At 70.4% G+C, this 55,012-nt stretch carries 56 protein-coding genes and 1 pseudogene (2 of these 57 cut by a window edge); 21 read left to right on the forward strand and 36 right to left on the reverse strand.

From position 1 onward, the window contains the following. Positions 1 to 69, reverse strand: partial view of a hypothetical protein gene (locus ABZT04_RS23210; RefSeq protein ID WP_356058844.1) — the 5' end (the start) only. Its footprint begins 438 nt before the window's first position; only the first 69 of its 507 coding nucleotides appear in the window; it begins with the start codon at positions 67 to 69; its stop codon lies off the left edge, out of view. Between the two features lie 332 nt (positions 70 to 401). Here ABZT04_RS23210 and ABZT04_RS23215 point away from each other — a divergent pair, with 332 nt between their 5' ends. Beyond that, complete coding sequence (locus ABZT04_RS23215; protein WP_356058845.1) at positions 402 to 1,079, forward strand: class F sortase; 678 nt, start codon at positions 402 to 404, stop codon at positions 1,077 to 1,079. Between the two features lie 31 nt (positions 1,080 to 1,110). Here ABZT04_RS23215 and ABZT04_RS23220 read toward each other — a convergent pair whose 3' ends face one another. Together ABZT04_RS23220 and lysX are read right to left on the reverse strand one after the other, a co-directional pair. Continuing rightward, on the reverse strand, positions 1,111 to 1,953 hold the full coding sequence (locus ABZT04_RS23220; RefSeq protein ID WP_356058846.1) for a polysaccharide deacetylase family protein: 843 nt from the start codon (positions 1,951 to 1,953) through the stop codon (positions 1,111 to 1,113). Between the two features lie 91 nt (positions 1,954 to 2,044). After that, entirely contained in the window at positions 2,045 to 5,317 is a 3,273-nt protein-coding gene (gene lysX, locus ABZT04_RS23225) for a bifunctional lysylphosphatidylglycerol synthetase/lysine--tRNA ligase LysX (RefSeq protein ID WP_356058847.1), read from the reverse strand. A 90-nt stretch (positions 5,318 to 5,407) separates the two neighbouring features. On the opposite strand from lysX, the gene ABZT04_RS23230 reads away from it, so the two are divergent. Then, positions 5,408 to 5,869 carry a universal stress protein gene (locus ABZT04_RS23230; protein ID WP_355911492.1) on the forward strand — a complete coding sequence of 154 codons (462 nt, stop codon included), beginning with the start codon at positions 5,408 to 5,410 and terminating at the stop codon, positions 5,867 to 5,869. A gap of 9 nt (positions 5,870 to 5,878) precedes the next feature. Here ABZT04_RS23230 and ABZT04_RS23235 read toward each other — a convergent pair whose 3' ends face one another. Beyond that, positions 5,879 to 6,694, reverse strand: a complete 816-nt coding sequence (locus ABZT04_RS23235; RefSeq protein ID WP_356058848.1) for an alpha/beta hydrolase — start codon at positions 6,692 to 6,694, stop codon at positions 5,879 to 5,881. A 78-nt stretch (positions 6,695 to 6,772) separates the two neighbouring features. On the opposite strand from ABZT04_RS23235, the gene ABZT04_RS23240 reads away from it, so the two are divergent. Next, positions 6,773 to 7,237: a MarR family winged helix-turn-helix transcriptional regulator gene (locus tag ABZT04_RS23240; protein WP_356058964.1), complete on the forward strand. Its 465-nt coding sequence runs from the start codon at positions 6,773 to 6,775 to the stop codon at positions 7,235 to 7,237. Between the two features lie 17 nt (positions 7,238 to 7,254). Here the strand turns inward: ABZT04_RS23240 and ABZT04_RS23245 are convergent, their stop codons facing one another. Beyond that, a complete protein-coding gene (locus ABZT04_RS23245) occupies positions 7,255 to 8,394 on the reverse strand; it encodes a CapA family protein (protein ID WP_356058849.1) in 1,140 nt (379 codons plus the stop codon). Between the two features lie 223 nt (positions 8,395 to 8,617). Between ABZT04_RS23245 and ABZT04_RS23250 the strand changes: the two genes are divergently transcribed. From ABZT04_RS23250 to ABZT04_RS23260, 3 genes are all read left to right on the forward strand, one after another. Next, positions 8,618 to 9,163: a sigma-70 family RNA polymerase sigma factor gene (locus ABZT04_RS23250; RefSeq protein ID WP_356058850.1), complete on the forward strand. Its 546-nt coding sequence runs from the start codon at positions 8,618 to 8,620 to the stop codon at positions 9,161 to 9,163. 156 nt (positions 9,164 to 9,319) lie between these two features. Further along, complete coding sequence (locus ABZT04_RS23255; protein WP_356058852.1) at positions 9,320 to 9,835, forward strand: hypothetical protein; 516 nt, start codon at positions 9,320 to 9,322, stop codon at positions 9,833 to 9,835. 142 nt (positions 9,836 to 9,977) lie between these two features. Continuing rightward, on the forward strand, positions 9,978 to 10,628 hold the full coding sequence (locus ABZT04_RS23260; protein WP_356058853.1) for a zf-HC2 domain-containing protein: 651 nt from the start codon (positions 9,978 to 9,980) through the stop codon (positions 10,626 to 10,628). Positions 10,629 to 10,635: 7 nt separating this feature from the next. On the opposite strand, the gene ABZT04_RS23265 is transcribed toward ABZT04_RS23260, so the two are convergent. Further along, on the reverse strand, positions 10,636 to 11,436 hold the full coding sequence (locus tag ABZT04_RS23265) for a helix-turn-helix transcriptional regulator (RefSeq protein ID WP_356058854.1): 801 nt from the start codon (positions 11,434 to 11,436) through the stop codon (positions 10,636 to 10,638). Between the two features lie 72 nt (positions 11,437 to 11,508). Between ABZT04_RS23265 and ABZT04_RS23270 the strand changes: the two genes are divergently transcribed. Together ABZT04_RS23270 and ABZT04_RS23275 are read left to right on the forward strand one after the other, a co-directional pair. Next, positions 11,509 to 12,225: an SDR family NAD(P)-dependent oxidoreductase gene (locus tag ABZT04_RS23270; protein WP_356058856.1), complete on the forward strand. Its 717-nt coding sequence runs from the start codon at positions 11,509 to 11,511 to the stop codon at positions 12,223 to 12,225. A gap of 26 nt (positions 12,226 to 12,251) precedes the next feature. Next, positions 12,252 to 12,623: a hypothetical protein gene (locus ABZT04_RS23275; protein ID WP_356058857.1), complete on the forward strand. Its 372-nt coding sequence runs from the start codon at positions 12,252 to 12,254 to the stop codon at positions 12,621 to 12,623. A 9-nt stretch (positions 12,624 to 12,632) separates the two neighbouring features. On the opposite strand, the gene ABZT04_RS23280 is transcribed toward ABZT04_RS23275, so the two are convergent. From ABZT04_RS23280 to ABZT04_RS23290, 3 genes are all read right to left on the reverse strand, one after another. Then, positions 12,633 to 13,496 carry a DNA-formamidopyrimidine glycosylase family protein gene (locus tag ABZT04_RS23280; RefSeq protein ID WP_356058859.1) on the reverse strand — a complete coding sequence of 288 codons (864 nt, stop codon included), beginning with the start codon at positions 13,494 to 13,496 and terminating at the stop codon, positions 12,633 to 12,635. 31 nt (positions 13,497 to 13,527) lie between these two features. Continuing rightward, the gene (locus ABZT04_RS23285; protein WP_356058860.1) at positions 13,528 to 15,603 is read right to left on the reverse strand and encodes a SpoIIE family protein phosphatase; all 2,076 of its coding nucleotides are present in this window, start codon (positions 15,601 to 15,603) and stop codon (positions 13,528 to 13,530) included. 69 nt (positions 15,604 to 15,672) lie between these two features. Then, on the reverse strand, positions 15,673 to 16,878 hold the full coding sequence (locus ABZT04_RS23290; protein WP_356058861.1) for a DUF6777 domain-containing protein: 1,206 nt from the start codon (positions 16,876 to 16,878) through the stop codon (positions 15,673 to 15,675). A 135-nt stretch (positions 16,879 to 17,013) separates the two neighbouring features. Between ABZT04_RS23290 and ABZT04_RS23295 the strand changes: the two genes are divergently transcribed. After that, positions 17,014 to 18,435, forward strand: coding sequence for a lipase maturation factor family protein (locus ABZT04_RS23295; protein WP_356058863.1), 1,422 nt, complete (start codon positions 17,014 to 17,016; stop codon positions 18,433 to 18,435). Here ABZT04_RS23295 and ABZT04_RS23300 read toward each other — a convergent pair. From ABZT04_RS23300 to ABZT04_RS23335, 8 genes are read right to left on the reverse strand one after another with little or no spacing between them, the layout of a single operon-like run. Further along, positions 18,423 to 19,262 (reverse strand): amidohydrolase family protein, encoded by an 840-nt coding sequence (locus tag ABZT04_RS23300; RefSeq protein ID WP_356058864.1) that lies wholly within the window; start codon positions 19,260 to 19,262, stop codon positions 18,423 to 18,425. The two genes, ABZT04_RS23295 and ABZT04_RS23300, sit on opposite strands and share 13 nt — an antisense overlap. Next, on the reverse strand, positions 19,259 to 19,573 hold the full coding sequence (locus ABZT04_RS23305; RefSeq protein ID WP_356058865.1) for an L-rhamnose mutarotase: 315 nt from the start codon (positions 19,571 to 19,573) through the stop codon (positions 19,259 to 19,261). The genes ABZT04_RS23300 and ABZT04_RS23305 overlap by 4 nt, the downstream gene beginning before the upstream one ends. Then, positions 19,570 to 20,571, reverse strand: coding sequence for an aldo/keto reductase (locus ABZT04_RS23310; RefSeq protein WP_356058867.1), 1,002 nt, complete (start codon positions 20,569 to 20,571; stop codon positions 19,570 to 19,572). Before ABZT04_RS23310 ends, ABZT04_RS23305 begins: the two co-directional genes overlap by 4 nt. Then, complete coding sequence (locus tag ABZT04_RS23315; RefSeq protein ID WP_356058868.1) at positions 20,568 to 21,323, reverse strand: SDR family oxidoreductase; 756 nt, start codon at positions 21,321 to 21,323, stop codon at positions 20,568 to 20,570. The genes ABZT04_RS23310 and ABZT04_RS23315 overlap by 4 nt, the downstream gene beginning before the upstream one ends. Next, a complete protein-coding gene (locus ABZT04_RS23320; RefSeq protein ID WP_356058869.1) occupies positions 21,320 to 22,669 on the reverse strand; it encodes an L-fuconate dehydratase in 1,350 nt (449 codons plus the stop codon). The genes ABZT04_RS23315 and ABZT04_RS23320 overlap by 4 nt, the downstream gene beginning before the upstream one ends. A gap of 53 nt (positions 22,670 to 22,722) precedes the next feature. Continuing rightward, on the reverse strand, positions 22,723 to 23,751 hold the full coding sequence (locus ABZT04_RS23325; protein ID WP_356058871.1) for an ABC transporter permease: 1,029 nt from the start codon (positions 23,749 to 23,751) through the stop codon (positions 22,723 to 22,725). After that, the gene (locus ABZT04_RS23330) at positions 23,744 to 25,249 is read right to left on the reverse strand and encodes a sugar ABC transporter ATP-binding protein (protein WP_356058872.1); all 1,506 of its coding nucleotides are present in this window, start codon (positions 25,247 to 25,249) and stop codon (positions 23,744 to 23,746) included. Before ABZT04_RS23330 ends, ABZT04_RS23325 begins: the two co-directional genes overlap by 8 nt. Beyond that, a complete protein-coding gene (locus tag ABZT04_RS23335; RefSeq protein WP_356058874.1) occupies positions 25,246 to 26,334 on the reverse strand; it encodes a sugar ABC transporter substrate-binding protein in 1,089 nt (362 codons plus the stop codon). The genes ABZT04_RS23330 and ABZT04_RS23335 overlap by 4 nt, the downstream gene beginning before the upstream one ends. Positions 26,335 to 26,497: 163 nt before the next feature. On the opposite strand from ABZT04_RS23335, the gene ABZT04_RS23340 reads away from it, so the two are divergent. Further along, positions 26,498 to 27,226: a FadR/GntR family transcriptional regulator gene (locus ABZT04_RS23340; protein WP_356058875.1), complete on the forward strand. Its 729-nt coding sequence runs from the start codon at positions 26,498 to 26,500 to the stop codon at positions 27,224 to 27,226. A gap of 52 nt (positions 27,227 to 27,278) precedes the next feature. Further along, positions 27,279 to 28,121 (forward strand): methyltransferase domain-containing protein, encoded by an 843-nt coding sequence (locus ABZT04_RS23345; RefSeq protein WP_356058876.1) that lies wholly within the window; start codon positions 27,279 to 27,281, stop codon positions 28,119 to 28,121. Between the two features lie 22 nt (positions 28,122 to 28,143). Here ABZT04_RS23345 and ABZT04_RS23350 read toward each other — a convergent pair whose 3' ends face one another. The 7 genes from ABZT04_RS23350 to ABZT04_RS23380 are packed head-to-tail and all read right to left on the reverse strand — an operon-like array spanning position 28,144 to position 38,115. Further along, entirely contained in the window at positions 28,144 to 28,611 is a 468-nt protein-coding gene (locus ABZT04_RS23350) for a DUF4231 domain-containing protein (protein WP_356058877.1), read from the reverse strand. 7 nt (positions 28,612 to 28,618) lie between these two features. Further along, entirely contained in the window at positions 28,619 to 31,648 is a 3,030-nt protein-coding gene (locus ABZT04_RS23355; RefSeq protein ID WP_356058878.1) for a glycoside hydrolase family 38 C-terminal domain-containing protein, read from the reverse strand. A gap of 54 nt (positions 31,649 to 31,702) precedes the next feature. Beyond that, entirely contained in the window at positions 31,703 to 33,727 is a 2,025-nt protein-coding gene (locus ABZT04_RS23360; protein ID WP_356058879.1) for an endo-beta-N-acetylglucosaminidase, read from the reverse strand. Beyond that, a complete protein-coding gene (locus tag ABZT04_RS23365; protein ID WP_356058880.1) occupies positions 33,724 to 34,980 on the reverse strand; it encodes a glycosyl hydrolase in 1,257 nt (418 codons plus the stop codon). The genes ABZT04_RS23360 and ABZT04_RS23365 overlap by 4 nt, the downstream gene beginning before the upstream one ends. A gap of 43 nt (positions 34,981 to 35,023) precedes the next feature. Further along, positions 35,024 to 35,929, reverse strand: a complete 906-nt coding sequence (locus ABZT04_RS23370; protein ID WP_356058881.1) for a carbohydrate ABC transporter permease — start codon at positions 35,927 to 35,929, stop codon at positions 35,024 to 35,026. After that, positions 35,926 to 36,819 carry a sugar ABC transporter permease gene (locus tag ABZT04_RS23375; RefSeq protein ID WP_356058882.1) on the reverse strand — a complete coding sequence of 298 codons (894 nt, stop codon included), beginning with the start codon at positions 36,817 to 36,819 and terminating at the stop codon, positions 35,926 to 35,928. The genes ABZT04_RS23370 and ABZT04_RS23375 overlap by 4 nt, the downstream gene beginning before the upstream one ends. Positions 36,820 to 36,825: 6 nt before the next feature. After that, the gene (locus ABZT04_RS23380) at positions 36,826 to 38,115 is read right to left on the reverse strand and encodes a sugar ABC transporter substrate-binding protein (RefSeq protein WP_356058884.1); all 1,290 of its coding nucleotides are present in this window, start codon (positions 38,113 to 38,115) and stop codon (positions 36,826 to 36,828) included. A 282-nt stretch (positions 38,116 to 38,397) separates the two neighbouring features. Here ABZT04_RS23380 and ABZT04_RS23385 point away from each other — a divergent pair, with 282 nt between their 5' ends. Further along, positions 38,398 to 39,405 (forward strand): LacI family DNA-binding transcriptional regulator, encoded by a 1,008-nt coding sequence (locus tag ABZT04_RS23385; protein ID WP_356058965.1) that lies wholly within the window; start codon positions 38,398 to 38,400, stop codon positions 39,403 to 39,405. A gap of 126 nt (positions 39,406 to 39,531) precedes the next feature. Further along, a complete protein-coding gene (locus ABZT04_RS23390) occupies positions 39,532 to 39,714 on the forward strand; it encodes a hypothetical protein (protein WP_356058885.1) in 183 nt (60 codons plus the stop codon). 117 nt (positions 39,715 to 39,831) lie between these two features. Here ABZT04_RS23390 and ABZT04_RS23395 read toward each other — a convergent pair whose 3' ends face one another. After that, entirely contained in the window at positions 39,832 to 40,500 is a 669-nt protein-coding gene (locus tag ABZT04_RS23395; RefSeq protein ID WP_356058886.1) for an HAD-IB family phosphatase, read from the reverse strand. Positions 40,501 to 40,656: 156 nt separating this feature from the next. Then, entirely contained in the window at positions 40,657 to 41,226 is a 570-nt protein-coding gene (locus ABZT04_RS23400) for an NUDIX hydrolase (protein WP_356058888.1), read from the reverse strand. 609 nt (positions 41,227 to 41,835) lie between these two features. Between ABZT04_RS23400 and ABZT04_RS23405 the strand changes: the two genes are divergently transcribed. Then, entirely contained in the window at positions 41,836 to 42,168 is a 333-nt protein-coding gene (locus ABZT04_RS23405; protein ID WP_356058889.1) for a hypothetical protein, read from the forward strand. 426 nt (positions 42,169 to 42,594) lie between these two features. Here the strand turns inward: ABZT04_RS23405 and ABZT04_RS23410 are convergent, their stop codons facing one another. The 3 genes and pseudogenes from ABZT04_RS23410 to ABZT04_RS23420 form a co-directional block, all read right to left on the reverse strand. Continuing rightward, positions 42,595 to 43,191, reverse strand: a complete 597-nt coding sequence (locus ABZT04_RS23410) for a cation transporter (protein ID WP_356058891.1) — start codon at positions 43,189 to 43,191, stop codon at positions 42,595 to 42,597. A gap of 140 nt (positions 43,192 to 43,331) precedes the next feature. Next, entirely contained in the window at positions 43,332 to 43,574 is a 243-nt protein-coding gene (locus ABZT04_RS23415; protein WP_356058970.1) for a hypothetical protein, read from the reverse strand. Positions 43,575 to 43,585: 11 nt separating this feature from the next. After that, positions 43,586 to 43,772, reverse strand: a pseudogene (locus tag ABZT04_RS23420) (transposase); the annotation flags it as partial. A 291-nt stretch (positions 43,773 to 44,063) separates the two neighbouring features. Between ABZT04_RS23420 and ABZT04_RS23425 the strand changes: the two are divergent. Continuing rightward, positions 44,064 to 44,867, forward strand: coding sequence for an SAM-dependent methyltransferase (locus ABZT04_RS23425; RefSeq protein ID WP_356058892.1), 804 nt, complete (start codon positions 44,064 to 44,066; stop codon positions 44,865 to 44,867). A gap of 67 nt (positions 44,868 to 44,934) precedes the next feature. Here the strand turns inward: ABZT04_RS23425 and ABZT04_RS23430 are convergent, their stop codons facing one another. After that, positions 44,935 to 45,483, reverse strand: a complete 549-nt coding sequence (locus ABZT04_RS23430) for an ATP-binding protein (protein WP_356058893.1) — start codon at positions 45,481 to 45,483, stop codon at positions 44,935 to 44,937. Between the two features lie 215 nt (positions 45,484 to 45,698). Here ABZT04_RS23430 and ABZT04_RS23435 point away from each other — a divergent pair, with 215 nt between their 5' ends. From ABZT04_RS23435 to ABZT04_RS23445, 3 genes are all read left to right on the forward strand, one after another. Beyond that, the gene (locus ABZT04_RS23435; protein ID WP_356058895.1) at positions 45,699 to 45,950 is read left to right on the forward strand and encodes a DUF397 domain-containing protein; all 252 of its coding nucleotides are present in this window, start codon (positions 45,699 to 45,701) and stop codon (positions 45,948 to 45,950) included. A 159-nt stretch (positions 45,951 to 46,109) separates the two neighbouring features. Next, positions 46,110 to 47,015, forward strand: coding sequence for a helix-turn-helix transcriptional regulator (locus ABZT04_RS23440; RefSeq protein WP_356058896.1), 906 nt, complete (start codon positions 46,110 to 46,112; stop codon positions 47,013 to 47,015). A gap of 17 nt (positions 47,016 to 47,032) precedes the next feature. Continuing rightward, positions 47,033 to 48,376 (forward strand): amidase family protein, encoded by a 1,344-nt coding sequence (locus tag ABZT04_RS23445; RefSeq protein WP_356058897.1) that lies wholly within the window; start codon positions 47,033 to 47,035, stop codon positions 48,374 to 48,376. Here ABZT04_RS23445 and ABZT04_RS23450 read toward each other — a convergent pair. Next, positions 48,373 to 48,855 carry an N-acetyltransferase gene (locus tag ABZT04_RS23450; protein ID WP_356058898.1) on the reverse strand — a complete coding sequence of 161 codons (483 nt, stop codon included), beginning with the start codon at positions 48,853 to 48,855 and terminating at the stop codon, positions 48,373 to 48,375. The genes ABZT04_RS23445 and ABZT04_RS23450 overlap by 4 nt on opposite strands. A gap of 55 nt (positions 48,856 to 48,910) precedes the next feature. Next, a complete protein-coding gene (locus ABZT04_RS23455; protein WP_356058899.1) occupies positions 48,911 to 49,084 on the reverse strand; it encodes a hypothetical protein in 174 nt (57 codons plus the stop codon). Positions 49,085 to 49,405: 321 nt separating this feature from the next. Here ABZT04_RS23455 and ABZT04_RS23460 point away from each other — a divergent pair, with 321 nt between their 5' ends. Genes ABZT04_RS23460 through ABZT04_RS23470 form a run of 3 tightly spaced genes read left to right on the forward strand, consistent with a single transcriptional unit; the run spans position 49,406 to position 50,969 of the window. Continuing rightward, positions 49,406 to 49,561: a hypothetical protein gene (locus ABZT04_RS23460; protein ID WP_356058901.1), complete on the forward strand. Its 156-nt coding sequence runs from the start codon at positions 49,406 to 49,408 to the stop codon at positions 49,559 to 49,561. 3 nt (positions 49,562 to 49,564) lie between these two features. Further along, positions 49,565 to 50,140: an HD domain-containing protein gene (locus ABZT04_RS23465; RefSeq protein WP_356058902.1), complete on the forward strand. Its 576-nt coding sequence runs from the start codon at positions 49,565 to 49,567 to the stop codon at positions 50,138 to 50,140. 25 nt (positions 50,141 to 50,165) lie between these two features. Further along, positions 50,166 to 50,969, forward strand: coding sequence for an SDR family oxidoreductase (locus ABZT04_RS23470; RefSeq protein ID WP_356058903.1), 804 nt, complete (start codon positions 50,166 to 50,168; stop codon positions 50,967 to 50,969). A gap of 37 nt (positions 50,970 to 51,006) precedes the next feature. Here ABZT04_RS23470 and ABZT04_RS23475 read toward each other — a convergent pair whose 3' ends face one another. From ABZT04_RS23475 to ABZT04_RS23490, 4 genes are all read right to left on the reverse strand, one after another. After that, complete coding sequence (locus tag ABZT04_RS23475; RefSeq protein ID WP_356058905.1) at positions 51,007 to 51,240, reverse strand: hypothetical protein; 234 nt, start codon at positions 51,238 to 51,240, stop codon at positions 51,007 to 51,009. Between the two features lie 72 nt (positions 51,241 to 51,312). Further along, on the reverse strand, positions 51,313 to 52,806 hold the full coding sequence (locus tag ABZT04_RS23480; RefSeq protein ID WP_356058906.1) for an SDR family NAD(P)-dependent oxidoreductase: 1,494 nt from the start codon (positions 52,804 to 52,806) through the stop codon (positions 51,313 to 51,315). Positions 52,807 to 52,910: 104 nt separating this feature from the next. Then, complete coding sequence (locus tag ABZT04_RS23485; protein WP_356058908.1) at positions 52,911 to 54,236, reverse strand: wax ester/triacylglycerol synthase family O-acyltransferase; 1,326 nt, start codon at positions 54,234 to 54,236, stop codon at positions 52,911 to 52,913. 155 nt (positions 54,237 to 54,391) lie between these two features. Further along, positions 54,392 to 55,012, reverse strand: the 3' end of a protein-coding gene (locus ABZT04_RS23490; protein ID WP_356058909.1) for a GH92 family glycosyl hydrolase. It continues 1,695 nt past the right edge of the window; the window shows 621 of its 2,316 coding nt (coding positions 1,696-2,316); the start codon falls outside the window, past its right edge — the gene reads right to left on this strand; its stop codon occupies positions 54,392 to 54,394.

Below are 55,012 nucleotides of genomic sequence, written 5' to 3' on the forward strand. Positions count from 1 at the left end.
CGCTGGGGCGGCGAGCCCCAGGACGGCCACCGCGGCACCGGCGGCGACCAGGGCACGAGTAGTACGCATGTCATCCTCCGCGGAAGGCGCCCCGGGACCCGTCCCCGGTCGATCGGCGAGAAAACGCCTCCCAGACAGACCCTCAGATGCCGTGCACGCGCCCGCATTTCGAGAATGGTCCGTCCTGGTGAGCGGACACGCCGAGGGAAAACCGCACAATCGGATATTGCCGCAGGTCACGGACCGTCAGAAAATTCCTGTGCGCGGCAACTCGTATGGCGCACGTGAGGATGTCCGCGCCACCCGTTCGCGCTCTCCCCGTCGCCGGTTCCGCATTCGCGACTTAGCGTTCTCGTATGCGCGATTGACGGGGCGACGGCCGCGTCGAGAGGGGATGGCGAATGTCTGCGTCCGAGCTGTCCGAGCTTGCAGAAGAGGAGGAGCGGCAGAAGAAGCGCGCCCCGTGGGGAGTGATAGCGCTTGTTCTGCTGACCGGCCTCGCGCTCATTCGGAATGGTTCGGGAGAGTTCGATGTGGGGCCGCCCCAGCCGGCGACGGCGGCCGCCGCGGACGCCCGGACCAGCCACAGCACCATCGACAAGGCCCCGGCCCCGGCCCCGCTGCCGTACTCCGTCGCCGACCGGATCAGGATTCCGGCGATCCGGGTCGACGCCCCGGTCATGCCGGTGGGCCTGGACGCGGACGGCTGGGTCGGTGCGCCGCCGCCGGAGGACCCGAACCTGGCCGGCTGGTTCACCGGCGCCGTCTCGCCCGGCGAAAAGGGCACGGCGGTCGTCGTCGGCCATGTCGACAACAAAATGGGCCCCGCCGTGTTCTACGGACTCGGGGCCCTCAAGAAGGGAAATCGCGTCGAGGTCGAGCGCCAGGACGGAAAGACGGCCGTATTCGAGATCTACGGCATCGAGGTCTTCGAGAAGAGCAACTTCCCCGGCGACCGCGTCTACGGTTCCAAGGGAACTCCGGAACTGCGCGTCATCACCTGCGGAGGCGGTTTCTCGAAGCAGCACGGCTACGACGGGAATGTCGTCGTCTTCGCCCGCCTGGTCGAGGTCCGCTGAGCGTCTCCCCGACCGGGCGGGCGCAAGCCCGTCAGGTGGTGCGGCGGCGCGGCAGCGTCATGTGGTAGCCGGAGTCGAGCAGGTGCGGCAGATATTCGCGCAGCGCCCGCACACTCTGTGAACGGTCGCCCCCGGCGTCGTGCGAGAGCACCACGACGCCGGGGGCGGCGCCGTCCTCGACCGCGTTGACGATGTGGCGGGTGCCGGGGGTGTCCCAGTCGAGGGTGTCGACGGTCCAGGCGAGCGGCTCCATGCCCATCTCGGAGCCGAGTTGGAAGGCGGCCCGGTTCCAGGCGCCGTAGGGCGCGCGGAACCACTGGGGGCGTGCCCCGTAGGCGTCCTCGATGACGTCGCTGGTGCGTTCCATCTCGGAGCGGATCTGACCTCGGGTCAGCTTCGTGAGCAGGGGGTGGGACCATGTGTGGTTGCCGACGATGTGGCCCTCGTCGGACATCCGGGCCAGCAGGTCCCGGTTCCAGTCGGCCATCTCGCCGCACACGAAGAACGTGGCGCGCACGTCGTACTCGGCGAGGGTGTCCAGGATGTGCGGGGTGTAGCGGGGGTCGGGTCCGTCGTCGAAGGTCAGGACCATGGTGTTGCCGCGTCCGGACATGCGCAGGAAGGGTTCGTGCCGCACCGGGACACGGGCGGGGGCGTGGTGGGGTGCGCTGTATCCGGCCACCGGTTGGAGGCGGTAGGTGGAGGGCTTGAGCGCGGGCTGCCGCGCCGGGGGTCCTGCGGCGGGGGCGGCGGACCGGGCGGGGGCGCCGTCCGAGAGTCCGGAGTACATCAGGCCGGCGGTGCCGGCCGCCCCGACGGCGGCGGCGCCGGCGAGCAGGGCTCGTCGGCGCGTGAGCGACTGATCCTTCTTCATGAGTCATCAGTCGCCCGGACGGGCACCGCCGCCCCACGGCAACACCGGAGCGGCGGCAGGAAAACACCCGCCCGGCCCAGCGTGGACGCGCTCAGCGGCGCCGGACGAGGGGGAAGGGCAGGGTCTCACGGATCGTCAGGCCGGTGAGGAACATGACGAGTCGGTCGACGCCGATGCCGAGTCCTCCGGTGGGCGGCATCGCGTATTCGAGGGCGTCGAGGAAGTCCTCGTCGAGTTCCATCGCCTCGGGGTCTCCCCCGGCGGCGAGCAGGGACTGGGCGGTGAGACGGCGGCGCTGTTCGACGGGGTCGGTGAGTTCGGAGTAGGCGGTGCCGAGTTCGGTGCCGAAGGCGACGAGGTCCCAGCGTTCGGCGAGCCGCGGGTCGGTGCGGTGCTGGCGGGTGAGCGGGGAGACGTCGGTCGGGAAGTCCTTGTAGAAGGTGGGCAGCCGGGTCGGTTCCTCCACCAGCCGTTCGTACATCTCCAGGACGACGTCGCCGCGGCCGTCGTCGGCCGTGTAGGGCACCTTCGCGCGGTCGCACAGCAGGTGCAGGCGGGCCAGTTCCGTGTCGGCGCCGACCTCCTCCCCCAGGGCCTCGGAGATCGCGCCGTAGACCGTCTTGACCGGCCAGGGCCCGGAGATGTCGTACTCCTGGCCGTCCTTGCGGGCGACGGCGGAGCCGAAGGCGGCGGTCGCGGCACCCTGGATCAGTTCGCGGGCGAGGTCGAGCATCGCGTCGTAGTCGGCGTACGCCTGGTAGGCCTCCAGCATCGTGAACTCGGGGTTGTGCTTGTAGGAGACGCCCTCGTTGCGGAAGGTGCGGCCCATCTCGAAGACCTTCTCCATGCCGCCGACGCAGAGGCGCTTGAGGTACAGCTCCGGGGCGATGCGCAGATACAGGTCGAGGTCGTAGGCGTTGATGTGGGTGGTGAAGGGGCGGGCGTTGGCGCCGCCGTGGATCTGCTGGAGCATCGGGGTCTCGACCTCCAGGTAGCCACGCTCCAACAGGCCCTGGCGCAGGGCCTGTACGGCGGTGGAGCGGGCGCGGACCACGTCGCGGGCGGCGGGGCTCGCGACCAGGTCGAGGTAGCGCATGCGGACCTTGGCCTCGGGGTCGGTCAGTCCGCGGTGCTTGTCGGGCAGGGGGCGCAGGCACTTGCCGGTGAGCTGCCAGGTGGTGACGAAGACGGTGGGCTCGCCCGTGTCGCTGGTGCCCGCGCGACCGGTGGCGGTGATGTGGTCGCCGATGTCGCTGTCGGCGGTGAAGCGGTCGAGGGCGGGGCCCGACTCGGCCCGGGTGAGGGCGAGTTGGTGGTCGCCGGACCAGTCGCGGAGGGTCACGAAGACGATGCCGCCGAGGTCGCGGACGCGCATGACCCGGCCGGCGACGGTGACCTGCTCGCCGGGGCGGATCTCGCCGAGGGTGTGGGTGCGCTGTGGAGTACCGACCGGATAGGGGTCGGTGCCGGAGGCGCGCAGGCGGTCGAGTTTGTGGTGCCGGACGCGGACCTGTTCGGGCAGTCCGGTGTCCGGGCCGTCGGCCTCGTCCCCGCCGTCGAGGCCGAGCGCCGACAGGGACGGCAGGCCCGCGGTGGTCGCCGGTCGCGGTCCGCTTCTCGGGCGCCCCTTTCCCCAGAGGGTGCGCAGCGACGGCACGGAGACGAAGCCCTCGGCGATGCCGGAGGCGAGGCTGATGCGGGCCAGGGAGGCGGTCTCGCCGTAGCAGATGAAGCGGGGGTACCACTCGGGGTGGTACTTGGCGTTGGAGCGGTAAAGGGCCTCCAGCTGCCACCACTTGGAGAAGAACAGCAGGAGGCGGCGCCAGAGGCGGAGTACCGGGCCGGCGCCGATGCGGGCGCCCTCCTCGAAGGCCGAGCGGAACACGGCGAAGTTGAGGGAGACGCGGTGGACGCCCAACTTCGGGGCGGCGGCGCAGAGTTCGGCGACCATGAACTCCATGACGCCGTTGGGAGCGGTGCGGTCGCGACGCATCAGGTCGAGGGAGACGCCGTCGGTGCCCCAGGGGACGAGGGAGAGCAGGGCGAGGAGTTTGCCGTCCTCGCCGAGTGCCTCCACGAGGAGGCAGTCGCCGTCGGCCGGGTCGCCGAGGCGGTCCAGGGCCATGGAGAAACCACGTTCGGTCTCGGTGTCGCGCCAGGCGTCGGCGCGGTCGACGACCTCTTCCATCTCCGTGTCGGTGAGGGTGGCGTGGCGGCGGATGCGGCAGGTGGCGCCGGCGCGGCGGACGCGGCCGACGGCCTGGCGGGTGACGCGCATGTCGCGTCCTGCGAGGTCGAAGTCGGCGACCTGGAGGATGGCCTCGTCGCCGAGTTGGAGGGCGCCGAGTCCGGCGCGGGCGAAGGCCTTGGCGCCGTCCTCGGAGGCGCCCATCACGGCGGGCGCCCAGGCGTAGCGGCGGGCCAGGTCCAGCCAGGCGGCGATCGCGTGCGGCCAGGCCTCGCGGTCGCCGACCGGGTCGCCGCTGGCGAGGCAGACGCCGGCCTCGACGCGGTAGGTGACGGCGGCCTTGCCGCTGGGCGAGAAGACGACGGCCTTGTCGCGCCGGGTGGCGAAGTAGCCGAGGGAGTCCTGGCCGCCGTAGGCCTTCAGGAGGGCGCGGATGCGGGCCTCCTCGTCGCCGTGCAGGGCCGCTTCGAGGCGTTGGGAGCGGAAGAGGACGGTGGCCGCGTTGAGGAGGGCGAGCGCGCCGAAGAGGCCGAGCAGGAAGAACAGGGCGTGGGGCGGGCGCCCGTCGAAGGAGCGGCCGGAGACCAGACCGCCGCAGACCCGGTCGGCGGCCCAGCCGAGGTGCTGGCTCTCGGGCAGGGTGCCGGGGAACAGGGAGACCAGACCCCAGCCCGCCAGGATCGCGACGGCGAGTCCGGCGAACAGCACGGCGAGGGCGCGGCGGACGGCGGCGCGGCGGGAGGCGGCGTAGAACTGCCCGCGGGCCACGATCAGCAGGACCAGCAGCAGGGCGCACACGATGAGGGACGGCAACGACTGGGCGTAGAGCCCGACGGCCACGCCGAGGACGTCCGTCAGGACCAGCAGGCCGAGGTAGACGACCACCAGCCACCAGGCGATCTTCTTGCGGGCGGCGGTCGCGGCGGCCAGCAGGAACAGGAAGACGGCGTAGGCGAGGTTGGCGCTGACCGGGACGATCAGCAGGTCGAGGAAGCGGACGACCGGGCGCAGCACGCGGCGCAGCGGGGCGATGAACGCCAGCAGGACGCACAGCAGGCCGAGGGCGCCGAAGAAGGTGGCGAAACCCTCCGGCACCCTGCCGAGGAGGCCGTGCCCGGGCGGCCGTACCGGCCCCTTGGTGTCCTTGGACCCGGGGGCCTCCACGGTGGCAGTCATGGTTCCGACTGTAGGAACAGGGCGGGCCGCGCGCCCGTCGAGAACTCCCGGGCGGCTTCGCTACCAGCGGGTTCCGATAGCCTCACAGCCGTGACGGAACAGCACTCAACTCAGTTCGAGCGGGGCACGGACGGGCCGAAGGTCATCGTGGCCGGGGTGGACGGTTCGGAGTCCTCGCTGCGGGCCGCGGCCTATGCCGCGGGTCTGGCCCGGCGTCAGCGCGCGCTGCTCGCCCTGGTGTACGTGCAGCCGGTGCTGGCGGCCGGGGCGGCCATGGGGGCGCCGGTCGCGGACACGACCGACGAGATCGCCGAGAACCTCGTCGCCCAGATCCGCAGCGAGACCGAGCGTGTGAAGGGGATATTCGACATCCGCTGGGAATTCCACACGTTCCGCGGCGACCCCTACGGCGGCCTGGTGAAGGCCGCCGACGAGCTCAAGGCCGACGCGGTCATCGTCGGCGCCTCCGAACAGGCCGGCCACCGGATCATCGGCTCCGTCGCGGTGCGGTTGGTGAAGGCGGGGCGGTGGCCGGTGACGGTGGTGCCCTAGCACTCACGGTCACAGGGAGTCGAGGAACTCCCTGAGGATCTCGTTGAACTGGTCCGGCTGCTCCATGTTCGGGTAGTGGCCGACGCCCTCCATGGTCGTGGAGCGGCCGTTCGGGACCGTGTGGACGAGGCGGTCGGCCATGGCGAGGCTGTCGGGCCAGTCGAGCGCGCCGTGGATGGCCAGCACCGGGACGTCGAGCTTGGGGACGCGGGACCACGGGTCGTCGAGGGGGACCAGCCAGTTGTGCTCGCCGGGTGTGTGCTTGGAGAGCGTGTGGGTGGTCAGTTCGCGCAGACGTCGGATCACGGACGGCTCGACCTGGTCGACCGTGCGATGTGGGCCCGCCACGCCCTGGGCGAACCGGTCGAGCCAGCCCGGGATGTCGCCGGCGCCGAGGAGGTGCGCGGTCCGGACCTGTTGCTCCCGCAGCTCCGGGTCGGCGTATTCGAACGCGCTGGTGCCGGCGCCGGAGACCACCACCGCGCGGGCCAGTTCGGGGTGTTCCAACGCGGTGTCGGTGGCGACGGCCGCGCCCATGCACAGGCCGACCAGGACCGCCGGCCCGAGGTCGAGGTGGTGGAGCAGGGCCGCGAGGTCGTCGGCCCAGCGGAACGGCCCGCTCGCGTTGGCGGAGAAGCCGTGGCCGCGGATGTCGGGCGCGATGACACGGAAGTCGTCGGCGAGGGCCGGGATCTGGTCGTCGAAGACACGGTGGTCGGCGAAGCCGGAGTGGAGGAGGACCACGGGGGCGCCGGTGCCGACGTCACGGTAGGCGAGGTCCCCGTCGGCAGTTGCGAAGAAGCTCAGTTTCGAAGCAGCCGTCATGACAACCAAGGTGTCATCTTGAACAGGGTTTGGCAACCCAGGTGTCATGATGGGCCGGTGAACGACTCCGCTCCCTCGATGCCCGGCCCCCTGCCCCCGGACGAACTCGGCCACCGCCTCACCGAGGTGTTCGACCTGGTCGGCCCCCTCTACCGGCGCGCGGCGCGCAAGGTGGAGCAGGCCGAACCCGTCGAGGGCGTGTCCGCCGGCGTCCGCGCCGTCCTGAACCTGCTGCGCCTGCACGGGCCCATGACGGTCCCTCAGATGGGCCGCGACCAGGCACTGAGCCGGCAGTTCGTGCAGCGCATGGTCAACGACGCGGCGGCGCGCGGCTGGGTCGAGAGCGTCCCGAACCCCGCGCACCAGCGCTCTTCGCTGATCCGGCTGACCGACACGGGCCGCTCGACCATCACCGATGTGCTGGGCCGCGAGCACTATCTGATGCGGCAGGTCGGCGGCGACCTGACGGAGGAAGACGTCCGCGCGTGCGCACGGGTGCTCACCCAGATGCTGGCGACCTTCGCACACGTCGACGTGGACTGAGCCCCAAGAAGACTTCCCTATTTCCCCATCCGCAGCCCGTCCTTCGCCGCGCCCCGGCTGAGCACCACCTCGCGGATCCGGTCGCGGTCCCCGGTCAGTTCGGCGCCCTGGGTGATCGCCCGGTTCAGGTCGACGACCCGGCCCGCGTCGATGTCGAACAGTTGGGGAACGAACTCCGCCCTGGCCACCTCCCAGCGACCTCCGGGCCGGGTGGGCGGTACGAAGGTGAAGCGGCCGAGGGTGCTCTGGTTGCCGCCGAGGTCCTGGGTGCCGGCGTTGTCGTACATCTCGCCGGTGATCTGGTCGCCGAGCCCGTAGACCACCCAGGTGCCGTTGACCTTCTCGTACGCCTGCGGGGTGTGGCCGGCGGTGCCGAGGATCAGGTCGACGTCGGGACGTCCGCGGGTGTGGGCGGCGGTGAGTTCCCTGGCCAGGGCCACCTGCCGCGGGTCTGGTCTGTCCAGGTCCGGTGTGCCCCAGCGCAGGGACACCACGACCACGTCGGCGCCGGCGCGCCGGGCGGCCCGGGCGTCGGCGAGGATCCGGGCGGGGTCGGCGAGGTTCACCGCCCAGGGGTCGCCCTGCGGGAGCGGGACACCGCTCGTGTCGGCGGTGTAGGCGAGATGGGCGACCTTCGCCGGACCGGCGCGCAGCAGGGTGACCGCGCGCGCCTCGGCTTCCGTGCGCGCCGTTCCCGTGTGCCGTACGCCCGCCCGGTCGAGGGTGTCGAGGGTGCGCTGGATGCCGGGGGCGCCCTCGTCCAGGCTGTGGTCGGACACGGTGGAGCAACTGTCGTAGCCGGTCGCGGCGAGGCCCTGGGCCTCCTCGGGCGGGGAGTCCAAGGCCGGGGAGCCGGTGTGGTCGCCGAACACGGTCTCGATGTGACACAGCGCCAAGTCGGCCCGGGACACGACGGGTTGAGCACCGGCGAGCATCGGCCGGAAGTCGTAGCCGGTGCCGCCGGCGTCGAATCGGGCGCGGTCCAGGACGGCACTGTGCGGGATGATGTCGCCGGCGGCGACGAGGGTGAAGCCGCGGGCGGAGGGTGGCGCCGGACGGCCGGACGCCTTCGAGTCGTGGTGTTGGGCCTGGCAGGCGGCGGCCGCGGTGAGAATGCTCGCCAGGGCGATGGCCACCTGGCGTCTGCGTGCGATCATCGATTCACCCCACTGAGGTCATATTTACTCACCAATAGGTATGAACTTCACCGGCCCCGCAAACGACTTCCGGTTCCTGATGACCCGTCCGGTGTCGGCGTACGCGGTGACAGCGGGTGACGCGGACCGTTCGTCGCACCGTTCGTCGACGCGATCGACCGTCCGCCGCAGCTCCCTGCGCGCGCCCTGTCCCCCGGGCGGCCCGCCGCGATGCCATACGGCCATGACGGCCGGACCCACGCTCACCAACGGAACGACCGCCGAGCACGAGCTCGCCGCACTTCAGCGCGAGCACGGCAGGCCGCTCTTCGCGCTGCTGCTCCGGCTCTGCGACGGCGACCGCCAGCGCGCCGAGGACCTGCTCCAGGAGACCCTCGTACGGGCCTGGCAGCACCCCGAGGCGCTGCGCGCCGACGACTTCGAGTCCGTACGGCCCTGGCTGGTGACGGTGGCACGGCGGCTCGCCATCGACGCGCGCCGGGCCCGGCAGGCGCGACCGCCCGAGGTCGGGGACGCGGTGCTGGAGAACGCGCGGGTGTGTGCCGATCACGCGGAACGGTCGGCGGCGACGCTCGATGTGCGGGAGGCTGTGAAGACACTCACTCCGGAGCACCGGGAAGTCCTGGTGCTCGTGTACTTCCAGGGGGCGAGTGTGGCGGAGGCCGCGGCGGCCCTCGGAATCCCGCCCGGTACGGTGAAGTCCCGCGCGTACTACGCGTTGCGCGCCCTGCGCCGGGTGCTTCCGGGTTATGCGGCCGACCTGCGGTGAAACCGACTGATTAGTCAAACCTCCGTAAAGCGCCTTGCTGAGGACCCTGGTTGAGTAATCGGCTGTCCTCATCCGTGTTCCGGACTGGGGGGCTCGGGGTTCCTCACGGAGCCCCGGGCCGGGCGACGCGCACGCACCGGAGGAAGGCAGGAAGGGATGCTGCACAGAGGTCAAGAGAGCACGGAGGGCACCGGTGGCGGTGAACTCACCGTCCCCATGGCGTGGTTGTACGCCGAGTACATCGCCGACGAGTTGTTGCGGACCGGCGACCTGATGCCGCCGACGTCCTTCGAGTTCCGCGCGGGACGGGACGCGTTGGCGCTGACCATCTTCCTTTCCGACACGGACGGCGAACTGTCCGGTATCCGGGTGGTCACCCAGTTGGAGACCTGGCTTTCGCTCACGGCGTACGACCAGCCGTGGCAGGACTGGGTCCAGGAACGTATGTCCAAGTTGACGGCCGAGGCGGTCGCATCCCGCGCCGACGCACCGGATCTGGTGCTGGCGGAGGCGGCCTGGCGCTGGCTGGAGGAGACCGAGCTGCTCGCGCCCGATCTGGACGCGGTGCCGGGAGGCGGTCCGGTGACCGGTGAGGACGACGGGCCGAAGGTCTGGACGCCCGCCTGGCAACTGGGTCTGCCGCTCGGTCATCTCGCCATTCATCTTTTTTGAAATGAGGACCAATCCATGGGCCCGACCGCTCCGAATCAGTTGATGGCGATTCTGTGTGCGCCTTGAGTGATTCGGCTGGCTGGTGCGTACCGATGGGAGCAAGGAGTAACCCCACCCGCACCTAACGGCACGAGGATTCGGCATGAGGTCCCTGGAAAGGCATCGCGACGTCGGCGCGTACGCGCTCGGCGTGCTGGACGAGGCGGAGGCCTTCCGCTTCGAGGATCACCTCATGGAGTGCACTAGCTGCGCGGCTCATGTGACCGAATTCGGTCCCGCCTCACGGCAGTTGATGCTGTACCGGCGGGCGACGCCGCGCTCAGTGCACCCCATGGCACAACCCGGGCCGCGGCTGCTGGACCGGTTGCTCGGCGAGGTGACCGCGCGTCATCGGGCCGGACGGCGGCGTTTTCTGTACGCCGTGGCCGCGTCGGTGGTGTTCGCCGTGGGCGGCCCCGCGGTCGCCTCCCTCGCCGGCCAGGGTGACGGGGCCGTGTCCCTCACCGCGACCGACGCGAAGTCGGGCGTGTGGGCGCAGGTCACGACCGCGGACGAGGGATACGGCAGTGATGTGTCCCTGAAGATCAAGGACGGTGCCGGACCCCGCTCGTGTCATCTCGTGGTCGTCGGTCGCGACGGTTCCGAGCAGACCGTGACCAGTTGGAACGTGCCCGCGCACGACGCGACGATGATCACGATGCAGGGTGGCGCGGCGATGCACCCCGACGAGATCGACCACTACGACGTGCGGACGGCGGACGGCACGCGGTTGGTGCGGCTCACCGCGCACTGAAGTCCCCTCACGCGGACGCCAGTTGGCGCAGGGCCCGCTCGGACGGGCTGCCCGGGTCCGCGGTGATGAAGACGACCTGCTGGTCGTCGTCCGGGACGGTGAGCACATCGCAGTTCACCCGCAGCGGCCCCGCCTCCGGGTGGATCAGGGTCTTGGTGCGATGGCCGGGCGCATGCACCGGGCCGGTGTCCCAGATCTGGGTGAACTCCTCGCTGCCGGCGCGCAGTTCGGCCAGCAGCCGGGCGAGTGCCGGGTCGTGCGGGTAGCGGTCGGCGGAGCGGCGCAGCCGGGCGACCAGGATGTGGGCGAACTCCTCGGCGCCCGAACTCTCCATGGGGCCGCCCAGGAACCTGCGGCGGGCCAGGTTCGGCCGCGCGCCGTAGTCCGGGCCGAATACGGCCGAGGCCGACGAGTTCGCGGCGATGACGTCGCAGAGGGCGTCGGTGACGATGGCCGCCGTGTCCGGCATGCGGCCCAGCAGGGCCGTCACATGCGGGCGGACCGTGCGCACCGGGGCGGCGAGCGGGGTCGCCTCGGTCCCGGCCAGTCGGAACAGGTGGCTGCGCTCGGCCGCGGTGAGCCGGAACACTCCGGTGAGGGCGTCCAGGATGCGGGGCGACGGGCGCGGGCCACGGGCCTGTTCCAGCCGGGCGTAGTAGTCCACGGACATGTGGGCCAGTTCGGCGACTTCCTCCCGACGCAGCCCGAGGGTCCGCCGGGACGGTTCACCGGGCAACCCCACATCGGCGGGCACCAGTCGCTCCCTGCGCCCGCGCAGAAATCGGGCCAGTTCCTGTCTGCCGGTCACGGTGGCTCCCTCCGGCTGCCAGGGATCGGCTGTCCCTGGTTCGGCGGCCTCGGCTGCGGAATCGTCGTCCCCATGAACGATTCCACAGCACTGGTCACCGGCGCCAACAAGGGCATCGGCAAGGAGATCGCCCGCCTGCTCGTCGCCGAGGGCTTCACCGTCTACGTCGGCTCACGCGACGCGGACCGGGGAGAGCGGGCGGTCGGGGAACTGGGCGGCGCCGCACGTCTGTTGACCCTGGACGTCACGGACGCCGACAGCATCGCGGCGGCGGCACGACAGGTCACCGCCCTGGACGTCCTGGTCAACAACGCGGGCATCATGGCCGGCGGCAGCCCGGCACCCGAGGCGGATCTCGACGACCTCCGCCGCACCTACGAGACGAACGTCTTCGGCGTCCTCGCGGTCACCAACGCCTTCCTCCCGGCCCTGCGCCGCTCACCCCGCCCCCGCATCGTGAACATCTCCAGCGGAACCGCCTCCCTGACCCGAAGCGCCGCTGCGGACGGCGAGTACGCCCGGTACGCCGGGGCGGGCGCCGCCTACCGCTCCTCCAAGTCGGCCCTCAACGCCCTGACCCTCTTCTACGCCCAGTCCCTCGCCCCCGAGGGCTTCAAGGTGAACGCCCTCGCCCCCGGCCTGCGCAGAACCGACCTCAACGAACGAGCGGCCACGAGCGACGGCGACCCGGCGGAGGCGGCCCGGGGTGCGGTCGCCCTGGCGCTGCTGCCGGAGGACGGTCCTACGGGGCGGTTCGTGTCGTGGGACGGGGCGGGGGTGCCGTGGTGAGTGAAGCCGTGGGGCAGGCTTTGCCGATGGACGATAGGCAACCAGCTCAGCACGCCCGGTCCGTACTGCTGCGCGACCTGTGGCACCACGCCATCGACGGCTGGTCCACCCCCGGCGCGCTCGCTCAGCTTCCGGCGGCCCAGAGACTTATCGCCGCTGGGGCAGACCGCGACGACCTGGGCCGCCTGCTCCGGGCCGTCGCGTACGAGGCGGTCTTCGCGACACTCGAACTCATGGACGAGGGTGGCCCCGCGAACGCGTCGGACCTGGACGGTGGCTGGACGGTCGCGGAGACGGCCGAGGACGGGTCCCTGACCGGACGGGTTCTCTACGCACTGCACGAGGACCTGCTGACGGCGGACCCCGGCGGGCGTGACGGAGCCGACCTCTGGCTGTGAGGCGCCCGGCTACTTGAGGAGTTTCGACATCCGCCGGTCCGCCAGTGGCTTGCCGCCCGTCTGGCAGGTGGGGCAGTACTGGAGGGAGGAGTCACTGAAGGAGACCTCGCGGATGGTGTCGCCGCAGACCGGGCAGGGCTGGCCGGTGCGGCCGTGGACGCGCAGGCCGCTCTTCTTCTCCGCCTTCAGGCGGCCGGCGGCCACGCCCCGGGAGCGCTCGACGGCCTCGGTGAGGGTGGTGCGCAGGGCGGTGTAGAGGGTGTGTGTCTCGGCCGGGGTCAGGGACGACGCCAGTTTGAAGGGGGACATCTTCGCCGCGTGCAGGATCTCGTCGCTGTACGCGTTGCCCACCCCGGCGATCAGGGTCTGGTCGCGCAGGGCGCCCTTGAGCTGCCGGCGTTCGTCCTGGAGGAGTTCGGCGAAGCGCGGTTCGGTGAAGTCGTCGGCCAGGGGGTCGGGGCCGAGCCGGGCGACGCCCGGGACCGACTGCGGATCGGCCACGACGTACACCGCGAGGCGCTTCTGCGTGCCCGCCTCCGTCAGGTCGAAGCCCTCACCGGTCTCCAGGGCCACGCGCAGCGCGAGCGGACCCTTGCCGGGGCGGGGCGGCCCGTCCGGCAGGCGGTCCTTCCAGTGCAGCCAGCCCGCGCGGGCCAGATGGGTCACGAAGTGCGGGCCGCCGTCCGTCTCGACGTCCAGGAACTTGCCGTTCCGGTGCACGGCCACCACCTCGTGTCCCTCCAGCGCGGTGAGCGGAGGGTCGTACGTCTTCAGGACGCTGATGGCGACGGGCAGCACCCGTACGATCTCGTGGCCGACGAGGTGTTCGGTCAGGAAGTCCTTCAGCGCTTCGACCTCGGGAAGTTCCGGCATAGGTCCAGGGTGCCATCACCGGACCGCCCGGTCAGTTCCGCTCCGGCACCAGGAACTCGCACCACACGCACTTGCCGCCGCCGCGCGCCTCCACTCCCCACACGTCCGTGAGCAGGTCGACCAGGAGCAGACCGCGTCCGGAGACTCCGTCCTCCCCCGCCTCCCGGCGGCGGGGGAGAGCGCTGGAGGAGTCCTCGACTTCTACGCGCAGGCGGCGGTCGGAGCCGGTGAGAACCCTGAGCGTGACGATCGCCGAGCCCTCGGTGTGCATCAGCGCGTTGGTGATCAGTTCGTCGGCGACCAGTTCGACCTCGTCGGAGCGCTCACCAGCGCCCCAGGCGCGGAGCGCCGCGCGGACCATGTGCCGTGCCTCGGTGAGGGCCGCGGCGTCGCCGGAGCCCACGTGCAGCCGGAGCCGTCCGCCGGAGCGCGGGGTGTCGAGTCCGCGCCGGCGCAGCAGGAGCAGCGCCACGTCATCCTCGCCGCCGCGCTCCTCGGCCACGTCGATGAGCAGGTCCGCGAGGTCGCGTACATCGTCGGGGCCGGAGGCGACGAGGGCCATGAGGGTGTGCAGACCGTCGTCGAGGTCGGCGCCGGGCTGTTCGACGAGGCCGTCGGTGCACAGCACCAGGGTCTGGCCGGGGTCGAGTTCGATGGTGGAGACGGGGTATTCGAGCCGCCCGAACTCCGCGGACAGACCGAGCGGCAGCCCGCCCACGACGGACATCCGCCGGCAGGTCCCGTCCACCTGCCGTACCAGCGGGTCGATATGGCCGGCCCGGACCACCTGGACCACTCCGGTGGACAGGTCGGCCTCGGCGTAGAGGCAGGTCGCGAAGCGGTCGGTGTCGAGCTCGTGAAGGAAGACGGAGGCGCGCGCCATCACGGTCGCCGGGGTGTGCCCCTCGGCGGCGTACGCCTTGAGGACGATCCGCAACTGCCCCATGACGGCGGCGGCGTGGGTGTCGTGGCCCTGGACGTCACCGATGACCGCGCCGACCCGGCCGCCGGGCAGCGGGATCAGGTCGTACCAGTCGCCGCCGATATCCCGGCCGAGCTTGGCGGAGCGGTAGCGGACCGCGACGTCGGCGCCCGGCACGCTGGGGATGGCACGCGGCAGCATGGCCTGCTGGAGGCCCTGGGCGAGGTCCTTCTCCTGCTCGTAGAACATGGCGCGCTGCAGGCTCTGCGCGATGCTGCTGCCCAGCGCGACGAGCACGTTGCGCTCGTCCGTGGAGAAGCCGCGCCGGTCGCTGTAGAGCAGGCCCATCGCGCCGATCGGCCGGGCCTGCGCGATCAGCGGCAGATAGGCCGCCGCGGTGATGTTCAGGTCGGTGATGTTCGGCCAGAGGATCGGGTAGCGCTCGGCGAACTCCTCGGGCGACTCGATGAAGGCCGGGCTGAGGGTCCGTACGACTTCCCCCATCGGGTACGGCTCGTCGATCCGGGTGACCTCGGTGCCGGGTACGAAGCTGCCCTCGGGTCCTTCGGCGACCAGGCGGATCCGGCCGGCCTCGACCAGCCCCATGACCAGGCTGGTCGCGCCGAGGTGGACGAGTCCGTGGGTGTCCTTGAGGACGTCGATGACGTCCTGGACGGTACGGGCGTGCGCGAGGGCGGCGGTGGTGAGCTGGACGACGTTGGTCTGGTCGCGCCGGGCCGCGTCCTGGGCGGCCTGTTCACGGCGGGCGGCGCTGTCGGCGAGTTCCTGGGTGGCGTCGCGGACGATGCCGATGATCCGGCGCGGACGGCCCGTCTCGTCGCGGCGGATGTACCCCTGGGTGTGGGTCCAGCGCAGGGTGCCGTCGCGCAGCCGCATACGGAAGTAGGCGCCGTAGTTCTCGCTGCCGTCCTTCAGTGCCTGGGAGACGAGGCCGTCGAGCCGGGAGCCCTCCGGCTGCGGTACCCGGATCGCCAGGCTCTCGGGGCGTCCGTCGTATTCGTCGGGGCGCAGGTCGAAGACCTCGTGGGCCTGGGCGTCCATGTGGAACAGGCCGTTGTCCAGGTCCCAGTCGAAACTGCCCATGCGGTTGAGCGCCAGGATCGGGTCCGGGTGGGCGGGCCAGTCGTCCGGGAGTGACAGGGCGCTCGCTCCCCGATCAACCATGCGGCCCACCTTGCCAGGATTTGCCTGATTCTTCGACTTCTCTGACCACTTCGGGCACTCGGCGTGCGGTCAGTCGGCGAAGACATTCGTGGGGCTGTCGAAGATGCTGCTGGTGGTGTCGTCGGGGATCAGTCCGCCGCCGTCGGGCAGGTCGGGGGTCTCCGGGACGGTCGGCGGGCCGATCTCGTCGGCGGAGCCGGTGTCCTGGTCCTGGGAGGGCCAGGGTGCGGTGGGTGGCTCGGTGCTGGGGGCGGACCCGCGCGGTGTGGGGGTAGTGCCGGGCGGCCTGGCCGTGACGGTCGCGGTGAGACAGTCCGAGGCGCCCGGGGTCTCGGCGACCGCGGGGTTGGCACAGTCGAAGGGCGACGGGGCCGCGCTCGCACTGCCGCTCGGCGCCGGACTCGTACCGTCGGATCCGGGCGGGACGGTGCCGGACGCGCTCTCGTGGGGCGGCCGCAGAGACGGGTGGGACGGCCTCGGAGCAGGTGTCGGCGAGACCAGCACCGGCGCCGGTACCGGCACGACATGGTCGTCGTGGGTTCCGCGATGACCGAGGGGCCGTTCGATCCAGGTGTGGTGGACGATGTCGATGATCGTGACGTTGGTGATCACCTGGGGAGCCGGGGTCACCACGACCACCTCGGCGGGCCGGAACCCGGACCACGGCCGCCCGCTGGTGGTGGAGCCGGCGCCCGCCACGCCCGCCTTGAGCGGGTTGCCGCAGGCGCAGCGGACCCGGGGCACGCCCCGGTCGTCGACGAGGACGGCGGTGCCGGCCTGGAGGACCGACTGGAAGCCGGTGACCTGTTCGCCCCGGAAGCCGTGGTTGGTGACCTGGGTGTCGGCGCGCAGCACGACGGAGGTCAGCCCGCGCAGATACGCCGGGATCGCGGCCTGGGAGATGCCCTCGGCGCCCGCGAAGGCGTGGGCCTTGGCCCGGTCGGCGGTGAGGTCGGCGATCTGCCGCTCGACGTCACAACTGCCGGTCCGCGCGGTCCCGCCGTACAGGCCGGGCGTGGCACCGGAGACGGCTCGCATGCGGCCGGTGGACGGGGAAGTGGTCCCCGCGGGTGTCGCCCGCGGTGTTCGGGTGACCCGTGGCATGGGGCTCGCGGTGGAACCCGTGAAGGGTTCGGGGCCCTGTGCCGCCGCGGGCTGCAGGAAGACCTCGCCGCTCGACTTCGTGTCCTTGCCGCCGACGCCGCCGCAGCCGGCGACGAGGAGCGTCGCCGAGAGCGCGCAGGCCGTGGCGATGGTTCCGGTGGAATTACGCACCGTGTTCTCCCGCCTCAAGCCGGGTGATTCGCCACTATTGTCTGCTTCACTCACTTGGGTTACGCAACCGGAGGCAAGGAATACGGAGAGTGATGTTCCGCTGATGGGCGACGATGGAGACAGGAGCGCACGGTCGTGGGATGGTTCACCGCACCCGACTACTGGCTGAGCCGGCTGGTCTTCCAGCGGGCCCTGGCCGGTGTCTATCTGTTCGCGTTCCTCACGGCGGCCCGGCAGTTCCGCGCGCTGATCGGCGAGCGCGGCATGCTGCCGGTCCCCCGGTTCGTCGAGCTGATCCCGTTCGGGCGGGCGCCGAGCGTCTTCCAACTCCACTACACCGACCGCTTCTTCGCGGCCTGCTCGTGGACGGGCTGCGCGGTGTCGGTGGCCCTGGCCGCCGGGCTCGACTCTCAACTCCCACTCTGGGGTGGGATGTTGCTGTGGCTGGTGCCCTGGGCGCTGTATCTGTCGATCGTCAACGTCGGTCAGACCTGGTACGCGTTCGGCTGGGAGTCCCTGCTGCTGGAGGTCGGCTTCCTGGCCGTGTTCCTCGGCAACGACGAGGTGGCCCCGCCGGTCGTGGTGCTGTTCCTGCTGCGCTGGATCCTGTTCCGGGTCGAGTTCGGCGCGGGTCTGATCAAGCTGCGCGGCGACGCCTGCTGGCGGAAGCTGACCTGCCTGGACTTCCACCACGAGACACAGCCGATGCCGGGCCCGCTGAGCTGGTTCTTCCACCATCTCCCCCGGCCCCTGCACCGGGTCGAGGTCGCGGCCAACCACGTCACCCAACTCGTCGTGCCCGTCCTGCTGTTCACCCCGCAGCCGATCGCGTCGGCCGCCGCGTCCCTGATGATCGTCACCCAGTTGTGGCTGGTCCTGTCCGGCAACTTCTCCTGGCTGAACTGGATCACCATCGTGCTCGCCCTGTCCGCGCTCAGGCTCCCTCACACACCGCCGTCGGTATCCGGGCCGCCCGCCTGGTACGAGGCCTTGGTCCTCGCCGTTGCCGCTGTGCTGCTGTGGCTCAGCCGCCGCCCCGCCCTCAACATGATCTCCCGGCGCCAGATCATGAACCGCTCCTTCGACCCGCTCCATCTGGTCAACACCTACGGCGCGTTCGGCACCGTCGGCCGGATCCGCCACGAGGTGGTGGTCGAGGGCACGACCGACACCGTGCCCCGCGCGGAATCCGACTGGCGGGAGTACGAGTTCAGGGGCAAGCCGGGCGATCCGCGCCACTGGCCACGCCAGTTCGCGCCGTATCACCTCCGGCTGGACTGGATGATGTGGTTCGCGGCGCTCTCCCCCGGCTACGCCGACCCGTGGTTCGGCGCCCTGGTGGAGCGGCTCCTGGAGAACGACAGGGACACGCTACGACTCCTGCGCCACTCCCCGTTCCCGCCCGGCGAACCGCCGCGCTTCGTCCGGGCGCGCCTCTTCCGCTACCGCTACACGACCTGGCGGGAGTTGCGGGAGACGGGCGCGTGCTGGGAGCGGACGTTCGTGCGGGAGTACCTGCCGCCCACACGGTTGGCGGACAGGGCTCAGAGGCCGTAGACGCGGGCTGCGGTGCCCTCGAAGACCTCGGCGCGTTCGGCCGCACTGACACCTGCTGTCAACTCACCCGCCGTGTCCGCGACTTGGGCGTACGTCGCCGCCAGGGTGCACACCGGCCAGTCCGAGCCGAACATCAGCCGATGCGGCCCGAAGGCGTCGAGCACGGTGTCGGTGTAGGGGCGCAGGTCCGTCGTGCGCCAGGTCTTCCAGTCGGCCTCGGTGACCAGGCCCGACATCTTGCCGTACGTGTTGGGGAGTGCGGCGAGGGAGCGCAGGGGCGTTGCCCAGGGTTCGAGCTGTCCCGAGGCGATGGGCGGCTTTCCCAAGTGGTCGAGGACGAAGGACAGTTGGGGAAGGGAAGCGGCCACCTCGACACAGACGGGGAGTTGGTGCGGCAGGACGAGCAGGTCGTAGACGAGTCCCGCGTCGGCCACCGCTCCCAGGCCCCGGAGCACGTCCGGGCGCAGCAGCCAGTTCGGGTCGGGCTCGCCCTGCACCTGGTGGCGGATGCCCTTCAGGTGGCGGCCGCCCGGGAGTTCGCGCAGGCGGGCCAGTTCGTCGGCGATGTCCGGGCGGGTGAGGTCGGTCCAGCCGACGACTCCGGCGACGATGTCGTGCGCGTCGGCGAGGGCGAGGAACTCCGGGGTCTCCTCGGCGACGGTGATCGTCTGGACGAGGACGGTCCGGTCGACTCCGGCGGCCCGGGCCTCGGGTTCGAGCTCGGTCACGGTGAAGTCGCGGCGGAGCGGCTGGAGTTCGGGTCCGGTGATCCAGTCCTGGTCACGGACCGAGAGGTCCCAGACGTGGTGGTGGGCGTCGACGGTCACGGCAGCTCCCATACGACGGGCAGGCCCGCGTCGGTGCCCTCGCTGGAGTAGTCGTGGACCACGTCCAGGAGTTGGGTCATCCGCGCCTGCCAGGCGACGTTCACCGGGAGCTGGTCCAGCTCGGCGAGCAGGCGGGCGTAGTCCTCGCAGTCCAGGACGTGGAACAGGTCGGTGCCGCTGCGCCAGATGGTCCAGGAGGTGGCGCCGGCGGCGCGGATCGCGGCGGTGAGTTCCTTGGGGACCTCGCGGTGGGCGCTCTCGTACGCGTCGATGCGGTCGGCGCGCACCTTGGTGTGCAGGGCCACTCTCATGACGGCTCCTCCGGCGGTTTCTCGGTGGGGACGGGGGCGTCGGCCGGCAGGAGGCCCGTGTCCCGCAGCTCCTGCCAGAACGCGCCCGGTACAGGGGCCGCGAACTGCTCGGCGCAGTCCCGTACTTCGGCCTCCGAGCGGGCGCCGACGAGGACGCTCGCCACGGCCGGGTGGGCGGCGCAGAAAGCCAGGGCGGCGGCCCGCAGGGTCGTGCCGTGGCGCTCGGCCAGGGCCTTCATACGCAGGGCGCGGTCCAGCAACTCGGCCGGTGCCTGGGCGTAGTTGTACGTCGCGTCCGGCTTCGGGTCCGCCAGCAGGCCGGAGTTGAAGGCGCCGCCGACGACCACCGACCGGCCGCGCGCCACGGCGGACGGGAGCAGCTCGGTGAGGGCGCTCTGGTCGAGCAGGGTGTAGCGGCCGGCGCAGAGCACTACGTCCACGTCAGTGTCCTGGACGAACCGGGTGAGCATCCCTGCCTGGTTCATCCCGGCGCCGATCGCGCCGACGACTCCCTCCGCACGCAGCTTTTCCAGGGCCGGATAGCCCTCGCGGAAGGCCTGTTCGGCGTGGTCGTCGGGGTCGTGGAGGTAGACGATGTCGACGCGGTCGAGACCGAGCCGTTCCAGGCCGGCGTCCAGGGTGCGACGGATCCCGTCGGCGCTGAAGTCCCAGACGCGGTGGTGGGCGGCGGGTACGGCGAAGCCGTTGTCGAGGTCGTCTCCGGTCACGGCCGCCACGGGCTCCAGGCGGCGGCCGACCTTCGTCGAGATGGCGTAGGACGAGCGTGGGTGCTCGCGCAGGGCGGCTCCGAGGCGGCGTTCGGAGAGGCCGAGGCCGTAGTGGGGTGCGGTGTCGAAGTACCGGATGCCCTGCTGCCAGGCGGTGTTGACGGCCCGGTGTGCCTGGTCCTCGCTCACCTCGGTGTACAGGTTGGCGATCGCGGCGCCTCCGAAGGCCAGTGCGCTGACCTCTACGCCGCTGCCGCCGAGGGTGCTCACTGGCCCACCGGCCTCAGACGCAGGCCCTGCATACCGCCGTCCACGGCGAGCGCGGTACCGGTGGTGGCGCCGGACAGCGGGCTCGCCAAGTAGGCGATGGCACCCGCGACTTCGGCAGCCGACACGAGCCGGCCGGAGGGCTGGCGGGCGGCGAGGGCGGCGCGTTCGGCGGCCGGGTCGGGCGCCGCGTCGAGGAGGCGGCCGACCCAAGGGGTGTCCGCCGTACCGGGGTTGACGCAGTTGACGCGGACGCCCTCGCGGAGGTGGTCGGCGGCCATGGCGAGGGTGAGGGAGTACACGGCGCCCTTGGTGGCGCTGTAGAGCGCGCGTTGGGGAAGTCCGGCGGTGGCGGCGATGGAGCAGGTGTTGACGATCGCCGCGTGGGCGGACTCGCGCAGGTGCGGGAGCGCGGCGCGGGCGGCGCGGACCATGCCGATGACGTTGACGTCCAGGACGCGGTGCCACTCCTCGTCGTCGTTGTCCTCGACGGTGCCCTGGGCGCCGATGCCCGCGTTGTTGACCAGGATGTCGAGTCCGCCGAGGTCGGCGACGGCGGACGCCACGGCCTGCCGTACGGACGCGTCGTCGGTGACGTCGGCGCGGTAGCCGAGCAGCCGCTTCTCGACGCCGCCGGGATCGAGGTCGAGGACGGCGACCTGGGCACCGCGCTCGGCGAGGAGTTCGGCGGTGGCCCGGCCGATGCCGGAGGCGCCGCCGGTGACCAGGGCCTTGAGGCCCTCGAAGTCGGTCATGCCGCGTGTCCCTTCTGGCGGTCGAGGTCGGCGGCCCAGAAGGTGCCGCCGGGGAAGGTGTACCGGGCGATGGACTCGGGCCGCATGGTGGCCGAGAAACCGGGCGTGGTGGGTGCCATGTAGTGACCCTCGCGGATCACCACCGGATCGAGGAAGTGGTCGTGCAGATGATCGACGTACTCGATCACGCGGTCGTCGGTGGAGCCGGAGACGGCGAGGTAGTCGAACATCGAGAGGTGCTGGACGAGTTCGCACAGTCCGACACCGCCCGCGTGCGGGCAGACGGGTACCCCGAACTTGGCGGCGAGCAGCAGGATCGCGAGGTTCTCATTGACCCCGCCCACGCGGGCCGCGTCTATCTGGAGGATGTCGAGGGCGCCTGCCTGGAGCAACTGCTTGAACACGATGCGATTCTGGACGTGTTCGCCGGTGGCGACCCTGACCGGGGCGACGGCCGCCCGGATCGTGGCGTGGCCGAGGACGTCGTCGGGGCTGGTGGGTTCCTCGATCCAGTACGGGTCGAACTCGGCGAGGGCCTTGGTCCAGCGGATCGCCTCCTCCACGTCCCAGCGCTGGTTGGCGTCGATCGCCATCCGGATTTCGGGACCGACCACCGAACGGGCCACCCGGCAGCGGCGGATGTCGTCGTCGAGGTCGGCGCCGACCTTCAGCTTGATCTGCCGGAAGCCGTCGGTGACGGCCTGGGCGGCGAGCCGGGTGAGCTTCTCGTCGTCGTAGCCGAGCCAGCCGGCGGAGGTGGTGTAGGCGGGGAAGCCGCGCTTCGCCAGGACGTCCCTACGGCCCTCGGCGCCCGCCCGGCCGCGCCGCAGGATCTCCAGGGCCTCGTCCGGGGTCAGCGCGTCGGTGATGTAGCGGAAGTCGATCTGGCTGACGAGCCATTCAGGGTCGGCGTCGGCGAGCAACTGCCACAGGGGCTTGCCGGCGCGCTTGGCGGTGAGGTCCCAGGCCGCGTTCATCACGGCGCCGATCGCCATGTGCATCACGCCCTTCTCGGGCCCCAGCCAACGGAGTTGGCTGTCGCCGATCAGCTCGCGGTTCAACGACCCGGGATCCGCGCACAGTTCGTCGACCGACCGGCCGATCACATGGTGCCGCAGCGCGTCGATCGCGGCGACCTGGACATCATTGCCCCGCCCGATGGTGAAGGAGAACCCGTGCCCCTCGTGCCCGTCGGCAGCGTCGGTGCGCAGCACGACGTACGCGGCCGAGTAGTCGGGGTCCGGGTTCATCGCGTCGGAGCCGTCCAGCTCGCGCGAGGTGGGGAAACGGATGTCGTAGGTGTCGACCGCGGTGACACGTGCGGGCGGGCCGGGGGTCGGGGACACGGAAGGCCTTTCGGTCGGGTACAGGGATCCGGTGGCGTACGGTGCCGGGCGGGTCAGTCCTGGGCGCGGCCGGTGGTGACGCGGGCGATCATGAGGGCGACCAGGATGATCCCGCCGTAGATGGCCTGGATCCAGAAGGACGGCACCTGGGCGAGGGTGAGCAGGTTCTGTACGACGCCCAGGAGGAGTACGCCGGTCAGGGCGCCGAACATGGTGCCCTTGCCGCCGTCGAGGCTGATGCCGCCGATGACCGCGGCCGCCATCACGGTGAAGATCATGTTGTTGCCCTGGTTGGCGCTGATCGCGCCGACATAGCCGGTCTGCATGATCCCGCCCACCGAGGCGAGGACGCCGGCGACGACGGACACCCCGAGCAGCATCCGGTCGACGCGGATACCCGCCGCGCGGGCCGCCTCCTGGTTGCCGCCGATCGCGTACAGGGCGCGGCCGACGCGGTGGTACTTCAGCACGAACCCGGCGACCGCGAAGCAGACGGCGGCCAGCCACACCGACATCGGGACGCTCAGGAAGGTGCTGGTGGCCAGGGTGAAGAAGGAGTCGGGCATCCCGAACAGGGTCTTGCCCTTGGTGGCGCCGACCAGCAGCCCGCGCAGCACGATCAGCATGGCGAGGGTCACGATGAAGGCGTTGAGCTTGAACTTCACCACAAGGATGCCGTTGAAGGCGCCGATGATCCCGCCCACGACGAGGATCGCGACCAGGGCGAGCGGCGCGGACCATTCCATGCCCCAGCCGGACTCCGCGGACGGCAGGACCAGCAGTGCGCCGATGGCGGGCGCGATGCCGACCACCGACTCCAGCGAGAGGTCGATCTTGCCGGTGATCAGGATCAGCGACTCGGCGAGCACCACCATCGCGAGCGCGGCGGAGGCGCCGAGGATGGAGATCAGGTTCCGCTCGGTGAAGAACGAGTCGTTGACGATCGCACCGAGGATCAGCAGCACCAACAGGGCTGGTACGAGGGCGAGTTCACGGGCCCGGCGGAGCAGGACCGTGCGCGCCGAGCGGGCGGCCGCGGTGTGGGGGGCCGCGAGCGGCGGGGCCGCCTTGGTGTCAGCCATGGTCCACTCCTTCGATGGAGGCGATCAGCTCGTGGTCGCGCCAGCCCGCCGGGTGCTCGGCGACGACACGGCCGTGGAAGAGGACGAGGACGCGGTCGCAGCGCCGCAGGTCGTCGAGTTCGTCGGAGACGACGAGCACGGCGGTGCCGTCGTCGCGGGCGCTGTCCATGCGGGCGAGCAGTGACTCCTTGGACTTCACGTCGACGCCCGCGGTGGGGTTGATGAGGACCAGCAGCCTCGGATCGGAGGCCAGCGCGCGGGCCATGACGACCTTCTGCGCGTTGCCGCCCGACAGATCGGAGACGGGCTGTTCGGGGCCCTCGGTGTGGATGTCGAGGCGGTCGATCAGCTCGGTGGCGAACACGCGCTTGCGGTCGGTGCCGACGAAGCCGAAGCGGCCGAGCCGGTCAAGCACCGTCATGGTGGCGTTGTCGCCGATGGACATGCCGAAGACCAGCCCCTGCCCGTGCCGGTCGCGCGGCACACAGCCGACACCGGCCTTGAGCGCGGCCTGCACATCCCCGAACGGCAGTCGCTCGCCGTCGAGTCGGGCGGTCCCTCCGGTCGGCGTGTACAGCCCGGTGAAGGACTCGGCCAGCTCGATCTTGCCGCTGCCGCTGGATCCGGCGAGTCCGACGACCTCGCCGCGACGGACGGTGAGGTCGACGTTCTCGTACGACTCCGAGGTGAGCCCACGCGCATCGAGGAGGACGGGTGCGGCGTCGTCCAACTCCCGGAGCTCCACCTCAAGTTCGGCGATCGACTCGCCCGCCATCGCCTCCACCAGGGCGCGGCGCGGGAGGTCGGCGACCGGTGCGGTGGTGATCCAGCGGGCGTCGCGCAGCACCGTGACGGTCTGGCACACCTCGTACACCTCCTGGAGGTGGTGCGAGATGAACAGGAAGGTGACGCCGGACTCCTGGAGTGCCCGCATGCGGGTGAAGAGCCGCTCGATCTCCCGGTTGTCGAGCTGGGCGGTCGGTTCGTCGAGGACGATGAACCGGGCGCCGAAGCTCAACGCCCGTGCGATCTCCACCATTTGGCGGTCCTCGACCTTGAGGTCGGCGGTGCGCGCCTCGGGGTCGACACGCACGTCCCAGGTGCCGAGGAGTTCGGCGGCCTCGGCCCGCAGCCGGCGCCAACTGATGACACCGCCGCGGGAGGTCGGCTGACGGTTGATGAAGAGGTTCTCGGCGACCGTCAACTCGGGGACCACGGTGGGCTTCTGGTAGACGCAGGCCACCTTGGCGCGCCAGGCGTCGCGGTCGGTGAGCGGGGGCGCGGACTCGCCGTCGAAGCGGACCGTGCCCTCGTCGGGGGCCTGGAGTCCGGTGAGGACGGTGACGAGGGTGGACTTGCCGGCGCCGTTGCGGCCGACGAGGGCGTGGGACTCGCCGGGCAGCACGGTGAGTTGGCCGTCGGCGAGGGCGACGGTGGGGCCGTACCGCTTGACGATTCCCGTCGCCTCCACCAGCGGAGTGGTCAGTGGGCTGCTCATTTGACCGTGTTGCCCCAGAGCTTGGAGTCGTCGACGTTGTCCTTGGTGACCAGGGGTGCGGGCAGTTGGTCCTCAAGGATGCCGCTGGGCAGCTTGACGATGGTGGAGTCGTGGTCGGTGGGGCCGGGCTTGAAGGTCTTCCCCTGCATCGCGGCCTTGATGTAGTACATGCCGTACTTGGCGTAGGCGTCGGCGGGTTGGGAGACGGTCGCGTCGATCTCGCCCTTGCGGATCGCGTCGAACTCCTGCGGGATGCCGTCGTTCGAGACGATCGTGATGTGGCCGGCCTGGCCCGCCGTCTTCAACATGCCCTTGGACTTCAGGGTCTGGAGCGTGGGCGCGAGGTAGACGCCGCCCGCCTGCATGTAGATGCCCTTGATGTCGGGGTTGGCGTTGAGGAGCGTGTCGAGCTTCGAGGCGGCCGTGTCGGACTCCCACTTGGCGGGGATCTCCAGGACCTTCAGCTTCGGGTACTTCTTCTTGACGCAGGCCCTGAACGCCTCCGAGCGGTCACGGCCGTTGACGGACGCCAGGTCACCCATGATCTGCACGACCTTGCCGCTGGTGATGTGTGCGCCGAGGTAGTCGCAGGCCTTCTCGCCGTACGCGACGTTGTCGGCGCGGACGACCATCGCGACCTTGCCCTTGTCGGGCGCCACGTCGACGGCGACGACCGGCACACCCTTGCGCTCGGCCTGGTCGAGGCCGGCTTCGATGGCCGCGCTGTCGAGCGGGGCGACGACCAGGCCCTTGACGCCCTGGTTCAGCTCGTTGTTGATGTCGGTGATCTGCTGCGAGGGGTCGCTGTTGGAGTTGACCGTCTTCAGCGCGTCGACGCCTTCGGACTTCGCCATCTTCGGCACATAGTCGTTGTACGACTGCCAGAACGGCGAGGTCAGCAGGGGCAGGATCACCCCCACCTTGCCGGTACCACTGCCACCGTCGGCGCTGCTCGCGCCGGTGTCCTTGGTGCTGCCGCATGCCGTGAGCGCGAGGGTGCCGCACGCGGCCGCCGCCGTCGCACGCACCGCCCACGCGGTCAGTCGCCTGCCTTGCCGTCCGTTCCGCACTGTGCTGCCGGCCATCTGTCGGGCTCCTCATCGAGCGTGATCGAGCAGTTGCCGGAATATTTATCAGACCACTTCGGGGCTACAACACCCTCAGGAGCCAAATTTTCGCGGTTTCGAGCCGTAGTGGTCGGACCACATCTGTGAATAGACTGCGCGGACCGGCGACAGGAGGAGTGGCGTGGACGAGACCCTGCCGAGCGAGACGGAACCGGAGGCCGCCGCGCCGAAGGGCACGGTGACGCAGCGCGCCATCGACCGGATCAAGGCGCTGATCGGCGAGGGCCGCCTGGAGCCGGGCCAGCGGCTGCCCACCGAGCGCGATCTCGCGGCCCAACTGGGCATCTCCCGCAGCTCGATGCGCGAGGCGATCCGCGCGCTCACGGTGCTGGGCGTGCTGGAAGCGCGGCACGGTTCGGGGATCTACGTCACGCAGCTGGAGGCCGGCGACCTGCTGGAGACCTTCGGTGTCGTCGCCGATCTGTCCCGCGGCCCGCGCCTGGTGGAACTCCTCGAAGTCCGCCGCATCCTGGAGTCGACGGCGACGGCGCTGGCGGCAGCACGGATCACGCCGGACCAACTGGCCGAGGTCGAGAAACACTTGACCGCGATGAACGCGACGGACGACCCCGAGGAGATCCTCGCCCACGACCTCGCCTTCCACCGCGAGATCGCGGCCGCCGCCGGCAACGAGACGATGGCCGCGATCCTGGAGGGCCTCTCGTCCCGGACCTTCCGCGCCCGGGTCTGGCGCGGCTACCAGGAGGAAGGCGCCTTCACCCGCACCCGCCGCGAACACGCCGCCATCCACCGCGCGTTGGTCGCCCACGACCCGGAGGCGGCACGCGCGGCGGCGGCCTCACACGTGGGCGAGGTCGAGGAGTGGCTGCGGGCGCAACTCGGGGCGTAGGCACGGAGGTTCCGGCCTTCCCGGGGTCGGGCGAGTGATCCTTACGATCTCGTTGAAGGAGGCTCTGGCGGCGGACCCGGCGCGTACCGCGGTGCTGGAGGCGGCCGGCGTGGTGCGGCGGGACGGCGACAAGGTGATGGCCGCCCCCGTGTTGCAACTCGGTCCCGCCTCCTCCAACGCGGCGTCCGCCCGGCTCCGTTCGATGCGACAGGCGGTCGCCGCCGCCGGCGGCGAGGCCGTGACGGGGTGGGACGCGCAGAGCGACGAGGTGCTGCTCGATCAGGGCCGCGCCTCCGCGGGCACCGGGCACGCGCTCGCCACCCGCCTCGTGCCCTCCCTGCCGGGACTCGCCGACCGGCTCGCCACCGCGGGCAGCCGGGTTCTGGACATCGGCACCGGTACCGGGGCACTCGCCCTCGCGCTGGCCCAGGACCTTCCGCACGTCCACGTGACCGGGATCGACAGGCTGGAGCGGGTGATCCGGCTGGCCCGGCAGGAACTGGAGAATGCGGCCCCCGGAGCCGCCGACCGAGTCGAGGTGCGGCATCAGGACGCCGTCGAGCTGCGCGAGCGGAATCTCTACGATCTGATCTGGCTGCCCGCGCCGTTCCTCTCCGAGGATGTGTTGAACGCCTGCCTCCCGCATGTGGCGACCGCCCTCACCGACGGGGGATGGCTGGTGGCCGGCACCAACCCGGCACCGCACGAGCCGCTGCTCGCGGCCGTCGCCGACTGGACCGCGGCGCGCAACGGCGGCAGCACGCTGACCTCGCCCCGGATGAGCCAGGCGCTGGGCGACCTCGGATTCCAGGACCTGCGCCAGATCCCCACGGTGCCCGGCGGCCCGGTCCTCGTGGCCGGCCGCCGCCCCGTCCGCGCCGCGTCCGCGTCGTAACCCGCATCCGTCCGACCCGGCGTCAGGCGCCGAGATCCGGCCCGGGTGGGTCCCCCCGCTGGCCCTGGACCTCCGCCCAACCTCGGAGTTCGTTCGTGCCCACCTCTTCGACCGCCCGTTGCAGCGTGGCGCGGGCGTCCGGGTCGCGCGCGGGGGGTGGGAGCAGTACGTAGCGGTCGATCGCCCGGCGTAGGGCTTCCCGCGACTGGGCGGCGAGGACCCAGCGCGAGCCCGGGCTGAAGAGTTGGCGCATGCCGGTGAAGAAGACGGCGCCGCCCGCGATCAGGGCGGTGAGCCAGGCCGGTGCGTGCAGGCCCGCCGCCACGACCGTCGCGGACGTGGCGGCGAGCGCGCCGAGTTCCGTCGTGTAGTGGAGCCGTCTCGCCCGGTCGCACGTCCGCGCGTAGAACCGCAACTCCTGGCGGGCGAGGGCCAGCAGCGGATCCGGCTGCGTGGCCCACGGCTGCTCGACGGTCGTTCTTCGTCTCATCGCCCCATCATCGGGCGATCACGGCGGTCGGCGAAAGCCGAAGCGTCACCAGCTCGAACGGGCGCAGCCGCAGGGTGAGTTGATCACCGGCACGGTTCACCTCCTCGGCCTCGGCCAAGGGGCGTTCCAGCAGGTCGGTGACCTCGACCGAGTCGAAGGCGAAGTCCACCGTCAGTGTTGCCCTGGCCCGGCCCCCGTGCGCTTCGTGGAACCTCACCACCACGTCCCCGCTCCCGTCGTCCGCGAGCTTCACCGCGGTGACCACGACCGCGTCCCGGTCCACGCTCACCAGCGGCGCGACCTCCTGCCCGCCCGTGAGCCGCCGCTCGGGCAGATTGATCCGCCAGCCCTCGCGCACCGCGTCGCCGATGGCCGCGCCCGGCACCAGCGCGTGCCGGAAACGGTGGACACCCTGGTCGGTCTCGGGGTCCGGGAAGCGCGGGGCGCGGAGGAGGGAGACGCGGACCGTGGTGGTCGTCCCACGATCGCCGTCCGTACGCACCGTCCGCGTCACGTCGTGGCCGTACGTCGAGTCGTTGACCACGGCGACACCCCAGCCGGGCTCCTCCACGTGGACGAAGCGGTGGTTGCAGGCCTCGAACTTGGCCGCCTCCCATGAGGTGTTGGTGTGGGTGGGCCGGTGGAAGTGCCCGAACTGGGTCTCGGACGCGTACCGTTCGGCATGCACGTCGAGCGGGAAGGCGAGCTTCAGGAACTTCTCGGTCTCGTGCCAGTCGACCTCGGTGTCGATGAGCAGCCGCCGCTCCCCGGGGGCGAGGGACAACACCTGGGTGACCCGGGACGCGCCGAAGGACCGTACGATCCGCACCGCGTTCCCGTCGGCCACGACCTCCTCCGCGTCCGTGAGGTCCGTGACCGTGTTGCGGTAGAACTCGTCGACGTCCCAGGCGTCCCACATGTTCGGGAAATCCGGGTGCAGTTGGAGCAGGTTCGCGGCCCGGCCGGGGGCGATCGTCTCGCGGTCTGCCTCGATGTCGTAGGCGGAGACGACGAGGCCCCGCACGTCGATCTCGACGCGGAGCAGGCCGTTCTCCAGTACGTGTCCGCCGCCGGGCCGTGCCGTGCGGGCCGTCTCGCCCTGGACCAACGGCGCCTGGGCACCTCCTGCGGGGACGCCGTCACGAGTGTGGGGCGCCGAGTTGAACACCAACTCCCTTGTCCCCTCCCCCGCCAACGCGCGCTGGGCCGCGTCGATGATGCCGTTCAGCTCCAGGGCGACCCGCTCGTACGTCCTCCGCGCCTCCCGGTGCACCCAGGCGATCGACGAACCGGGCAGGATGTCGTGGAACTGGTGGAGCAGTACCGTCTTCCAGATCCGGTCCAACTCCTCGTACGGGTACGGGAATCCGGCCCGGACGGCAGCCGTCGCGGCCCACAGTTCCGCCTCGCGCAGGAGGTGTTCGCTGCGCCGGTTGCCCTGCTTGGTCTTCGCCTGGCTGGTGAGGGTGGCGCGGTGGAGTTCGAGGTACAACTCGCCGACCCAGACGGGCGGTTCGGGGTACTCGGCCTCGGCCTTCTCGAAGAACTCCTTCGGGGTCTCCCAGGCCACGGTCGCCGAGCCTTCGAGGTCGCGCAGCCGGGACGCCTTGGCGACCATCTCGCGCGTGGTGCCGCCACCTCCGTCGCCCCAGCCGGTGGGCGCGAGGGAGTGACGGGCCACTCCCTTGTCCTTGAAGTTGCGGGCGGCGTGGGCGATTTCACGGCCCTGCATGGAGCAGTTATAGGTGTCGACGGGCGGGAAGTGGGTGAAGATCCGGGTGCCGTCGATGCCCTCCCAACGGAAGGTGTGGTGCGGGAACTTGTTCGTCTGCGACCACGAGATCTTCTGCGTCAGCAGCCACTTGGAGCCCGCGGCCCTGATGATCTGCGGCAGCCCGGCGGCGAAGCCGAAGGTGTCGGGCAGCCAGGCCTCCTCGTTCTCGATGCCGAACTCGTCGAGGAAGAACCGCTTGCCGTGCACGAACTGACGGGCCATCGCCTCCGATCCCGGCATGTTGGTGTCCGACTCCACCCACATACCGCCGGCCGGCACGAACCGCCCGTCCGCCACCGCCTTCTTGACCCGCGCCCACACCTCGGGCCGGTGCTCCTTCACCCAGGCCCACTGCTGGGCCTGCGACATGGCGAAGACGAAGTCGGGCTCGTCCTCGATCAGGGCGGTCATGTTGGACGTCGTACGGGCCACCTTGCGGACCGTCTCGCGCAGCGGCCACAGCCACGCGGAGTCGATGTGGGCGTGCCCGACGGCGCTGATGCGGTGCGCGGACGGCACGGCGGGCGCCGACAGGACGGACGTCAGGTGTGAACGGGCCCTCTCCGCCGTGCCGTTGACGTCCTGGAGGTCCACGGCGTCCAGCGCCTTCTCGATCGCCCGCAGGAGGTCCCAGCGGCGCGCGGAGTCAACGGGCAGCTCGGCCATCAGCTCGCCGAGGACCTCCAGGTCGAGGACGAGCCGCCAGACGTTCTCGTCGAGGACGGCGAGATCCATGCGGGTGAGCGTGTACTGCGGTTCGCTGCCGGCGGTCTCCTTGTCGCCCAACTGGGTCGGCAGGAAGGGGTGGTAGTCCAGGATGACCGGGTTGGACGCGGCCTCGATGTGCAGCCGCACCTCCTCGCCGCCGGAGACGGGCGCGCCGACGCGGACCCACTGGTTGCGCGGGTTGAGGCCCTTCACGGGGGTGCCGTCGGGCCGGTAGACGAGGCCCTCGCACTGGAAGCCGGGCATGTTCTCGTCGAAGCCGAGGTCGAGCAGCGCCTCGACGGTCTTCCCTGCCCAACCCTCCGGCACGGTCCCGGTGACACGGAACCAACTGGTCCCCCAGGGAGCACCCCACCGGGCGCCCACCTCGATCGGTTCGGGTACGGCGGCGAGTCCCTCGGCGACGGGCACCGGCTCACCGGGCGCGTGCCAGACGGCGACCTCCAGCGGCACGGACTCGGGGTAGACGGCGGGACGGATGCGTTCTTCGAGGACACGCTTGAGGCGGGCTTCGACCAGGCTGCGGTCGTCATGCATGTGGGGTGCTCCGTGGTTCGGTTGCGGGTGAAGGTACGGGTGGGGGCAGGGGTGTTACCAGGTGTGCGTGACGGTCGCGGGGGCCGACGCTGTGTACAGCTCCCCTGTCGCGCGCAGTTCGAACCGCGCTTCCTGCTCACCCTGTTCGGCCGTCAGCCCGCCGACGAAGAAGGCCCGCTGGCAGGTGCCGCCGAGGAAGCGCCGGGTGCCATCCGGCAGGAGGCGGTGGAGGGTGTAGTGGCGTACGGCGCCGGGCGCGGCGTCCCAGGCGAAGCGCAGGTCGCCACCCGTGGCGGCGGTGATCCGCAGACCGGAGGGCGCGGCGGGCGGCTGGGGGTCGTCGGCACCGCGGACAGCGAGCCCACCGAGCCGCCAGTTCACCGGTCCCTCGGTCGCCGTGAGCCGTACACCGATCGCGTGCAGCGTCCCGGAGAGACCCGTGAGCGGCACCGTCACGGTCTGCCAGCCGTTGACCGAGTTCACCGGCAGATAGGTGTACGGCGGTGCCGACCCCGCGCCACTCGGCTCGGCCGTGGCGACCGCCAGCTCGACGTTCACACTGCCGGTGTCGGTACGGAACGTCAGGTCGACCACGGTGTCGGCGCCTATCGGCAGTTGTGAACCGTACAGATCCACGGTCGTCGGTTGATCCAGCGCACCCGAGACCAGGACACTGCTGCCGCCGCGCCACGCGTCCGCGAAGTCGAAGGTCACGGTGGGTCGTTGGCCGGCCGTCCGCACCACCCATCGCCGGGACGGCAGTCGGTCCTGGAGTCCGAGGTGGTTCCACGGCGCGTCCGAGGTGACCGTCCCGTCCTCGTACCAGCGCAGCCCGTGCCCGGTGTTGAAGACGCTCGCGAACGGCAGCGCGCCGCCCACCGTCGACCGGTCGGCGACCGACACCGCCGGCGCCCGCCAACCGTCCGTGGAGTCCGGCTGCGAGGGGTCGAGTGAGCGGCCGGTCCAGAACCGGTCGTCGGCCGCGTGGAAGTCGCCCGGCGTACGGCTCGCGGGCAGGTGGTTGCGGGTCCACTCGGGCCGGTAGAAACCGATGGACGTGATGTGCGCCTTGGTCGTCGGCACCATCGCGTCCCAACTCACCGACGTATCGGACCCGTTGGACTCGACATCGACGCCCGCCCACAACTCGTAGCGGCTGCGCCCCAGGCCGTCCGCCTTCGTCCCGGACGCGGCCAGCGTGCTCGCGCTCCACCGGAAGTCGACGAACATGTCGTCGGCGGCCTGGAAGAACGCCTGGTTCGAGGTGTTCAGCGCGCCCTGCCAACTGACCGTGCCGTTGACGGTCATCGCGTCGTACCAGGTCACCCGCTGCCCCTGGGCGGCTGCGAGGGACTTCAACTCCCTTACGAAACCCTGCATGTCGGTGCCGAGCGCGGTGTTTCCGCCGCTGGTCTCGGCGTTGACGAACCATCCGTCGAAGCCGTACGCGGCCGCCACCGCGACGAGTTGGGCGGCCAGCGGGTAGTGCCCGGCAGCGTCCTTCTGGACCAGGTCGCGGGTCCACTGGAGCTGTCCGCCGTAGGCGACGGGCGGCAGGAAGATGTTGCCGAGGACGGGCACGCCGTGCCGGTGGGCGGCGTCCACGATCGGTGCGTTGGGGGCGAGGATGATGCCCTCGCCGGACGAGCCGCCCCAGAAGACGAGTTCGTCGAGGTAGGACCAGTGGGTGAGGGCGTAGTAGTCGGCGGTGGCCGCGCCCTGGGAGGGGTTGCTCGACGTCGGTCCGAAGGAGACCAGCGACTGGATGCGGGCCTGGCCGGAGCGGGCGGTGCTGTTGGCGGGGGTCGGGGTGAAGCGTGCGGCGAGGGGTACAGCGGCGGCGTTGAAGGCGAGGTCCGTGTCCGAGGCGGCGGTCCAGGTCTTCAGGCTGCGCCAGGTGATGCCGGTGCCCGGGGTGCCGGAGGGCAGGGAGTCCGGGTACCAGTAGGAGGCGTAGGGCTGGGTCGCGGTGGCGGCGGCCTGCCCCACCGCGTGGGCTGGCGTGGGGAGTTGGGGCAGCAGGGTGGCTGCCGCGCCGGCGAGCAGGACGGTGCGTCTGGTGGGGCGTCGGGGGTTCACGAGCTGGTGCCTCCTTGTGGGGTGGGGAGTACCTGGTCGGGAGTGACGACTTCGGTGATGCCGCGCGCGGCTAGGTGGTCCTTGTCGTCCGCGCGCGTGTCGAGGACGGTCGCCGGGCGGGTTCCGTCGACGACGAGTCGGAAGTAGGCGTCGAAGACCGGCCCGCCGGGACCGCAGACCGAGCGGACCGACGGGTCGGCGGGCACGACGAGGGCCGTGGTGCGGGTGGCGGGCGCGTAGGTGGGCTCGCGGGCCGCCTCCGCGAGCACCAGCGCGATGTCCTTGGGCTGCCGGTCGTTGGTCAACAGGCCCAGCCCGTACTCGAGTTCGGGGAAGTCGGCGAGGTCGCGGGACACGTCGTGGGAGCACCACCAGGTGATGCCCCAGAGGTCGGTGCAGTCAAGGGCGTTGGCGATCGTGGCGTCGGCGAAGGCCGCCGCGTGCTCGGCCGGTACGAGCGGCTGGGGTGCGCCGACCTCCTGAAGCCAGACGGGCCGGTGCGGTGCCTCGGCCCAGGCCTTGCTCAACTCGACCAGATACGCGGCGTGGTGCTCGGCGGGGACCGAACTCCGCCCGTGGCGTTGGGCGGTGCCGTTGAAGACCCAGGAGTGCACGGCCGTCATCGCGCCGTGCCTGGCGGCCTGGGCCGGGGTGAACGGCATGTCGTCCTGGTACCAGGTCGCGTCGTACTCGGCGTGCAGATGCGGCTTGCCGGGCGCCCCCTCGGCGCAGGCCGCGAGCATCCGCTCCAGCCAGGCGTCGATCTGGTCCTCCGTCGCCCGGTCGGGGTCGGGATGCGGGCCCGCCGAGAACTGGTTGACCTCGTTGCCGAGGGTCATGCCGATGAAGTTCGGCCGGTCGGCGAGGGCGGCGGCGAGGGTGCGCAGATAGACCGCCTGACCGTCGAGGACGTCGGGGTCGGTGAAGAGGTTGCGCCGGTGCCAGGTGCGAGTCCAGGCGGGCAGGTAGTCGAAGCTGCTCAAGTGCCCTTGCAGCCCGTCCACGTTGACGTCGATCCCGCGCTCACCGGCCGCGTCGACGAGCTGAACGAGCTGCTGCACGGCCTTGGGTCGGATCAGGGTCCGGTTGGGCTGGAAGTAGGGCCACACCGGGAAGACCCGGATGTGGTCGAGGCCCAGCTCGGCGATCGAGTCGAGGTCGGCGCGCACGGAGTCGAGGTCGAAGTCAAGCCAGTGGTGGAACCACCCTTGGCTGGGGGTGTAGTTGACGCCGAAGCGCACGGCAGAAGTCATCGGGATCCTGGTTCTGTAGTGCGTACCTGAATGCGAGGCGGCTTCACCCCTTGACCGCGCCTTCACCCACGCCCCGGAAGAAGTACCGCTGGAGGCAGGCGAAGAGGGCGATCAGGGGTGCCACGGCGATGACCGTGCCGGCGGCCACCAGGCGTTCGTCGTTGGCGAAGGTGCCGTGCAGATAGTTGAGGCCGATGGTGAGCGTGAACCTGGACGGGTCGCTGAGCACGATGAGCGGCCACAGGAAGTCGTCCCAGGCGCCCATGAAGGCGAAGATCGCGACAACGGCGACGGTTCCCTTCACGGACGGCAGCGCGATCCGCAGGAACCGCTGCCAGACGTTGGCGCCGTCGACGAAGGCCGCCTCCTCGATCTCGTAGGGCAGGTTGAGGAAGGCGTTGCGCATCAGCAGGACGTTCATCGCACCGATGCAGCCCGGGAGGACCACGCCGATCAGGGTGTTGTTGAGGCCCAGCTCCCGCATGGTGGTGAACTGGGCGATGATGATGCCCTCCACCGGCACGAGCATCGCCAGGATGAAGACGAGGGTGGCCACCCGGCGCCCCCGGTAGCGCAGCCGGGCCAGCGCGTAGCCCGCGAGGGCCGAACCGACGCAGTTCGTCACGACGTTGGCGGAGGCGACCTTCAACGAGTTGAGGGCGTAGTCCCAGACGGGGATGGTGTCGGCGACCCGCTGGTAATTGTGCAGAGTCGGGTGTTGGGGCAGGAAGGTCGGCGGTGAGCTGTAGATGTACTCGGTCGGGCCCTTGAGCGAGGTGGAGAGCTGCCACAGGAAGGGGCCGACGGTGATGGCGAGGACGGCGAGCAACAGCGCGTAGCGCAGGGCGAGTTCCCAGCCGCGGATACGGCGGCCGTGCTCGTCGGTGACACGCGGTTTCCGGGCCGGAGCCGGTGTCTCGGCCGGGCGCACTCGCTCGATGACGGTCATGGCACGTCCCTCCGGTCGGCCCGCAGCACGAGCAGCATCAGGGCGACGGTGACCACGAAGACGACGACGGAGAGGGCGGAGGCGTAGCCGACCCGTCCGGTCAGTCCCGTGCCGGTGCGCTGGACGAGCATCACGAGGGTGGTGTCCTCGCCGGCCGGTCCGCCGCTCGGGCCCGCCATCAGATAGACCTCGGAGAACACCTTGAAGGCGGCCACCGAGGACAGCGCGCCGACGAGGACCATGGTGGAGCGGACGGCGGGCACGGTGACCGTGAAGAAGCGGCGTACCGCGCCCGCGCCGTCGACCGACGCGGCCTCGTGCAGTTCGCGGGGCACACTGGCGAGCGCCGCCAGATAAATGATCATGTAGTAGCCGAGGCCCTTCCAGACCGTGACGGCCATGGCGCTGAGCAGCAGCAGCCACTGGTCGCTGAGGAAGCCGATGCGGCCGACGCCGATCGTCTCCAACAGCGAGTTGACCAGGCCGCGTTCGTCGAGCAGCCACACCCAGATCAGTCCGACCACGACGATCGAGGCGACGACCGGGGTGTAGAAGGCGGACCGGAAGAAGGTGATGCCGGGGATGTTCTTCTGCACCAACAGGGCGAGCAGCAGCGGGAGTACGACGAGGGCGGGGACCACCCCGAGGATGTACAGGGTGCTGTTGCGCAGGCCGGTCCAGAACATGTCGTCGTGCCACAGCTCGCGGAAGTTGGCGAAGCCCACGAAGTGGCCTGGGATCAGGGTGCGCCGGTCGGTGAAGGCGCCCGCCAGTGTGGAGCCGAACGGATAGAGGATGAAGACGCCGGTGATCAGCAGCCCGGGGGCGGCGAACAGCCAGGGACTGGTGGGCAGTTGGCGCCGCACCCGGGAGACGGTGGAGAGGGCCATCCCGGACTATCCCTGCTGCTGGAGCAGTGTGTCGCACTGCTTGACAGCGTTGTCGAGAGCCGCCTTGGGGCTCTCCTTGCCCTGCAACGCCTTGGCGACCTCGTTGCGCAGCGCGGTCTTCATCTGCTCGCTGAACAGCACCGGTGTGTAATTCACCGCGTTCTTCAGGGACTTGGCGGCGGCGATCCGCACCCGGGTCTCGTCGGTGCCGTCCTCCTTGGTGAAGTACGGGTCCTCCAGGGAACCCGCGGTGCTCGGGAAGATGGCGACCTGCTTCGCGAACGACATCTGCCGCTGGGCGTCGGTCACGTAGTGCGCGAAGGCCACGGAGGCGGCGGTGTGCTTGGTCTTGGAGTTGACCATCACCCCCATCACGTACATGTTGACGTGGCCGGTGCTGGTGATCTGGTCGGTGATCCCGATGTTCTTGTACAGGGTGGGCGCCTGCTTCTTGAAGTTGTCGAGGTCCAGGGCGCTGCCGGGGTTCATGGCGACGGCCCCGGTGAGGAACTTCTTGCCGGACGACTCGGGGGTCGCGGTGAGCGCCTGCGGGTCGAGGGCCTTCGCGTCGTACAACTGCTTGTACTTGGTGAGGAGTTCGACGCCCTTGGCGTCGTTGAAGGCGAAGCCGGTGCCGGCCTTGTTCATGAGCTGGACGCCGTAGCGGCCGAAGTCCTCGACGGTGGGGACGTTGGCGAGGGTGGCGACCTTGCCGTCGGTCTTCCGGGCCAACTGGAGGGCGTCGGCGAAGAGTTCGTCGTACGTCTTCGGCGGCTGGTCGGGGTCGAGTCCCGCCTGTTTGAACAGGGACTTGTTGTAGAAGAGCGGGCCGGTGTTGAGGTACCAGGGGAAGGCATAGGTGCCGGTCATGCCCGGTATCTGATGGCTGGCCCAAGCCCCGCTCAGATACTCGGACTTGTACTTCGCGGCGGCCTTGTCGAGGTCGAGCGCGAGGCCCGCCTTGGCGAGCGGGGCGACCAGGTCCGGCGAGACGTTGACGACGTCGGGCAGGGTGCCGCCGGCGGCGTCCGCGCTGATCTTGTCGGCGTAGCCCTCGGCGGGTTGGTCGATCCATTTCACATGGGTGCCGGGGTACTTCTTCTCGAAGCCGGCGACCACGCCCTCGAAGTAGGGCTTGAAGTTGGCGCGGAGGTTCCAGGTCTGGAAGGTGATGTCGCCCTCCACCTTGCCCGAGGCGTCGGACGATCCGCCGCCGTCCTCTCCTCCGGAGCCGCAGGCGCTCAGCGGCATGAGGACGACGGCGGCGGCAGCGAAGGCTCTGCGGGAGATGCGCACGGCGGGTGACTCCTTTGCGGTGGCGGTGGCCGATCGTGCCGGGGCAGACCCTGCACGCTGTCCGGCGGGCGAGTCAATGGATTCCGCTCAGCTAAATTCATTAGTTGGCTCGATCCGGCCAACATCGGGGCAACTCACCTGGTCAGAAAGGTGCGTTCGCATTCTTGCGGTGGATCACTAATGCGCTTTAGGGTGTGCTGGCTCAAGCGCTTTAGTGCACGGTTCCGACGGAATGGAGATCGGGCGTTGTCAGGCAAGCGGGCGCCCGCGCGTCGGCCGACGATGAAGGACATCGCGCAGCGCGCCGGGGTGTCCGAGAGCGCGGTCTCCTTCGCGCTCAACGGCCGGCCCGGGGTCTCCGAGATCACCCGGGACCGGGTGCGCCGGGTCGCGGAGCAGTTGGGCTGGCGGCCCAGCACGGCGGCGCGGGCGCTGTCCGGGGAGGGCGCGGCGACGGTCGGTTTCGTCCTCGCCCGGCCCGCGGACACCCTCGGCGTGGACTCGTTCTTCCTGCAACTCGTCTCGGGCATCCAGGAGGTGTTGGCCGAGCGCCATCTCGGTCTGCTCTTCCAGATGGCCGAGGACGTGGACGACGAGTGCGCGGTGTATCGGCGCTGGTGGGCCGAACACCGGGTGGACGGCGTCCTGGTGGCCGACCCGCGCACCGTCGACCCGCGGCCCGACCTCCTGGACGAACTGGGCCTGCCCGCCGTCGTGATCGGCGGCGCGCCCGACGAACGCCACCCCGGACTGTCGACGGTGTGGGCCGACGACGCGGGCGCGATGGCGTCGGTCGTCGACGAGTTGTACGCGCGCGGCCACCGGCGGATCGCGCACATCGCCGGACTGCCGGGCCTCGCGCACACCGAGCGCCGGATCCGCGCGCTGCGCGCCGAGGCCGCGCGGCGCGGGCTCACCGAGGTGCGCTCGGTGACCACCGACTACTCGGACGCGGCGGGCGCTGCCGTCACCCGCCGGGTCCTGGAGGTCGAGGCTCCCCCCACCGCGCTGATCTACGACAACGACGTGATGGCCGTCGCCGGGGTGGCCGCCGCGGCCGAACTCGGCCGCTCCGTGCCGGCGGACGTGTCGGTGGTCGCCTGGGAGGACTCCGCGCTCTGCCGCATGGTCCGGCCGTGGCTGTCGGCGCTGTCCCGGGACAGTGTGGAGTTCGGCCGAACGGCCGCGCGGGAGTTGACCTCTCTGTTGGACGGCGGCCCGGCGCGCACGGTGCGGGTCCCGGTGCCGCGGCTGATCGAGCGGGACAGCACGGGAGAGGCGCGCCGGTGAGCGTGCGCTGGAGTTTTTGCGCGAGCGGTAGGCCGATAACGAGCAGGTGGCGTTCATCGCGCACCTACGCGCCGACATCCAACTCGTCCAGCCGGGCGCGTTCACCATCGACACCGGCGTGCGGTCGTGGTGGCTGGCTTCGAAGTCATCATCGCCGCGGCCGTCGAGAACGCTACGGCACCGGACCAGACCTTCACCGAGCGCCAGAGGCTGCAGCGCGAGGACATCGACCTCATACTGTGGCGGGCGCTGCCCGACACCAACGCACCGCACATGGCAACCGCGCGCAGACCGTCGAGCGCTGATTGAAGCTGACCTGGAACTCAGGGCTTCCCGCAGCCGGTGACAGACCCGCTCCGCCGCCGGCGGGAAGCACAATGCCTCCTCATCGGCCGCGACCTCCGCACCCGTCCCCTTCCCTCTCTACTACTGAGGACCAGTGGCTGTGACCAAGCGGCTCAAAACGGGAAGCACGCCTCGTAGGTCACTGTCGTCCACCGTGGCGGTTGCCGCGGCCCGCGCTTCTGCCGAGGCATTGAATGCCACGCTCAACCCGACGGATGCGAACAGTGGCAGGTCGGAGCGGCTGTCCCCGACGGCTGCGCACGAGCGGGGCGTCAACCCCAACTCTCGCGCCTGCGCGAGGGCGAAATCTCGTTTGTCGTACTCATCGAAGTGACGGGCGACCCGGCCCGTGAACCGGCCGTCCGTGCTCTCCAGCCGAGGTCCGCTGAACGCGTGGAAGCCGAAGCGGTCGGTCAGGTAGCTGCCGACCGGCGACCAGGCGAGGGTTGCCAGCACGGGCACCAATTTGTTCCGCCGGCACCAGGCCACGGTCTCCGTGATGCCGGAGACCAAGGGAAGCCCGTCGAGCCAGCCAGAGACTTGGTCTTCGGGCATGCCCGCCCAACCCGCGGCGTCCAGCTGGGAAACCTGTCGATTGTCCAGGGCGCCGGCGGCGTAGGCGTCCTCGGCCTTAGCCAACTCGTCTCGATGGCCAAGGAAGCCGGCCAGGAAAACCGACGAACTCGTGCCTGGGACGAGGGTGCCGTCGATATCGAAGAACACAGCGCCGACATGATCAGATGAGGACACCGGCCAAGGATGTCACCAGACGCGAGAGGACGGATCGTGCGCTCCCCGCGCACTTCCGATATACGTTTTGTGGTGGCCGCCCAGTCATCCTGGCGCCGACCGCGGGGCGATCCGGCGGCACACACCGATCGCGGTGCTGTTCGCTGCCGCCGGGTCTCAGCCGCTGTCCTTGCGGTAATGCTGGAACAGTGCCAGGGCCGCTACTGACGGAGCGTCCTTGAATCGGCCCGCGGCGATCAACTGCCACACTTCCGCCTCAGAGAACCAGCGGCTGATCAAGCCGGCTTCTTCGTCGTCCAGGTGAGGTTCGCCACCGGCGAGATCGGTGGCAAGGATGACGTGAAACCCCTGGTCACAGTATCCGTAGGCCTCGAAGAGGTGGCCCAGAGGCGTCATCGTTCGAGCGGTCAGGCCCGTCTCCTCCGCAAGTTCACCACGCGCCAAGTCCAGCGGGTCTGCGTCCGGTCTGTCTTCCCATGTGCCCTGAGGGAACTCCCAATAGCGGGCCTTCACCGGATACCGGTACTGCTCAACGAGGTGGAAGCCTCCGTTTTCATGCGGAATGATCAGCGAAAAGTCAGGTTTGTGCACCACGCCGTACAAGCCCTCTGCGCCGTCGTGGCGCACCGTCTTGTCCTCGCGAACGGTCATCCAGCGGTTCTGGTAGACCACGGTCGAGTTGGTGGCTGTGAGCTCATGCTCGGGTAACGATGCGTCGGAGATCATGCCGCGACGTTAACCCGTCTCAGCCGCTGAGCGACTCCAAGAGATCACCCGTGGGGGTGTCAGTTCTCGGCTCTGACACAGATCTTGGGAAGCGGTCGCGGAGCGTCACCGCGGTGTTCATTGCGGGTTGGTCGTTGCTTCGTGAGACCGCGCATGCTCCGCGTGCGACGGACCCGTAGGCAATATCGGTGCGCTGCTCAGCGGTTTGTTGCTTCCAGAACTCGATGGTCAGAAACGGGTTCCCGCGGCTGTCGGTTGGAGGGGTGCTGATGGTGATCGCGCAGTGCGGCCGCACGGTGCGGGTCGTGTACAGCCCGACATCGCAAGGACAAGGGCCGCGATGCGTAGCAGCACCCTCCAGGAAGGGGCAAGGACGCGACGTCCAACGCACGAATGGTACTGAGGCGTCGGGCATCGAGTCGGTGCCCTGACCTGTTCCATCCGGGCCCCTTTGGCGGATCTGGCCTCGCCCGTCCCACTGCAAAATCTCGTCAACAACTGGTGTCCGCTGGCACGTACATAGAGCTCGTAACACGATCTTGTCGAGCGTGGCTGCTTGGCCGTGACGTACACGGTGTTGTGTTGTGTTCACTGGCGGAACGTGGACAGATGGCTGTGCTCGTGGACCACGACCTGCGGGCGCAGATCGAGCCGTTGCTGACGAACTGGCCATGGGAAGGCTTCCGTGTCGAACCCGTTGTCGACCTGGTAGAACGGGCTCGAAGGGGGAGAGACATGGGTGGCTTCAAGTGTGGCTGCGGCAACAACTTCAGCGGTTCCCACAACCCGGGTCAGCAGTTCCGGCTCGTCCCTGATGAGCTCTTCGACCAGGTCGCCTGGCCTGCTCCTGCCGATCTCGACACCCAGGAGCGGCAGCGTGCCGTGGAAGCCTCCCTGCTCGTCGCTGTACGTCTGTGGCAACTGCGGGCGGCTTCACAGTGATGGCGAGAGCCGAACGATCGTCTCGTACGTCGCCGATGTCTCCCCACCCCGTATCTGGGCTGACTTCGCCCTGCGGGATGACATCGGTCGAATCCTCCTCTGCCAGGACAGGAGCCTTGCTGACGTCCGCCGCCAGAAGCTTCTCCTCAACCCGCCTTTGTCCGTGGTCCTCTACGACGAATCGGGTGCTGAGACATTGGGGGACGCAGAGTTCGGTCTGGACGCTTCCGGCAGCTACGACGAATCGGTTTGGGCGGTCAGGGTGGATGATCGCCCCGTCTGAGGATTCGATGGCGGGCTCTCGGCTGGGTGCGTAGGCCCGCATCACGATCACGGTCGGGCCTTCTTGAGGCGTCTCCAGCAGATGAGGCCGCAGCAAGGGAGACGATTAGTAGGTCGCCTCTTCGAGTCCCAGCCTCCGGGCTGTCAGTGCTCGCCGAAGACTTCCTTGACCTCGCGCAGCGCGTAGTAGACCAGCACGTACCCGGCGGCCGGGTCGGCCCACCACAGGCCGGCCAGAGAATTCAGCAGGAGGCCTAGCAGCACGGCGGCGGCCAGCAGGCCGTCGATCAGGGTGACCCGCCCCTCAGTCTTCAGCACCGGATTGTCCAGCGCGGTGCCGGTGCGTGCTTTGCCGACCGCGAGCGCGAACATCACGGCGGCCGTCACGGCGGTCCAGCCGATGCCCAGCGGCGAGTGGTGGGACCGGAAGCCGGTGGCCAGCGCCCAAGTGGACTGCACCAGCAGGTACACGGCCAGTAGCGCGAAGCCGACACCGATCAGCTTCAGCGCACGGCGCCGGCGGTTCTCTCCGGTGCCCGACAGCTCCCAGATCACCACCGTGGAGGCGCCGATCTCGATCAGGGAGTCCAAGCCAAACCCGGCCAGCGCCACCGACCTCGCCGACATCGCGGCGACGGCGAGCACCACGATGCCGATCACGTTCCAGCCGAGGGTGGCGTACTCCAGGACGAACCCGCGGCGGATAAGCGTCTGACGGGCGGCGTCACCGGTTCTGGTCACCGTGAGATCCTTCCAGGCCTACCTGTCGGCTTGGGAGGCGCCTCGGGCGTGCTGTCCATTCTCGGGTTCTGGCTCGCTTTCCGTGACGCGTGCACGATGGGTGATTTTCGCTGGGAGGCCAATGGGACCGAAGGTGGACCTCAGGTGCGGACGATGGGGCAGTCACGTCGGATCGAGTGCTGCGCAGCGCGCAGGAACAGTGCGACGTAGAAGGCTGTGTCCAGGTCCTTGGTCCACGGTCCTGTGCGAGAAGTGGCCAGTTCCTTTGCTTCGTGCCTGAACCACGTGCTCAGGTCGAGGTTGTCGCATGTCGCCGGGATTTCGGCCGGCAGATCGGTGGCTGCCGCCAGCTTCTCGGCGAGCGGTAGTACCTGGGGTGCCACCCGACTGTGGCGCCTTCCGCGAAGAGCGGCGCGCGGTCCCGGCAGACGATCTCGATGCCGGGTCGCTTCGCCAGCCATGCGGCCAGGCTGGACGCCTCCCGGTCAGGCACCAGATCCACCGGCCGGCGGGACTCGACGTCGACGAGCACCGTGCCGTAGACCCGTCCTTTGCGTGGCGTACTCATCGACACCAACCACCCGCGGGGCTGGGACATCCGGTTCGGGCAAAGTGTTGAGCAGCCGCAACACCGCGCTGCGACTGAGGGGCACCCGCCGGCCGTCAGCGCCGCACTCTCTCTGCGCCAGGCCGGAGAGCCCTCCCCAGTGAGCCGCGGGATGGTCAGGGTCTGCGCCGTCATCGGCACCGTGACGGCCCCGGCCCGCATGACCCACATCGCGTTGCGCGCCAGGTCGATGACCCGGCCGGTAACACCCGGTTCAGGTCCGAATCGCCGGACACCGCCGGGTACTTCGTGTGAGGCTTTGCCCATGACCTCCGAAGACCCGCTGGCCGACCGGCTCCAGCTCGACCGGCCGCACTCCGCCCGTGTGTGGAACTTCCTGCTGGGCGGCAAGGACAACTACGCCGCCGACCGCGAAGCCGGCGAGATGATCGTCCAGATGTTCCCGGACATCGCCCTGCTCGCCCGCCTCCAACGCCGTTTCCTGGTAAGGGCCGTGCGCTATCTCGCCGAGGAGGCGGGCATCCGCCAGTTCCTCGACGTCGGCACCGGCCTGCCCACCGTCGACAACACGCACGAGGTCGCGCAGCGCATCGCGCCCGAGAGCCGCATCGTGTACGTCGACAACGACCCGCTGGTGCTGGTGCACGCACAGGCGCTGCTCACCAGTACACCGGAGGGCGCCTGCGCCTACCTCGAAGCCGATGTGCGCGACCCCGAGCGGATCCTCGAAGTCGCCGCGCGGACACTGGACTTCAGCAAGCCGATCGCGCTGACGATGCTGGGCATCCTGGGTCAGATCCCGGACTCGGACGAGCCCGAGGCTGTCGTGGCCCGCTTCCTGGAGGCCCTGCCCCCGGGCAGCTATCTCGCGCTGAGCGACGGCACCGACACCAACGCGGCGCTCAACCAGGCGATCTCGGTGTACAACGCCAACTCCGCAAGCTCGTACCACCTGCGTGGCCCGGAGCGGATCGAGGCCTACTTCAAGGGCCTTGAGGTCATCGAGCCAGGCATCGTCCCCACCTCGCAGTGGCACCCGGAGCCGGTCGACGTGGGCCGGGACCCGTCCGATGTGGACGCGATCTGCGGCATCGGCCGCAAGGTCTGATCGGCGACACGGAAGAGGGGCACCGGCGCAACGCCGGTGCCCCTCTTGCGTGTTGTGTTCCCGGGACTCAGAGCCGGAACAGTGCCCAGACCGTCTTGCCGCCGCCCGCGCGCAGGTTCCAGCCCCATGAGTCGCTCAGCGCGGCGACCACCTGGAGGCCGCGCCCGGACTCGGCGAACTCGTCCGGACACCCCTCCACGGGTATGCGGTCGCTGTCGTCGGTGACCGCGCACACCGCGTACGGCAGCCGGTCCCACACCGCGACCCACAGTGAAGGCCGCGGCTGCGTACGGGAGTTGGGAGCCTGGCCGTAGCGCAGCGCGTTGCTCACCAGTTCCGACACGGCGACCGCCATGTCGTCGACGAGTTCGCCGCCGACCCGGTCGGCCACCGCCGCCCGGGTGAAGTCCCGTGCCACATGGGCCGATTGAGGCATCGGCGGCACGACGAGGACGGAACAGAGCGCGGGGTCGCGCCCGTCCCCGGCGACGGGGACCCGCGTGACGGTCTGCCCCAGCCCGGGCCGGCCCACCTCGTCGACGGCCCGGCACAGCCACTCCCAAGTCCCCTCGACACGCAGGGCATCGGCCGGTCGTACGACTTGCTCTGCGGACATCGCGACCCCTGAGACCCCATGGGAAGAGAACAACTGCGCGCACTACACCTGTCCGGAGCATCGTCCTCCGTCTGCCCCTGCGAACGCAAGTGCATCGGCAATTACCGCTGCAATTGCAGACGATCTTGCGAGCGGTCTCCCCCGGGGCTATCGTCCTCCGCATCACCAAGGGATGCAATTGAAGCTGCAATTGCACCCGATCCTCCGGGGGAGCGATGAGGCCTCAGATCAAGCACGCGAACGGCATGGCGGCCACCCTGTTGAACGGCGCGGAGTGGCACAAGAGCCACCACAGCAACCCCGAGGGCAACTGCGTCGAGTTGGCCGCGCTCTCCGACGGCCATATCGCCGTACGCAACTCGCGCCATCCCGAAGGTCCGGCGCTCGTCTACACCAGCGCCGAGATCTCCGCGTTCGTCCGCGGTGTGAAGGACGGCGACTTCGACGGCCTACTCCCCGGCCGCTGAGGTCAGGCGAACCCGCGGATGGCCGGAAGACGCCGGACACAGGCCGGTGTCTTCCGGTCCCTTCACTCCCCGCAGTTATCCGGAACCTCGGTGCTACGATCCTCTTTTAAGTCCCGAAAACTTGCGGACGGTATCGGCGCGACCGCCGAGGGGATGAACATGACTGCAGCTCAACCGGAACACGCACCCTCGGGTTCGGACGTACTGAGCCTTCAGCGCGGTGGTCCGACCGTCCAGCGCATCATGCTGGGCACCCGCCTGCGCCGCCTGCGTGAATCCCTCAACATCACGCGTGACACGGCCGCTTCGGCGATCCGCGCCTCCGACGCCAAGCTCTGCCGCATGGAACTGGGCCGCGTCGGCTTCAAGGAGCGCGATGTCGCCGACCTGTTGACGCTGTACGGCCTGCACGAGCCGGACGTACGCCAGGAGTTCCTGGACTCGGTCCGCCGCGCCAACGAACCCGGTTGGTGGCGCGACTACGGCGATGTCTTCCCCAACTGGTTCGAACAGCACCTGGGGCTGGAGGAAGCCACCTCCCTCATCCGTACGTACGAAGTCCAGTTCATCCCCGGCCTGTTGCAGACCGCCGCGTACGCCGAAGCCGTCGTCCGGCTCGGTCGCCCGGTCGACATGCCGGACTCCGTCCGGCGTCGCGTCGAACTCCGCATGATCCGGCAGGAGTTGCTCACCAGGCCGGACGGGCCGAAGCTGTGGTTCGTGGTGGACGAGGCGGCGCTGCGCCGTCCGCTGGGCGGAACGGCGGTGATGCGCGAGCAGCTCCGGCACCTGATCGAGGCGGCTGCCCATCCGAACATCACGGTTCAGGTGCTGCCGTTCGAGGTGGGTGGCCATGCGGCCGCCGGCGGTCCGATCACCGTGATGCGCTTCCCCGTCCCGGACCTGCCGGACGTCGTCTATCTCGAACAGCTCACCAGCGCCCTGTACTTGGACAAGCCCGAAGAGGTCGACCACTACCTCGCGGTCATGGACCGGCTGAGCATGGTCGCCTCACCGGGCCCCGAGTCGGTGGCCTTCCTGGAGAAGCTCCTCAAGGACATGTAGCTCGAAGGAGCGCGCCCGTGACCGACTGGGTCGGCCGTACCGCCACCGAGATCTCCGCCGCCGTACGCGAGAAGCGGGTCACCCCACGTGAGGTGGTGGCCGAGCATCTCGCCCGGATCGAGCGGCTCGACGGACGGATCGGCGCATTCCGGATGGTGCGGGCCGAGGCGGCGCTCGCGGAGGCCGACGAAGTGGGCGCCCGCGCCGATCTGGCCGAACTCCCGCTGGCGGGCGTGCCGTTGGCCGTGAAGGACAACCTCGCCGTAGCGGGCGAGTCCAACCGGGTCGGCTCCGCCGCGACCCCGGACACCCCGGCCGACCACGACCATGTCACCGTGGCCCGGCTGCGAGCGGCGGGTGCGGTGGTCGTGGGCCTCACGAACGTGCCCGAGCTGTGTGTCTTCGGTACGACCGAGGGCGTGCACGGCACCTCCCGCAACCCGTGGGACACCACCCGCACCGCGGGCGGTTCCTCGGGCGGCAGCGCGGCGGCGGTCGCGGCCGGGATGGTGCCGATCGCGCTCGGCAACGACGGCATGGGCTCACTGCGCATCCCGGCGGCCAACTGCGGCCTGGCCACGATCAAGCCTGGGTTCGGGGTCGTCCCGGCCGGCATCGGTGACGGCGACTGGTTCGGAATGTCCGAGAACGGCCCCCTCGCGACGACCGTCGAGGATGCCCGGCTGATGTTTTCGGTCATCGCGGATACCGAGGTCGTACGGCCCGGGGAGCCCGTTCCCCGGAAGGTGGCCGTGTCCGTGCGCAGTCCGCTCACCGGAGTGGCCATCAGCAAGCCGTATACGACCGCCGTGCGGGAGGCGGCCGGGCTGCTGGCCGGGGCCGGTCACGCGTTGCACCGCGCCGATCCGCCGTATCCGCTGTCGCTGAGCACCACCTCGCTCGCGCACTGGACGGCGGGCACCTCGGTGGACGCGGCGGGGCTCGATCCGCGGCAACTGACGCGGCGGACGCGGGTGCACGCGGCCATCGGGCGCCGGTTCGTGAAGAGCGTGCGCACCGGGAAGAGCCGGGAGCGGCTGCGGGAGCGCCTGACGCCGTTCTTCGCCGAGCACGACATCCTGCTGACGGCCGCGCTGGCCCGCCGCTCCCCCAAGGCCGGGCCGTGGCACCAGCGCGGCTGGCTGCGCAATGTCCTGGCCAACACCAACTACTCGCCCATGACTCCCCCGTGGAACCTCACCGGCTGGCCCGCGATGTCGGTCCCGTTCGGCACCCTGCCCTCGGGCGCGCCCTGCGCCGTACAACTCGTGGGCCGGCCGGGCTCGGAGGCCGCGCTGCTGGACCTGGCGGCGGAGCTGGAGAGGCTGCGGCCCTGGGTGCGGACCGCGCCGCTCGACTAGAGGGCGCGGTACATGATGTGCAGGCCCACCCGTCCGTCCCGGGGATGGTCGAAGGCGTCCGGCACCGTGCCCAGGATCGTGAAGCCGAGGGAGAGCCAGAGCCCGACGGCGGGGTTGGTCTCGACGACCGCGTTGAAGACCATGCCCCGAAAGCCCTGGTCGCGGGCCGCGGTGAGGATGTGTTCGGCGAGGGCCCGGCCGATGCCGCGGCCGCCGTGGTCGGGGTCGACCATGAAGCCGGCGTTGGCGATGCGGTCGGCGGGGCCGCCGTAGTTCGGGGTGACGAAGGCGGAGCCGACGACGGTTCCGGTCGAGTCCTCGGCGACGTACACCCGCTTGGGCGGGCTCGTCCACAGGGCCCGGGCCGCCTCTTCGGAGGTGTCCCGGGCCCAGGTGTAGGTGTCGCCTGCGGCGACGATCCGGTGCCAGAAAGGCCAGATCCGCGGCCAGTCGTCGGCCGCGGCTTCTCTGATCAGCATGGACGTGATTTTCACACGCCCATGCTGTCGGCGATCGCGATGGGTCCCGTGGGCGTCAGTCCACGCTGGGCAGGATGTGGGGCTCGGCGAGGTCGTCCTCGTAGCCCGCGAGACGGATGGGGGCCGAGCGGGCCCACACGGCCAGGCTGCCGAGCTCGTCGGACCGGTGGCCCTTACGCTCCGTGGGTTCCTTGGGGCGTTGCTCGCGATTCGTCTTCTCCGGTGTCACCGCGCACTCCTTATGTGTCGGGTCACCCTCGGGGCGTACCAGCCATGCTCCGGTCCGGTACCTGAAGCCCGCTCGGGTGTGGGTTGAAGGCAGTTCGGACGCGGTGGCGCCGGTCACTCGTGCGAGAGCAGGCCGTTGTGACCGGCTTGCCCCGGGACGGACCATGGGTGTGGGTGGGACCCCTTGTCGCTGTCCGTCTGCCTCAGGTTAACCAAATGAGCAGGCTGCCGCTCGATGGGGCTGAAAACATGGGGTAACCATTGCGCGTCTGCCCGTGTTCTTCGGCCATGACCTGAACCGGTTTGTTACATCATGCGCGGTTTGACAACCACCCGTATGGCCTACGCATGCGTACGCACGAGCGAGAACATGACCTACGTCACTGAAGGCGTCGCGCAGTTCAGGTCCCGTTGGCTGAGTCGCAAGCTCGCCATGATCTCCTGGCGTTCCGCACAGGCCGGCTCGCGGGAGGACTGACGCATGGAGTTGCGCAGCGTCGAGGAGCTGATGGATCTGCTGTACGCGTGCCGCGGTGCCTGGGACACCCCGGACCGAAGCGGTGATCCGGTCGATCTGCACGACCACGCGCTGCAGACGGCCGCGCTGCTGCGCCGAAGTCGCCCCGCCGACAAGGAACTCCAGATCGCCGGCCTGGTCCACGACATCGGGCATCTCCTCCAGCCCGGCGACGACGCCGGGCACGCCGACCACGCGGCGGACGCGGTGCACGCCCTGCTCGGCGAGCGGGTCGCCCGGCTCGTGCGTCTGCACGTACCCGCGAAGCGCTATCTGGCCGCCGCGGCGCCGGGCCACGATCTGTCCGCCCAGAGCACGCTGACGCTTCGCGCACAGGGCGGCCCGATGTCCCGCGACGAGGCCGCGGCCTTCGAGCGCGATCCCCTCGCGGACGACGCGATCACCCTGCGTCAGGCCGACGACGCGGCCAAGGTCGTCGGCCTCGACGCCGGCGTCCTGGAGGACTGGCGGACGGTGCTCGGCATCGTGGCCGCCCGCAACTCCCGACTGCCCAACTCCCGTCTGGGGGCTGTTGACTGACGGTCCGTCATGAGATCGTACGGCGATGACGTCGTCGTACGGTCTGCGAGGTCGGGGCGTCCTGGTCACCGGGGGCACGCGCGGGATCGGGCGCGCGGTCGCCGAGGCGTTCGCCGGGGCCGGGGCGCTGGTGTGTGTGAGCGCGCGGGACGCCGGTGAAGTGGCGCGCGCCGCCGAGGAGTTGGGCGGGGTCGGTCTGGCCGGGGATGTCGCCGACCCTGATCACCTACGGGAGTTGACCGAGTGCGCGCTGCGCGCCTTCGGGCGGATCGACGTGGTCGTCAACAACGCGGCGACGAACCAGCCGTACGGCCCGCTGATGGAGGCCGATCCGGACACGTGGCGGACGGCGTTCACCGTGAACGTGGAGGCGCCGCTGCGGCTCGTGCAGTGCGCCTGGCGGGCGTGGATGCGGGAGCACGGCGGCGCGGTGGTCAATGTGTGCACGGAGGGCGCCGGGCATGTCGGGCCCAACGTGGGTGCTTACGGGACCAGCAAGGCGGCCCTGCTGCATCTCACGCAGCAGCTCGCGGGTGAACTCGCGCCGGGAGTGCGGGTCAACTCCGTCTCCCCCGGGCTTGTCCGCACCGGGATGGCCCGGTTCGTCTGGGAGCCGGGCGAGGCGGAGGTGGCCGCCGGGCTGCCGCTCGGCCGGATCGGGGAGCCGTCCGACATCGCGCGGGCCGTGCTGTGGCTGGCCTCCGACCGGGCCGAGTGGATCACCGGGGCGGATCTGCTCGTGGACGGCGGGACGCGGGTGCGGGCGGCGTACCCGTCGGGCGGGTACGCCGTCCACGACCGGCTGAGGTCGTCCGCGCCGCCCACATGACGGCTGCCTCACGGAAAGCCGCCCTCATGACGCTGCCTCACGGGAACAGGGCGATCCCCACGAGGATCAGCAGGACGATCCCGGCGACGAGCGCGACGGTGGCCCAGGTGCCGCGGTGCTTCACCGTGGTACTGGATCCGCCGCCACGCGGACGGTCCTCCGGCAGTACGGGGTCGGCCGGACGGTCGCTCGCGTAGAACTCTTCGTCGGTCGGATAGTGGTTGCGGGGGTCGTTGAAGGCCCTGGGATCGACGCCGTGTGAACTGGCCATGGGAACTCCTCGCGCGGTGCTCACCAGGGCCGGGGCCCGACCGGCGCCGGGCCGCCCGTCCGGGGTGGCGGGTCACCACTTCCCGGGCGCGTAGTCCTTCAGGAAGACGCCGTACAGGTCCTCGCCCTGCTCGCCGCGCACAATGGGATCGTAAACCCGGGCCGCGCCGTCGACCAGGTCGAGCGGTGCGTGGAAGCCCTCCTCGGCCAGCCTGAGCTTGTCGTAGTGGGGACGTTCGTCGGTGATCCAGCCGGTGTCGACCGAGGTCATGAGGATGCCGTCGCTCTGGAACATCTCCTGGCCGCTGGTCCGGGTCACCATGTTCATGGCGGCCTTGGCGGCGTTGGTATTCGGGTGTCCGGCGCCCTTGTAGCCGCGGCCGAAGACGCCCTCCATCGCCGAGACGTTGACGATGTACGAGCGCCCGCTCGCCGCGGCCCTGGCGGCGGCGGCCATGGCCGGGCGGAGCTTGCTGATCAGGATGAACGGCGCCGTGTAGTTGCAGAGCTGGGTCTCCAGCAGCTCCACCGGGGAGATCTGCTCGATGGTCTGCACCCAGGTGTTGGTGTCGACGACGTCGGGGACCAGACCGCCGGCGTCGATGGCGGTGCCGTCCAGGTGCCGGGCGACGCTGGCGTTGCCCGCGACCAGGGCGAGGTCGGCGACCTGCTGGGCGTCGAGGCCGCTGATGCCGACGGGGAGGGCGGCCAGGCCGTCCACCGCGCCGGAGCCGAAGGCGCCGATGACGTGGTGGGCGGGGAGTTCCCCGGCGGGCAGCGGGGCGCTCTCGCCGTCGACGAGGGCGGCGTAGGCGGAGGGCAGCCGGCGTACGGTCTGGGTCGCGTTGTTGATCAGGACGTCGAGCGGGCCCGCCTCGGCGATCTGGTCGGCGAGGGCGACGGCCTGGGCCGGGTCGCGCAGGTCGATGCCCACGACCTCCAGCCGGTGCAGCCAGTTTGCCGAGTCGTCCATGGCCTTGAAGCGGCGGATGGCGTCCTTCGGGAACCGGGTGGTGATCGTGGTGTGCGCGCCGTCGCGCAGCAGCCTGAGCGCGATGTACATGCCGATCTTGGCGCGGCCGCCGGTGAGCAGCGCGCGCTTGCCGGTGAGGTCGGCGTGGACGTCGCGCTTCTCGCGGTTCAGGCGGGCGCAGTCGGGACAGAGCTGGTGGTAGAAGTAGTCGACCTCGACATACCGGGTCTTGCAGGTGTAGCAGGAGCGCGGGCGCTGGAGTATCCCGGCGATCCGGCCCTCCTCCGTCACCGACGAGGGGAGCAGGCCCTCGGTCTCGTCGTCGATGCGCTGGGCGGAGCCGGTCGCGGTGGACTCGGTGACGGCCTTGTCGTGCGCGGTCTTCGCGGCCCGGCGGTCCTGGCGGCGGCGCTGCTTGACGGTGCGGTAGATACCCGCGGTGGCCCGGCGCACGGCGATCGCGTCGGGGTGGTCGACGTCGATCTTCTCCAGCTCGTCGAGCACAGCGAGGCAGACGGCCAGCCGCTCGGGGTCGATGCCGGGCCCGTACACGACCTCGTCCGGGGTCATGGAGCCGTCCTCTGTCACCGTCATCGCGCTGCCGTTTCCTTGGGTCAACCGCGGCGGCGCTCCGATCGCGCGGCCGTCGAACAGGGAATTTTACGGAGCGCCGGGCCGCAGCACCAAACCCGTGATCGTCAGGCCTCGCAGGCGATGATCAGCGTCTCCACCTCCTCGGTGAGGGCGCGGGCGAGCAGATCGAGATCCGGTACGGCCTCGGCGTCGGCGACCAGGCCGTAGTGGACGTGCCCGCGGAAGGTGGAGACGGCGACCGCGAGGGACTGCCCGCGGGCCAGCGGGGCGAACGGGAAGACCGCGGTGACCGGGTTGCCGCCGAGCTTCAGGCCGATGCCGGGCAGCGGGACGCTGGTGACGAGGATGTCGAACCAGAGCCGGGCGGCCTGCGCGGCGAGGGGTCCGCCGAGCCGGTGGCCGAGCGCCGGCACGTGGTCGGCGAGCAGGGCGACGGCGCCCGCGCCCCGGTTGGGGCCGGCGTCCTTGTTGCGGTCCATGGCGGTACGCACGGAGTCGAGCCGGGCGAGCGGGTCCGGGTCGTCGACGGGCAGCCGTATCAGGTAGCCGGAGAGCCGGTTGCCCTGTGGCTGCGCACCGCGTGGGCGGCGTTTGGAGACGGGGATCAGGGCGCGGGGCGCGACGCCCTCGCTGCCGTCGCCGCGTTCGTCGAGCCAGCGGCGCAGGGCGCCCGCGACGACCGCGATGAGCACGTCGTTGACGGTGCCGCCGACCGTCTTGCGGATCCGGTGCACGTCGTCGAGGTCGATGACGACTCCGGCGGTCCGGCGGGTGCCCGAGGGGTCGGAGGTGAGCGCCAACGACGTACGCACGTCGAGGGTGGAGCGGGCGACGGACGCCCCGATGTCGAGGGCCCGGCCGACGTCGGACAGGGCGCCCCGGAGCAGCCCGGGCAGCTTGCGCACATCGGGGAGGAGACCGCGCGCGGGCTCCTCGGGGCGCGGGCGCCGCTCGGGCATGTCCATCGGGTCGAGGATGGCGGCGGCGAGCGTCAGCGCCCGCAGTCCGTCGGCCAGGGCGTGGTGGAACTTGAACAGCACGGCGAAGGAGACGCCGTCCTCGCCGGGCAGCACATGGGCTTCCCACGGAGGCCGGCCGCGCTCCAGCGGGCGTTCCATGAGCCGGCCCGCGGCCTCCTGGAAGTCGGCGGTCGGGGCGTGCAGCCGGACGTGGTGGAGCGGGTCGAAATCGGGGTCGGTCTCGCGGACGGCGCTCCCGAAGGACAGGGACAGCGGCTGCCACACGTCCCGGATGCGCATCCGCAGTCCGGGGACGGCGGCGGCGCGGGCGGCGAGCAGGTCGGCGGCGTGGGCTCCCGCGGTCGGCGAGTGGGCCGAGAAGACGCCGAGTGCGCCCAGGTGCATCGGGTGCCGGTCGGACTCGATGTTCCAGAACGCCAGGTCGAGAGGAGCGAGCAGATCGGAAGTCAAAGGCTTGCCTCGCGTCGACTAGGGGTGAACAAGCAGTCAAACGCCGACAAGCGATTACGGTCAAGTACGATCAAGCTACACACAGTTAACGGCAGGTTACGTCTGGCCCAGGTCCCGCCCCTCTGGGAGGGGCGGGACTCCAGTGGCGCTTGAGGTCACGTCAGGGCGGGTGGCGCCGACTGGGGTGACGTACCCCACTCAGACGGGTGCGGGCCGACCGTGAAGTCGATCGACCGTACGGACCGCAGCAGGCCGGTCGTCAGATAGGTGCGGTCGTACGACGTCCCGTCCGTCCGGGCCGCCTGGATGTAGCGCTCGCCGGCCGAGGTGCCGGGCGCCTTGATGGTCAGGGCGCCGTGCGGGTAGTAGCGGCGGTCCAGGGTCAGGTCGACGCGGTCGAACACGGGGGTGGACAGGCCCCAGGTGTCGTAGCCGGGCTGGACCGGGAAGATCCCGATCGACGACAGCACGTTCCAGGCGGACATGGTGCCGAGGTCGTCGTTGCCGGTCATGCCGGTCGGGCCGTCCGTGAACAGGGTCAGCGCCGCATGGACGACGTCGGTCGTCTTCCAGGGCTGTCCGGTCGACAGATAGGTGTACGGGGCGATCAGGTCGGGCTCGTTCTGTGGGTTGTACTTGTCCGCGTTGTAGTAGTCGTACGGCCCGTTGACCCACACCTCGCGGGCGGTCTTCCCCGGGTCGGCCAGTAGCTGGTCGTACGCGAAGAAGGAGTCGAGCCGGGCGTTGGCCGCCGACTGGCCGCCGATGAGGTCGAC

Source organism: Streptomyces sp. NPDC005492, assembly GCF_040605995.1.
Lineage (GTDB): Bacteria > Actinomycetota > Actinomycetes > Streptomycetales > Streptomycetaceae > Streptomyces.

What these genes read in the sequence shown, in the direction of transcription:
- ABZT04_RS23215 (WP_356058845.1), top strand. Translation starts at nt 402, where the DNA reads ATGTCTGCGTCCGAGCTGTCCGAGCTTGCAGAAGAGGAGGAGCGGCAG.
- ABZT04_RS23220 (WP_356058846.1), bottom strand. Translation starts at nt 1,953, where the DNA reads ATGAAGAAGGATCAGTCGCTCACGCGCCGACGAGCCCTGCTCGCCGGC.
- lysX (WP_356058847.1), bottom strand. Translation starts at nt 5,317, where the DNA reads ATGACTGCCACCGTGGAGGCCCCCGGGTCCAAGGACACCAAGGGGCCG.
- ABZT04_RS23235 (WP_356058848.1), bottom strand. Translation starts at nt 6,694, where the DNA reads ATGACGGCTGCTTCGAAACTGAGCTTCTTCGCAACTGCCGACGGGGAC.
- ABZT04_RS23240 (WP_356058964.1), top strand. Translation starts at nt 6,773, where the DNA reads ATGCCCGGCCCCCTGCCCCCGGACGAACTCGGCCACCGCCTCACCGAG.
- ABZT04_RS23245 (WP_356058849.1), bottom strand. Translation starts at nt 8,394, where the DNA reads ATGATCGCACGCAGACGCCAGGTGGCCATCGCCCTGGCGAGCATTCTC.
- ABZT04_RS23250 (WP_356058850.1), top strand. Translation starts at nt 8,618, where the DNA reads ATGACGGCCGGACCCACGCTCACCAACGGAACGACCGCCGAGCACGAG.
- ABZT04_RS23255 (WP_356058852.1), top strand. Translation starts at nt 9,320, where the DNA reads ATGCTGCACAGAGGTCAAGAGAGCACGGAGGGCACCGGTGGCGGTGAA.
- ABZT04_RS23260 (WP_356058853.1), top strand. Translation starts at nt 9,978, where the DNA reads ATGAGGTCCCTGGAAAGGCATCGCGACGTCGGCGCGTACGCGCTCGGC.
- ABZT04_RS23270 (WP_356058856.1), top strand. Translation starts at nt 11,509, where the DNA reads ATGAACGATTCCACAGCACTGGTCACCGGCGCCAACAAGGGCATCGGC.
- ABZT04_RS23275 (WP_356058857.1), top strand. Translation starts at nt 12,252, where the DNA reads ATGGACGATAGGCAACCAGCTCAGCACGCCCGGTCCGTACTGCTGCGC.
- ABZT04_RS23280 (WP_356058859.1), bottom strand. Translation starts at nt 13,496, where the DNA reads ATGCCGGAACTTCCCGAGGTCGAAGCGCTGAAGGACTTCCTGACCGAA.
- ABZT04_RS23285 (WP_356058860.1), bottom strand. Translation starts at nt 15,603, where the DNA reads ATGGTTGATCGGGGAGCGAGCGCCCTGTCACTCCCGGACGACTGGCCC.
- ABZT04_RS23305 (WP_356058865.1), bottom strand. Translation starts at nt 19,573, where the DNA reads ATGAGAGTGGCCCTGCACACCAAGGTGCGCGCCGACCGCATCGACGCG.
- ABZT04_RS23315 (WP_356058868.1), bottom strand. Translation starts at nt 21,323, where the DNA reads ATGACCGACTTCGAGGGCCTCAAGGCCCTGGTCACCGGCGGCGCCTCC.
- ABZT04_RS23325 (WP_356058871.1), bottom strand. Translation starts at nt 23,751, where the DNA reads ATGGCTGACACCAAGGCGGCCCCGCCGCTCGCGGCCCCCCACACCGCG.
- ABZT04_RS23330 (WP_356058872.1), bottom strand. Translation starts at nt 25,249, where the DNA reads ATGAGCAGCCCACTGACCACTCCGCTGGTGGAGGCGACGGGAATCGTC.
- ABZT04_RS23335 (WP_356058874.1), bottom strand. Translation starts at nt 26,334, where the DNA reads ATGGCCGGCAGCACAGTGCGGAACGGACGGCAAGGCAGGCGACTGACC.
- ABZT04_RS23350 (WP_356058877.1), bottom strand. Translation starts at nt 28,611, where the DNA reads ATGAGACGAAGAACGACCGTCGAGCAGCCGTGGGCCACGCAGCCGGAT.
- ABZT04_RS23355 (WP_356058878.1), bottom strand. Translation starts at nt 31,648, where the DNA reads ATGCATGACGACCGCAGCCTGGTCGAAGCCCGCCTCAAGCGTGTCCTC.
- ABZT04_RS23365 (WP_356058880.1), bottom strand. Translation starts at nt 34,980, where the DNA reads ATGACTTCTGCCGTGCGCTTCGGCGTCAACTACACCCCCAGCCAAGGG.
- ABZT04_RS23370 (WP_356058881.1), bottom strand. Translation starts at nt 35,929, where the DNA reads ATGACCGTCATCGAGCGAGTGCGCCCGGCCGAGACACCGGCTCCGGCC.
- ABZT04_RS23375 (WP_356058882.1), bottom strand. Translation starts at nt 36,819, where the DNA reads ATGGCCCTCTCCACCGTCTCCCGGGTGCGGCGCCAACTGCCCACCAGT.
- ABZT04_RS23385 (WP_356058965.1), top strand. Translation starts at nt 38,398, where the DNA reads ATGAAGGACATCGCGCAGCGCGCCGGGGTGTCCGAGAGCGCGGTCTCC.
- ABZT04_RS23400 (WP_356058888.1), bottom strand. Translation starts at nt 41,226, where the DNA reads ATGATCTCCGACGCATCGTTACCCGAGCATGAGCTCACAGCCACCAAC.
- ABZT04_RS23405 (WP_356058889.1), top strand. Translation starts at nt 41,836, where the DNA reads ATGGCTGTGCTCGTGGACCACGACCTGCGGGCGCAGATCGAGCCGTTG.
- ABZT04_RS23425 (WP_356058892.1), top strand. Translation starts at nt 44,064, where the DNA reads ATGACCTCCGAAGACCCGCTGGCCGACCGGCTCCAGCTCGACCGGCCG.
- ABZT04_RS23430 (WP_356058893.1), bottom strand. Translation starts at nt 45,483, where the DNA reads ATGTCCGCAGAGCAAGTCGTACGACCGGCCGATGCCCTGCGTGTCGAG.
- ABZT04_RS23435 (WP_356058895.1), top strand. Translation starts at nt 45,699, where the DNA reads ATGAGGCCTCAGATCAAGCACGCGAACGGCATGGCGGCCACCCTGTTG.
- ABZT04_RS23440 (WP_356058896.1), top strand. Translation starts at nt 46,110, where the DNA reads ATGACTGCAGCTCAACCGGAACACGCACCCTCGGGTTCGGACGTACTG.
- ABZT04_RS23450 (WP_356058898.1), bottom strand. Translation starts at nt 48,855, where the DNA reads ATGCTGATCAGAGAAGCCGCGGCCGACGACTGGCCGCGGATCTGGCCT.
- ABZT04_RS23465 (WP_356058902.1), top strand. Translation starts at nt 49,565, where the DNA reads ATGGAGTTGCGCAGCGTCGAGGAGCTGATGGATCTGCTGTACGCGTGC.
- ABZT04_RS23470 (WP_356058903.1), top strand. Translation starts at nt 50,166, where the DNA reads ATGACGTCGTCGTACGGTCTGCGAGGTCGGGGCGTCCTGGTCACCGGG.
- ABZT04_RS23475 (WP_356058905.1), bottom strand. Translation starts at nt 51,240, where the DNA reads ATGGCCAGTTCACACGGCGTCGATCCCAGGGCCTTCAACGACCCCCGC.
- ABZT04_RS23480 (WP_356058906.1), bottom strand. Translation starts at nt 52,806, where the DNA reads ATGACGGTGACAGAGGACGGCTCCATGACCCCGGACGAGGTCGTGTAC.